This is a genomic window from Citreicoccus inhibens, from assembly GCF_019039035.1.
Lineage (GTDB): Bacteria > Myxococcota > Myxococcia > Myxococcales > Myxococcaceae > Citreicoccus > Citreicoccus inhibens.
Window position 1 is genome coordinate 400176 of sequence record NZ_JAHNZT010000003.1, and the last position, 55153, is coordinate 455328.

56 protein-coding genes (2 of these 56 only partly in view) are annotated in these 55153 nt (G+C 71.6%); 24 read left to right on the forward strand and 32 right to left on the reverse strand.

Features of this window, described 5'->3' with window-relative positions:
* A protein-coding gene (locus tag KRR26_RS06200) for a LysR family transcriptional regulator (RefSeq protein ID WP_120201759.1) crosses the window boundary here: on the reverse strand, positions 1 to 307 show its 5' end (the start). The gene continues 587 nt to the left of window position 1, outside the view; only the first 307 of its 894 coding nucleotides appear in the window; it begins with the start codon at positions 305 to 307; the stop codon falls past the left edge of the window.
* A gap of 99 nt (positions 308 to 406) precedes the next feature.
* Here KRR26_RS06200 and KRR26_RS06205 point away from each other — a divergent pair, with 99 nt between their 5' ends.
* From KRR26_RS06205 to KRR26_RS06220, 4 genes are all read left to right on the forward strand, one after another.
* Complete coding sequence (locus KRR26_RS06205) at positions 407 to 1294, forward strand: SDR family oxidoreductase (RefSeq protein ID WP_120201761.1); 888 nt, start codon at positions 407 to 409, stop codon at positions 1292 to 1294.
* A gap of 91 nt (positions 1295 to 1385) precedes the next feature.
* A complete protein-coding gene (locus KRR26_RS06210) occupies positions 1386 to 2603 on the forward strand; it encodes a polysaccharide deacetylase family protein (RefSeq protein WP_217079341.1) in 1218 nt (405 codons plus the stop codon).
* A 43-nt stretch (positions 2604 to 2646) separates the two neighbouring features.
* Positions 2647 to 3705: a strictosidine synthase family protein gene (locus KRR26_RS06215; protein ID WP_217079342.1), complete on the forward strand. Its 1059-nt coding sequence runs from the start codon at positions 2647 to 2649 to the stop codon at positions 3703 to 3705.
* The gene (locus KRR26_RS06220) at positions 3702 to 4919 is read left to right on the forward strand and encodes a glycosyltransferase family 4 protein (RefSeq protein WP_217079343.1); all 1218 of its coding nucleotides are present in this window, start codon (positions 3702 to 3704) and stop codon (positions 4917 to 4919) included. The genes KRR26_RS06215 and KRR26_RS06220 overlap by 4 nt, the downstream gene beginning before the upstream one ends.
* Here KRR26_RS06220 and KRR26_RS06225 read toward each other — a convergent pair.
* Positions 4916 to 5518 (reverse strand): nitroreductase family protein, encoded by a 603-nt coding sequence (locus KRR26_RS06225; protein WP_120201770.1) that lies wholly within the window; start codon positions 5516 to 5518, stop codon positions 4916 to 4918. The two genes, KRR26_RS06220 and KRR26_RS06225, sit on opposite strands and share 4 nt — an antisense overlap.
* 401 nt (positions 5519 to 5919) lie before the next feature.
* On the opposite strand from KRR26_RS06225, the gene KRR26_RS06230 reads away from it, so the two are divergent.
* The 7 genes from KRR26_RS06230 (at position 5920) to KRR26_RS06260 (ending at position 13948) form a co-directional block, all read left to right on the forward strand.
* Positions 5920 to 7608, forward strand: a complete 1689-nt coding sequence (locus tag KRR26_RS06230) for a chemotaxis protein CheA (RefSeq protein WP_217079344.1) — start codon at positions 5920 to 5922, stop codon at positions 7606 to 7608.
* Positions 7605 to 9428 carry a methyl-accepting chemotaxis protein gene (locus KRR26_RS06235; protein ID WP_120201774.1) on the forward strand — a complete coding sequence of 608 codons (1824 nt, stop codon included), beginning with the start codon at positions 7605 to 7607 and terminating at the stop codon, positions 9426 to 9428. The genes KRR26_RS06230 and KRR26_RS06235 overlap by 4 nt, the downstream gene beginning before the upstream one ends.
* Positions 9425 to 9985: a chemotaxis protein CheW gene (locus KRR26_RS06240; protein ID WP_120201776.1), complete on the forward strand. Its 561-nt coding sequence runs from the start codon at positions 9425 to 9427 to the stop codon at positions 9983 to 9985. The genes KRR26_RS06235 and KRR26_RS06240 overlap by 4 nt, the downstream gene beginning before the upstream one ends.
* Positions 9985 to 10914, forward strand: coding sequence for a CheR family methyltransferase (locus tag KRR26_RS06245; protein WP_120201778.1), 930 nt, complete (start codon positions 9985 to 9987; stop codon positions 10912 to 10914). The genes KRR26_RS06240 and KRR26_RS06245 overlap by 1 nt, the downstream gene beginning before the upstream one ends.
* Positions 10911 to 12128, forward strand: a complete 1218-nt coding sequence (locus tag KRR26_RS06250) for a protein-glutamate methylesterase/protein-glutamine glutaminase (RefSeq protein WP_321202741.1) — start codon at positions 10911 to 10913, stop codon at positions 12126 to 12128. The genes KRR26_RS06245 and KRR26_RS06250 overlap by 4 nt, the downstream gene beginning before the upstream one ends.
* Positions 12125 to 12571: a response regulator gene (locus KRR26_RS06255; RefSeq protein ID WP_120201780.1), complete on the forward strand. Its 447-nt coding sequence runs from the start codon at positions 12125 to 12127 to the stop codon at positions 12569 to 12571. Before KRR26_RS06250 ends, KRR26_RS06255 begins: the two co-directional genes overlap by 4 nt.
* A 93-nt stretch (positions 12572 to 12664) precedes the next feature.
* Entirely contained in the window at positions 12665 to 13948 is a 1284-nt protein-coding gene (locus tag KRR26_RS06260) for an RNA polymerase sigma factor (protein WP_217079345.1), read from the forward strand.
* 16 nt (positions 13949 to 13964) lie between these two features.
* On the opposite strand, the gene KRR26_RS06265 is transcribed toward KRR26_RS06260, so the two are convergent.
* From KRR26_RS06265 to KRR26_RS06275, 3 genes are all read right to left on the reverse strand, one after another.
* Positions 13965 to 15497 (reverse strand): hypothetical protein, encoded by a 1533-nt coding sequence (locus KRR26_RS06265; protein WP_217079346.1) that lies wholly within the window; start codon positions 15495 to 15497, stop codon positions 13965 to 13967.
* Positions 15498 to 15590: 93 nt separating this feature from the next.
* Positions 15591 to 16058, reverse strand: coding sequence for a ribonuclease HI (rnhA, locus tag KRR26_RS06270; RefSeq protein ID WP_120201786.1), 468 nt, complete (start codon positions 16056 to 16058; stop codon positions 15591 to 15593).
* A complete protein-coding gene (locus KRR26_RS06275) occupies positions 16058 to 16585 on the reverse strand; it encodes a DoxX family membrane protein (protein WP_120201788.1) in 528 nt (175 codons plus the stop codon). Before KRR26_RS06275 ends, rnhA begins: the two co-directional genes overlap by 1 nt.
* Positions 16586 to 16683: 98 nt before the next feature.
* On the opposite strand from KRR26_RS06275, the gene KRR26_RS06280 reads away from it, so the two are divergent.
* The gene (locus KRR26_RS06280) at positions 16684 to 17628 is read left to right on the forward strand and encodes a LysR family transcriptional regulator (protein WP_217079347.1); all 945 of its coding nucleotides are present in this window, start codon (positions 16684 to 16686) and stop codon (positions 17626 to 17628) included.
* Positions 17629 to 17653: 25 nt separating this feature from the next.
* Here the strand turns inward: KRR26_RS06280 and KRR26_RS06285 are convergent, their stop codons facing one another.
* The 3 genes from KRR26_RS06285 to KRR26_RS06295 form a co-directional block, all read right to left on the reverse strand.
* Positions 17654 to 18727 carry a DMT family transporter gene (locus tag KRR26_RS06285; RefSeq protein WP_328707063.1) on the reverse strand — a complete coding sequence of 358 codons (1074 nt, stop codon included), beginning with the start codon at positions 18725 to 18727 and terminating at the stop codon, positions 17654 to 17656.
* A 123-nt stretch (positions 18728 to 18850) separates the two neighbouring features.
* Positions 18851 to 19678: a LytR/AlgR family response regulator transcription factor gene (locus KRR26_RS06290; RefSeq protein WP_233576566.1), complete on the reverse strand. Its 828-nt coding sequence runs from the start codon at positions 19676 to 19678 to the stop codon at positions 18851 to 18853.
* The gene (locus KRR26_RS06295) at positions 19671 to 20825 is read right to left on the reverse strand and encodes a sensor histidine kinase (protein ID WP_217079348.1); all 1155 of its coding nucleotides are present in this window, start codon (positions 20823 to 20825) and stop codon (positions 19671 to 19673) included. The genes KRR26_RS06290 and KRR26_RS06295 overlap by 8 nt, the downstream gene beginning before the upstream one ends.
* Before the next feature lie 102 nt (positions 20826 to 20927).
* Between KRR26_RS06295 and KRR26_RS37590 the strand changes: the two genes are divergently transcribed.
* Positions 20928 to 21692, forward strand: coding sequence for a CsgG/HfaB family protein (locus KRR26_RS37590; protein WP_217079349.1), 765 nt, complete (start codon positions 20928 to 20930; stop codon positions 21690 to 21692).
* Positions 21689 to 23116, forward strand: a complete 1428-nt coding sequence (locus KRR26_RS06305; RefSeq protein WP_217079350.1) for a FlgO family outer membrane protein — start codon at positions 21689 to 21691, stop codon at positions 23114 to 23116. Before KRR26_RS37590 ends, KRR26_RS06305 begins: the two co-directional genes overlap by 4 nt.
* An 18-nt stretch (positions 23117 to 23134) precedes the next feature.
* Here the strand turns inward: KRR26_RS06305 and KRR26_RS06310 are convergent, their stop codons facing one another.
* From KRR26_RS06310 to KRR26_RS06335, 6 genes are all read right to left on the reverse strand, one after another.
* Entirely contained in the window at positions 23135 to 24028 is an 894-nt protein-coding gene (locus tag KRR26_RS06310; RefSeq protein WP_120201802.1) for a hypothetical protein, read from the reverse strand.
* Positions 24025 to 24243 (reverse strand): hypothetical protein, encoded by a 219-nt coding sequence (locus KRR26_RS06315; RefSeq protein WP_120201804.1) that lies wholly within the window; start codon positions 24241 to 24243, stop codon positions 24025 to 24027. Before KRR26_RS06315 ends, KRR26_RS06310 begins: the two co-directional genes overlap by 4 nt.
* Before the next feature lie 193 nt (positions 24244 to 24436).
* Entirely contained in the window at positions 24437 to 25465 is a 1029-nt protein-coding gene (locus tag KRR26_RS06320; protein ID WP_120201806.1) for a lipoate--protein ligase, read from the reverse strand.
* 50 nt (positions 25466 to 25515) lie between these two features.
* Positions 25516 to 25761 carry a DUF1059 domain-containing protein gene (locus tag KRR26_RS06325; RefSeq protein ID WP_217079351.1) on the reverse strand — a complete coding sequence of 82 codons (246 nt, stop codon included), beginning with the start codon at positions 25759 to 25761 and terminating at the stop codon, positions 25516 to 25518.
* Positions 25762 to 25911: 150 nt separating this feature from the next.
* Positions 25912 to 27213 (reverse strand): dicarboxylate/amino acid:cation symporter, encoded by a 1302-nt coding sequence (locus KRR26_RS06330; protein ID WP_120201811.1) that lies wholly within the window; start codon positions 27211 to 27213, stop codon positions 25912 to 25914.
* Positions 27214 to 27240: 27 nt separating this feature from the next.
* On the reverse strand, positions 27241 to 27819 hold the full coding sequence (locus KRR26_RS06335) for a DJ-1/PfpI family protein (protein ID WP_120202328.1): 579 nt from the start codon (positions 27817 to 27819) through the stop codon (positions 27241 to 27243).
* A gap of 213 nt (positions 27820 to 28032) precedes the next feature.
* Here KRR26_RS06335 and KRR26_RS06340 point away from each other — a divergent pair, with 213 nt between their 5' ends.
* Together KRR26_RS06340 and KRR26_RS06345 are read left to right on the forward strand one after the other, a co-directional pair.
* The gene (locus KRR26_RS06340; RefSeq protein ID WP_217079352.1) at positions 28033 to 29376 is read left to right on the forward strand and encodes a class I adenylate-forming enzyme family protein; all 1344 of its coding nucleotides are present in this window, start codon (positions 28033 to 28035) and stop codon (positions 29374 to 29376) included.
* On the forward strand, positions 29373 to 30869 hold the full coding sequence (locus KRR26_RS06345; RefSeq protein ID WP_120201816.1) for an HAL/PAL/TAL family ammonia-lyase: 1497 nt from the start codon (positions 29373 to 29375) through the stop codon (positions 30867 to 30869). The genes KRR26_RS06340 and KRR26_RS06345 overlap by 4 nt, the downstream gene beginning before the upstream one ends.
* 57 nt (positions 30870 to 30926) lie before the next feature.
* Here KRR26_RS06345 and KRR26_RS06350 read toward each other — a convergent pair whose 3' ends face one another.
* The gene (locus KRR26_RS06350; RefSeq protein ID WP_217079353.1) at positions 30927 to 32924 is read right to left on the reverse strand and encodes an LpxL/LpxP family acyltransferase; all 1998 of its coding nucleotides are present in this window, start codon (positions 32922 to 32924) and stop codon (positions 30927 to 30929) included.
* A 135-nt stretch (positions 32925 to 33059) separates the two neighbouring features.
* On the opposite strand from KRR26_RS06350, the gene KRR26_RS06355 reads away from it, so the two are divergent.
* Together KRR26_RS06355 and KRR26_RS06360 are read left to right on the forward strand one after the other, a co-directional pair.
* The gene (locus tag KRR26_RS06355; RefSeq protein WP_158611361.1) at positions 33060 to 34241 is read left to right on the forward strand and encodes a DUF2062 domain-containing protein; all 1182 of its coding nucleotides are present in this window, start codon (positions 33060 to 33062) and stop codon (positions 34239 to 34241) included.
* Between the two features lie 4 nt (positions 34242 to 34245).
* Positions 34246 to 35460 carry an NAD(P)/FAD-dependent oxidoreductase gene (locus tag KRR26_RS06360; protein ID WP_120201822.1) on the forward strand — a complete coding sequence of 405 codons (1215 nt, stop codon included), beginning with the start codon at positions 34246 to 34248 and terminating at the stop codon, positions 35458 to 35460.
* 36 nt (positions 35461 to 35496) lie between these two features.
* On the opposite strand, the gene KRR26_RS06365 is transcribed toward KRR26_RS06360, so the two are convergent.
* The 8 genes from KRR26_RS06365 to KRR26_RS06400 form a co-directional block, all read right to left on the reverse strand.
* On the reverse strand, positions 35497 to 36198 hold the full coding sequence (locus KRR26_RS06365; RefSeq protein WP_147422861.1) for a polysaccharide deacetylase family protein: 702 nt from the start codon (positions 36196 to 36198) through the stop codon (positions 35497 to 35499).
* 13 nt (positions 36199 to 36211) lie between these two features.
* Positions 36212 to 37198, reverse strand: coding sequence for a beta-ketoacyl synthase chain length factor (locus KRR26_RS06370; RefSeq protein WP_217079354.1), 987 nt, complete (start codon positions 37196 to 37198; stop codon positions 36212 to 36214).
* Positions 37195 to 38361, reverse strand: coding sequence for a beta-ketoacyl-[acyl-carrier-protein] synthase family protein (locus KRR26_RS06375; RefSeq protein ID WP_217079355.1), 1167 nt, complete (start codon positions 38359 to 38361; stop codon positions 37195 to 37197). Before KRR26_RS06375 ends, KRR26_RS06370 begins: the two co-directional genes overlap by 4 nt.
* Before the next feature lie 4 nt (positions 38362 to 38365).
* Positions 38366 to 38638 carry an acyl carrier protein gene (locus tag KRR26_RS06380; RefSeq protein WP_120201831.1) on the reverse strand — a complete coding sequence of 91 codons (273 nt, stop codon included), beginning with the start codon at positions 38636 to 38638 and terminating at the stop codon, positions 38366 to 38368.
* Positions 38639 to 38680: 42 nt separating this feature from the next.
* Positions 38681 to 39421 (reverse strand): 3-oxoacyl-ACP reductase FabG, encoded by a 741-nt coding sequence (gene fabG, locus KRR26_RS06385; RefSeq protein WP_120201833.1) that lies wholly within the window; start codon positions 39419 to 39421, stop codon positions 38681 to 38683.
* Positions 39422 to 39481: 60 nt separating this feature from the next.
* A complete protein-coding gene (locus KRR26_RS06390) occupies positions 39482 to 40297 on the reverse strand; it encodes a beta-ketoacyl synthase N-terminal-like domain-containing protein (protein WP_217079356.1) in 816 nt (271 codons plus the stop codon).
* Between the two features lie 211 nt (positions 40298 to 40508).
* On the reverse strand, positions 40509 to 41687 hold the full coding sequence (locus tag KRR26_RS06395; protein WP_217079357.1) for a beta-ketoacyl synthase N-terminal-like domain-containing protein: 1179 nt from the start codon (positions 41685 to 41687) through the stop codon (positions 40509 to 40511).
* 30 nt (positions 41688 to 41717) lie between these two features.
* Positions 41718 to 42542: a lysophospholipid acyltransferase family protein gene (locus KRR26_RS06400; RefSeq protein WP_217079358.1), complete on the reverse strand. Its 825-nt coding sequence runs from the start codon at positions 42540 to 42542 to the stop codon at positions 41718 to 41720.
* Between KRR26_RS06400 and KRR26_RS06405 the strand changes: the two genes are divergently transcribed.
* Positions 42541 to 43143, forward strand: coding sequence for an outer membrane lipoprotein carrier protein LolA (locus tag KRR26_RS06405; RefSeq protein WP_158611367.1), 603 nt, complete (start codon positions 42541 to 42543; stop codon positions 43141 to 43143). The genes KRR26_RS06400 and KRR26_RS06405 overlap by 2 nt on opposite strands.
* Entirely contained in the window at positions 43140 to 43856 is a 717-nt protein-coding gene (locus tag KRR26_RS06410; protein WP_217079359.1) for a DUF3261 domain-containing protein, read from the forward strand. Before KRR26_RS06405 ends, KRR26_RS06410 begins: the two co-directional genes overlap by 4 nt.
* Positions 43857 to 43889: 33 nt before the next feature.
* Here the strand turns inward: KRR26_RS06410 and KRR26_RS06415 are convergent, their stop codons facing one another.
* The 6 genes from KRR26_RS06415 to fabG (KRR26_RS06440) are packed head-to-tail and all read right to left on the reverse strand — an operon-like array spanning position 43890 to position 49839.
* Positions 43890 to 44501, reverse strand: a complete 612-nt coding sequence (locus KRR26_RS06415; RefSeq protein WP_120201843.1) for a hypothetical protein — start codon at positions 44499 to 44501, stop codon at positions 43890 to 43892.
* Positions 44502 to 44553: 52 nt separating this feature from the next.
* The gene (locus tag KRR26_RS06420) at positions 44554 to 45780 is read right to left on the reverse strand and encodes a beta-ketoacyl-[acyl-carrier-protein] synthase family protein (protein ID WP_120201846.1); all 1227 of its coding nucleotides are present in this window, start codon (positions 45778 to 45780) and stop codon (positions 44554 to 44556) included.
* Positions 45777 to 47318, reverse strand: a complete 1542-nt coding sequence (locus KRR26_RS37360) for a phytoene desaturase family protein (RefSeq protein ID WP_217079360.1) — start codon at positions 47316 to 47318, stop codon at positions 45777 to 45779. Before KRR26_RS37360 ends, KRR26_RS06420 begins: the two co-directional genes overlap by 4 nt.
* Positions 47319 to 47340: 22 nt before the next feature.
* Positions 47341 to 47802: a 3-hydroxyacyl-ACP dehydratase FabZ gene (gene fabZ / locus KRR26_RS06430; RefSeq protein ID WP_120201850.1), complete on the reverse strand. Its 462-nt coding sequence runs from the start codon at positions 47800 to 47802 to the stop codon at positions 47341 to 47343.
* A gap of 4 nt (positions 47803 to 47806) precedes the next feature.
* Positions 47807 to 49027: a beta-ketoacyl-[acyl-carrier-protein] synthase family protein gene (locus KRR26_RS06435; protein WP_217079361.1), complete on the reverse strand. Its 1221-nt coding sequence runs from the start codon at positions 49025 to 49027 to the stop codon at positions 47807 to 47809.
* Between the two features lie 35 nt (positions 49028 to 49062).
* On the reverse strand, positions 49063 to 49839 hold the full coding sequence (gene fabG / locus KRR26_RS06440) for a 3-oxoacyl-ACP reductase FabG (protein WP_328707064.1): 777 nt from the start codon (positions 49837 to 49839) through the stop codon (positions 49063 to 49065).
* 124 nt (positions 49840 to 49963) lie between these two features.
* On the opposite strand from fabG (KRR26_RS06440), the gene KRR26_RS06445 reads away from it, so the two are divergent.
* Complete coding sequence (locus KRR26_RS06445; RefSeq protein WP_120201856.1) at positions 49964 to 50230, forward strand: acyl carrier protein; 267 nt, start codon at positions 49964 to 49966, stop codon at positions 50228 to 50230.
* A gap of 9 nt (positions 50231 to 50239) precedes the next feature.
* On the opposite strand, the gene KRR26_RS06450 is transcribed toward KRR26_RS06445, so the two are convergent.
* The 3 genes from KRR26_RS06450 to KRR26_RS06460 form a co-directional block, all read right to left on the reverse strand.
* On the reverse strand, positions 50240 to 51016 hold the full coding sequence (locus KRR26_RS06450; protein WP_217079363.1) for an alpha/beta fold hydrolase: 777 nt from the start codon (positions 51014 to 51016) through the stop codon (positions 50240 to 50242).
* 8 nt (positions 51017 to 51024) lie between these two features.
* Positions 51025 to 51747 carry a YebC/PmpR family DNA-binding transcriptional regulator gene (locus KRR26_RS06455; RefSeq protein WP_120201860.1) on the reverse strand — a complete coding sequence of 241 codons (723 nt, stop codon included), beginning with the start codon at positions 51745 to 51747 and terminating at the stop codon, positions 51025 to 51027.
* A 93-nt stretch (positions 51748 to 51840) separates the two neighbouring features.
* Positions 51841 to 53370 carry a sensor histidine kinase gene (locus KRR26_RS06460; RefSeq protein WP_217079364.1) on the reverse strand — a complete coding sequence of 510 codons (1530 nt, stop codon included), beginning with the start codon at positions 53368 to 53370 and terminating at the stop codon, positions 51841 to 51843.
* A gap of 234 nt (positions 53371 to 53604) precedes the next feature.
* Here KRR26_RS06460 and KRR26_RS06465 point away from each other — a divergent pair, with 234 nt between their 5' ends.
* The 3 genes from KRR26_RS06465 to KRR26_RS06475 all read left to right on the forward strand — a co-directional run.
* Complete coding sequence (locus tag KRR26_RS06465; protein ID WP_147422863.1) at positions 53605 to 54144, forward strand: hypothetical protein; 540 nt, start codon at positions 53605 to 53607, stop codon at positions 54142 to 54144.
* 102 nt (positions 54145 to 54246) lie between these two features.
* Positions 54247 to 54918, forward strand: a complete 672-nt coding sequence (locus KRR26_RS06470) for a TIGR02265 family protein (RefSeq protein ID WP_217079365.1) — start codon at positions 54247 to 54249, stop codon at positions 54916 to 54918.
* A protein-coding gene (locus tag KRR26_RS06475; RefSeq protein WP_120201869.1) for a TIGR02265 family protein crosses the window boundary here: on the forward strand, positions 54915 to 55153 show its start. The gene runs 373 nt beyond the window's last position; only the first 239 of its 612 coding nucleotides appear in the window; its start codon is at positions 54915 to 54917; the stop codon falls past the right edge of the window. Before KRR26_RS06470 ends, KRR26_RS06475 begins: the two co-directional genes overlap by 4 nt.

Genomic DNA, 55153 nt, shown 5'->3' on the forward strand with positions numbered 1-55153 from the left:
TGCCGAAGTCCGCCGTCGCGGTGACCCGCAGCGAGCCCGAGGGCTCCGCCTCCAGCTCCGGCACGTCCGCCAGCGCGTCCTGGAGCGACTGGAGACGAGGCCCCATCCGCTCGTACAACGCTCGCCCCGCCGTGCTCAGCGCCACCGTGCGCGTCGTCCGGTGGAGCAGCCGCACGCCCAGCGTCCCCTCCAGCGCGGTGATGGCCCGGCTCACCGAGGACTTCGTCACGTCCAGCCGGCTCGCCGCCTCCGTGAAACTTCCCGTCTCCGCGACCGCCACGAAGACCGTCAGGTGGTTGAGGTCCATTGTTCCTCCAGCGCAACAGTGTAACGCGCGAGCGCGCATTGCGCCTTGGGTGCAACAACGACACATAGGCGTCGAACCTCGCAGCCTGGAGTCCCCGCCATGAGCAAGCCCCTCCTCGTCACCGGTGCCGCCGGCCACCTGGGCCGTCAGGTCCTCGAGCTGTTGCTCGCCGCCAACGTCGGCCCCGTCATCGCCACCACGCGCGACCCCGAGAAGCTCCGCGACTTCCAAGCGCGCGGCGTCACCGTGCGGGCCGCGAACTTCGATGCGCCCGAGTCCCTCCCCCGGGCGTTCGCGGGCGCCGAGCGCATGCTCCTCATCAGCACGGATGACCTCACGCACCCAGGCCGCCGCCTGGAGCAGCACCGCAACGCGGTGGCCGCCGCGGTCACCGCGGGCGTGAAGCACGTGGTGTACACGTCCTTGACCCACCCGGATGCGTCCTCACCCATCACCTTCGCGAGCGACCATCGCGGCACCGAGGAGGCGCTGGCGAACAGTCCGCTCGGCTACTCGGTGCTGCGCAACAACCTGTACGCGGACCTTCTGCTCTACTCCCTGCCGCGCGCGCTCGCCTCCGGACAACTCGTCTCCGCCGCGGGCGACGGCGGCGTGGGCTTCGTCACCCGGGAGGACTGCGCTCGCGCCGCGGCGGCCGCCCTGACCGACGGCTTCGAGGGGCGCCGCGTGCTGGATGTCACCGGCCCCGAGGTCCTCACCTACCCCCAGGTGGCCCACCTCGCCTCCGAACTCCTGGGGCGCCCCCTCACCGCGGTGTCCGTGCCCCGCGAGGCGCTGGAAGCGGGCTTGAAGCAGGCAGGGCTCGCGCCCACGTTCGCCGCCGCGCTGGCGTCCATCGACGCGGGCATCGCGCAGGGAAAGACCGCGCTCGCCACCGACGTCGTGCGCCAACTCACCGGCCAGCCCGCGCAAGACGTGCGCGGCTTCCTCACGCGCCACAAGGCCGCGCTGCTCGCCGGAGGGTGAGCCCACGAGACTTTGGCGCGCGAGGAGCCTGTCCATCGCCCACGCCCAGGCACTATCCTCCCAACCATCCTTCCGGGGGGATGTCATGCACATGCGGCGAATCATCCGGCGGTGGGCCATGCCCATCGCCGTGCTGGGCTGTTTGCTGAACACGGCGAGCGCGCTCGCGGCCACTCCGTTCAACGAGGGGATGGTCACCATCACCCTCGATGACGGCTGGGCCACCCAGTTCACGGCGGCCCGCCCCGCGCTCAACGCGCGAGGCATCCACGTCACCTATTTCCTCATCACCCACGCGCTCTCCGAGGGCTGGAACGGCTACCTCACGGTGGAGCAGGTGCGCACCCTGCAGAACGAGGGCAATGAACTGGCCAGCCACACGCTGACCCATCCGGACCTCACCACGCTCTCCCCCAGCGACCTGACCGCGGAGTTGCACGACTCGCGCCTCTGGCTCGCCAGCACGTTCGGGTTGGCCTCCGTGCCGGCCTTTGCCCCGCCCTATGGCGCCTACAACGCCAGCGTGCTCGCGGCCATCAAGCAGGAGTACGCCAGCAGCCGCACGGTGAACGGAGGCCGCAACTTCCGAGACACCGTCATCTACGAACTGCGCGGCAACGACGTGAACCGCAACGTCACGGTGGCCACGGTGCGCGGGTGGATCGACAGGGCCATCGCGGAGAAGAGCTGGCTCGTCCTCCTGTTCCATGAGTTCACCAGCGGAACCCCCACCCGCGACACGCAGTACCGCACGGCCAACTTCATCGCCATTCTCGATGACATCCGCACGCGCAACGTGCGCACCGTCACGATGACCGAGGGCGTGGCGCTCACCGAGGGCCGAACCGAGCCGCCCCCCTCGCAAGGCAGGGTCATCTACGATGACGCGCTCGGCAATGGCTTCCAGGACTGGTCCTGGGCGGAGCACAGCCTCGACGAGGCCACCACCGTGCACTCGGGCTCGGCCGCCATCCGCTTCGAGCCGGATGACTGGGCCGGCCTGTATTTCCATCACGACGGGCTGGACCTGTCCGCCTACCAGTCCATCGACCTGTGGGTGCATGGCGGGAGCACGGGCGGTCAGCAGGTCCGCCTCGCCCTGCTCGACGGCACCACCCACCTGGGAGACATCCGCCTGGACACCGCCCTGGGACACCCCATCGCCCCGGGCACCTGGGCGAAGGTCTCCATTCCCCTCAGCAGCATGGGTGTGTCATCCGGCACCCTGCGCGACCTGTACCTCCAGGACGACTCGGGGACGAACCAGGGCACGCTGTACGTGGACGACCTGGTGCTCGTGCCGCGCTGACCCGGACGCGACAGCGCGGGAGCACGCACGCTAGAAAGGCCCCATGCGGAACAAGAGGCTGCTCGGACTCGGCGCGGGGCTGCTCCTGGTGGGCGGCTTCGTGCTCAAGACGCTCGCGGACGCGGGCCAGTTCAAGCACCTGTCGCCCCACTTCGCCGGCCACTGCGTCCCCGTGGCCGGAATGCCCGGCGGCGAGGACATCACCTTTCACCCCACGACGGGCGCAGCCTATGTGTCCTCGGATGACCGGCGCGCCACGCAGGCGGGCCACCCCGTCCCCGGCGGCATCTACCGCTTCGACCCCGCGAGCTCCTCGCCGCCCACGCTGCTGACGGGCGCGTTCCTGGCGGACTTCCACCCGCATGGCCTGAGCCTCTACGTCGCGCCGGATGGCACGCAGACGGTGTTCGTCATCAACCACCCAACGGCCGGAGGCGCCCAGGTCGAGCGCTTCCAGGTCGGCGCGGACGGAATGCTCGTCCACACGCGAACGGTGCGCGATCCCGCGCTGGTGTCCCCCAACGACCTCGTCGCGGTGGACGCGGAGCGCTTCTACGTGACGAACGACCACCACTTCCCGCCCGGGACGCTCCAGGTCGTCGAGGACTACCTCCAGCTTGCGCGGGGCAACGTCGTCTACTTCGACGGGAAGGGCTTTCACGAGGCCCTCTCCGGCACGGCGTTCGCCAACGGCATCAACTGCTCCGCGGACGGGAAGACGGTGTACCTGGCCCAGTCCGTGGCCCAATCGCTGTCCGTCTACACGCGCGACGTGGACACCGGAGCGCTCCACCTGCGCCACACGCTTCCTCTGGGCACGGGCGTGGACAACATCGAGCGCGACGCGACGGGCGCGCTGTGGGTCGCGGCGCATCCCAAGCTGCTCGACTTCGCCTCATATGCCGCGGACGTGACCGAGTCGCGGCGCGCGCCCACCCAGGTGCTGCGCCTGACCCCGTCCGGCGACACGTTCCAGGTGGACGAGGTCTACCTGGATGACGGCAGTCACATCTCCGCGGCCGCGACGGCCGCCGTGTCCGGCAAACAGCTCTTGCTGGGTCCCGTCTTCGCCAAGAACCTGCTGAGCTGCGTGCTTCCATGAACGCCCCATCCCTCCCACGCCCCGCCTCCGACGCCCCGCCCATTCCGGGGGTCCGCCCCATCAAGGTGCTCCACTACCTGGAGAACATCGGCATGACCGGGGTGGAGACCTTCCTCCTCATGCTCTGCGAGTCCCAGGCGCGCTCGGGCCGCGTCGTGCCCGCCATCGCCTGCGTGATGGAGGACCGCGAGGAGTTGCAGCGCAGCGCTCGGGCACTGGACATCCGCGTCATTCCCTTGCCGTCGCCCGCGGGCAGCGGCAGCGGCTTGGGACGCAAGCTGCGCTCGGCCCGGCTGCGCGCGGAGCGCGTGAGCACCCTGTCGCGCCTGCTCAAGCGGGAGGAGATGGACGCCCTCCACGTGCACGCGGTGGGCATCGCGGGGATGGATGCGTTCGTCGCCGCCGAGCTGGCCGGCACGCCCTCCACGCTCGTCACCCACCACGCCACGCTGGAGTGGTTCCGGCAGGGCGGGCGCCCCTCGCGGATGAGCGACGCCACGTTCTGGCTGGAGAAGCAGCGGGTCAGCCGCGCGGTGATGCCCTACGCCGCGGCCGCGCGGGAGCTGGAGGCCCATGGCATGCCCGCCGCGCGCGTGTCCGTGGTGCCCTTCTGCGTGGACCTGAAGAAGTTCCCCGGCCGCCCCGAGCGCGCCGTCCTTCCGGATGCGCCCTTCCGGCTGTTGATGGCGGCGCGCCTCGTGCCGGGCAAGGGCCACGCGGAACTCTTGAGCGCGGTCGCCAGCCTCAAGGACAGACATCCCCGGCTGAAGCTTGTCATCGCGGGCTCCGGCCCCCTCTCGGATGACATCGCGGCCCAGGTCATTTCGTTGGGCCTCTCCGAGGTGGTGGAGCTCACCGGGCACCTGTCCAACGAGCGCATGCCCGCGCTGCTCGCCACCGCGGACGCCATCGTGCTGCCCAGCTACATGCCCGGCGAGACGTTCCCCATCTCGCTGCTGGAGGCCATGGCCACGGGGCTGCCCGCCATTGGCACGCGCTGGTTCGGCATCCCCGACATCATCGACGACTCGCGCACGGGCTACCTCGTCGAGCCGCGCGATGCCGCGGGGCTCGCGCGCGCCATCGACGCGCTCGTGTCGGACCCGGCCGCCGCCGCCCGCATGGGATTGGCGGGCCAGCAGCGGGCCCGCACGGAGTTCTCCTCGGACGGCGTGGCCGCGCGCTACGAGCACCTCTACCGCGCCGGCCTCTAGCCCGCGCTGGGCGGGACGTAGGCGCTCAGCCGCTCGCCGCCCAGCTCGGACGTCACCGAGCCCACGTCCACCGCCACCCGCGGGCGCAGCCTGGCGTCCGCGGGGACGTGCCCCAGCTCGACGAGCCCGAGCAGCTCCTCCCCTGACTGCATGCCCAGCACCTCGCGCAGCGGCGACTGCTCGCCCAGGGGCGTGCTCTTCCAGCCCGAGCCCAACCCCAGCGCGGTCGCGGCCAGGCACACGTTCTGCGCCGCGGCCGCCGCCGAGGCGAGCTGCTCCCAGCGCGGCGCGGGCGACGGCTCCTTGGGGCTGGCGATGACAGCCACCTGGAGCGGCGCGCGCAGGGCCTTCATCCGCTGACGCTCCAGCACCTCGGGCGGCATCCCCGGGTCCGCGGCGCGCGCCGCGGCGACCAGCGCCTCACCCAGCCGCTCGCGTCCGGCCCCCCGGACGATGACGAAGCGCCACGGGCGCTGGAGCTTGTGGTCCGGCGCGGTGACCGCCGCGCGGAGAATCTGGTCGAGCTGCTCACGCGTCGGCTCGGGGCCCGCCAGCACGGGCGCCGTCCGGCGCGTCATCAGGCATTCAAGTGCGTCCATGAAGTCCCTCTTCCGGGCGCGAAGCCGCGCCCCACGGTCTTTTTCTACACACCCTGTGGCACAGCGTCGATGCCAGCGCACGCTCCCCCCTCCGTGGGTCGGACGAAGGCCCAGCCGACGTGGCGAGTCAGACGGCGCACGGACACACGCGCCGTTCGTCCCTCCTGCGGCCAGACGTGCGTGACGCGACGCTCCCTCCTTCTCGAGCGTTCAATTGCACACATCTCGCACACGAATACCCGACGGGTCCCCAATCCCTGACACAATCACTCCACCCCTCGCTCGAGCGAGCCTTCCGGGACCTATGAGTCAGGCGCGACCCGTTTGATAACAATAACCAGCCGTGACACATCTACGTGCCGCGGCAGCCCTCCCCCCTCGCTGGCGCAGTTCAGACATACATGGAAGTCGATCGCCACCTGCTCTTGAGCATCTTCGTCGTCGAAGCGGATGAGCAATTGGGAGGCATTGAAGAGGGATTGCTGGAGCTGGAGTCCAACCCAGACTCGCCCGGCACCCTGAAACGTCTCTTCCGGCTCATCCATACGCTGAAGGGGACGGCGAACTCGCTCGGGTTCGTGCAGTTGAGCGAATTCGCCCATGTGGTGGAAAGCCTCATGGACCGGCTGCGCCAGCGCACACTGGTCATCACGCCGGACCGAGTGAGCCTGCTGCTGCGGGCGGTGGACTCCCTGCGCGCCCTGATGCCCTCGCCCACCGGGGAGTCCGGGGACGTGCCGCCCACCGTGAACGCGGTGCTGGACCTGCTGGCCACGGACATCGCCTCGGCGGCCGAGCACGCCGCACGGCCGGACGACCTCTCCGACGACGAGAACCCGACCCCGGCGGAGCCCGCGCGGGAGACGCCCCCCGGGGACCCCGCCACGCACACGCTGCGCGTGGACGTGCGCCGGTTGGATCGCCTGTTGGACCTGGCGGGCGAGCTCACCATCGCCCGCGAGCGCCTGGGGCGACTCCTGCACAAGCTGGAGGGCGCCGAGGCGGCCTCGCTGCGCGAGGCGAGCTGGGAGGTGGACCTCGTCTCGCAGGAGCTGCAGGAGCAGGTGATGCAGCTGCGGATGGTGCCGCTGGCGCCCACGCTGAGACCGTACGCGCGCACGGTGCGCGACGTGGCGGCCAGCCTGGGCAAGCGCGCGCGGCTGGATGTGCAGGCCGGCGACGTGGAGCTGGACACCCGGCTGGTGGAGCAGCTCCGCGCCCCCCTCACGCACCTCATCCGCAACGCGCTGGACCACGGCATCGAGCTGCCCGAGGAGCGGGTGGCGAGAGGCAAGGAGCCCTGTGGCCAGCTCGTGCTGCGCGCCCTCCATGACGCGGGCGCCACCGTCCTGGAGCTGTCGGACGATGGCGCCGGCCTGGACCGCGCGGCCATCGAGCAGCGCGCGCGGGAGCAGCGGTTGGCCTCAAGGCCCGAGCTACTCGACGACGCGGCGCTGTACGCGCTCATCTTCGAGCCCGGCTTCACCACCACCCAGGCCGTGACGGAGTACTCGGGCCGCGGCGTGGGCCTGGACGTGGTACGCAGGACGGTGGAGGCCCTGCGCGGCTCGGTGGCGGTGCGCTCAGCGCCCGGCGCGGGCACCACCTTCACGCTTCGCCTTCCCCTCACGCTGGCCATCATCGACGGGTTCCTCGTCCGCGCGGGCGAGGAGACCTATGTGCTGCCGCTCGACACCGTCACCGAGTGTCTGGAGTTGCCGACGGGCCAGAGCACCGGCACCGAGCGCGGCATGCTGCACCTGCGCGACCGCGCCCTGCCCTATGTGCGCGCCCGAGACTTGTTCGGCGTGAGCGCGCCCCCCGCGCCGCGCGAGAACGTGGTGGTGCTCCAGCACGCGGGCGGACAGCTCGGCCTCGCGGTGGATGCGCTGCTCGGCACGCAGCCCGTGGTGCTCAAACCCCTGGGCACCGTGTTCCAAGGGCTGCCCGGGCTCGCGGGCTCGTCCGTGCTCGGAGATGGGCGCGTGGCGCTCATCCTGGACATCCCCGGCCTGCTGCGGCTCGCCCACCAGCGCAAGTCCGTCTCCGCTCCCCTTTCGTCTGACCTCCCCCCGGTGCCCCTCACATGAGCCAACTGTCCGTTCGCGGCAAGCTCGTCCTCGCTGCCATCCTCTCCATCGCGCTCTTCGTGGGCATGTGGAGCGTGATGTACCTGATGGCCCACCTCACGCAGGAGAACCACGTCCACATCGCGGAGCAGCAGACCAAGGCCCAGCAGCTCGGAGAGCTGGGCATCCAGCTGCTGCACCTGGATACGCCGGGCAATGACGTGCTCAGCAACTGGGACGTGGTGGGCGAGCGCGCCAACTTCGAGAACGAGAAGGACGCCTTCGAGCAGAAGTCGCGTCAGGTGGAGGCCCTGCTCGCGGACGACGCGGGCGAGGCCAACACCTTCCAGAGCCTGCGCCCGGACATCCGCATGCTCGTGACCCACGCCAACCGCGTGTTCGAGGAGGCCACCCAGCGCGTCACCTTCGACAAGGAGGGCAAGGCCGCGGAGACGAACGCCGCCCAGGAGCGCGCCACCCAGAGCATGGCGATGATGGACCAGGCCTTCAGCCGCGCCAACAAGACGCTCCAGACGCTCCAGGCCACCCAGCGCGAGAAGATCACCCAGGTGATGCGCCAGACGCAGGAGATGAACAACAGCCTCGTGGGCTACGCCCTGGTGGCGCTGCTGGTGGCGGTGGCGATGACCACGCTCATTGGCGTGGCCACGGTGCGCTCCATCTCCACCCCCATCGTCCGCGCGGCGGCGGTGCTCACCGAGATCTCCCACGGCAACCTGGACCACCGCATCGAGGTGACGTCCCAGGACGAGGTGGGCGAGCTGCTGGCGGCCAGCAGCGCGATGATCGCCTACCTCCAGGAGAAGGCCACCGCCGCGTCCGCCATCGCCCGAGGCGACCTGCGCGTGGAGACGGTGCCGCGCTCGGAGCGCGACGTGCTGGGCAAGGCCTTCGCGCAGATGCGGGAGAACCTGTCGCGCATCATCGGTGAGATTCGCACCGGCGCGGACAGCCTCGCCTCCGCGGCCGAGCAGATCTCCGCCACCTCCCAGAGCCTGTCCGAGGGCACCAGCGAGCAGGCCTCGTCCGTGGAGCAGACCACGTCCAGCCTGGACGAGATGACCGCCTCCATCAGCCAGAACGCGGAGAACAGCAAGCGCGTGGAGCAGATGTCTTCCAAGGGCGCGCGCGACGCCGAGGAGAGCGGGCGCGCGGTCCATGAGACGGTCTCCGCGATGACGGCCATCGCGGAGAAGGTCTCCATCATCGAGGAGATCGCCTACCAGACGAACCTCCTGGCCCTCAACGCGGCCATCGAGGCCGCCCGCGCCCGCGAGCACGGGCGAGGCTTCGCGGTGGTGGCCACCGAGGTGCGCAAGCTGGCGGAGCGCAGCCAGAGCGCGGCCAAGGAGATTGGCGAGCGCGCCTCGACGAGCGTGAAGATCGCCGAGCGCTCGGGCGGCCTCCTGGGCGAGCTGGTGCCGTCCATCCGCAGCACCGCGAACCTGGTGCAAGAGGTCGCCGCCGCGTCCCGCGAGCAGGCCGTGGGCGTCACGCAAATCAGTCAGGCCATGGGCCGCATGGACCAGGTCACCCAGCGCAGCGCCGCGGCCGCCGAGGAGCTGTCCTCCACCGCCGAGGAGATGGCGCAGCAGGCGCAGGGCCTGTCGGAGATGGTGGCCTTCTTCCAGGTCTCGCACGACGGCCCCCTGGGGCTGCCGGCCCGCCACGCTCGCGCCGCCCCCGTCGCCCCCCGCGCCCCAGCGCCGCGGCGCGCCTCCCTCGCTCGCACCCCGCCGCCGCGCCTGGCCCCCGAGGTCAACACCGTGGTGGACGCCTCCGATGAGGGCTTCACCCCCTTCGACGGGGGCACGCGATGATGACCGCGCCCACCAGCGAGTTGGAGCAGTACCTCACGTTCCACATGGCCGGTGAGGCCTTCGCGGTGGGCATCCTGCAGGTGCGGGAGATCCTCCGCTACGAGACCGTCACCCGCGTCCCAGGCAGCCCGCGCGCGGTGCGCGGCGCCATGAACGTGCGCGGCAGCGTGGTGCCCGTGGTGGACCTGCGGATGACCTTCGAGGGACAGGAGAGCACCCTCACCCCCAAGACGTGCGTCGTCCTGGTGGAGCTGCCCCAAGCGGAGGGCACCGGGGTGATGGGCCTCTTGGCGGACACGGTGGATCAGGTCATCGACCTGCGCCCCGAGGACATCGAGCCGGTGCCCACGCTGGGCGTTCGCATGGACGCCCGCTACCTGTCGGGCCTGGGCCGGCTGAACCAGCAGTTCGTCCTCATCCTCGACATCGCGCGGACGCTGTCGCCGGAGGCGCTCGCCGCGCGCGACGAACCGCCGAGCCCCGCCGTGCCGAATGACCTCGCGCTTGCGCCGGAGCCCGCGGTCGAGCCGCACCCCGCGGAGCCCTCGGGCGCCTGATGACCACGTCCTCCCGCCCCCACGTCTTTCCCGGCGCACCCGAACCGCGCCCGCTGAACGACGAGGAGTTCCAGCGCTTCCGCGCGTGGGTGCACCAGGAGAGCGGCATCCTGCTGGCGGAGACGAAGAAGGCCTTCCTCACCGCGCGGCTCGGACACCGCATCCGCGCGCTGGGCCTGCCTTCGTTCGGCGCGTACTACCAGCGCGTGACGAGCGGCGAGGACGCGGACGAGGCGCGCCAGATGCTGGAGGCCCTCTGCATCCACGAGACCTCGTTCTTCCGCGAGCCCTCGCAGTTCACCTTCCTCCAGGACACGCTCGTGCCCGCGTGGCGCGCCGAGGCCGAGCACGGCCAGCGCACCGCGAGGCTCCGCATCTGGTCCGCCGCGTGCGCCACGGGCGAGGAGCCCTACTCCGTGGCGATGATGCTGGGCATCTGCCTTCCCGCGGAGGAGGGCTGGGCGGTGGACCTGCTGGCCACGGACCTGTCCACCTCGGCCCTGCGCCGCGCGCGAGAGGGGCTGTGGCCCATCGAGCGGGCCCGTGAGATTCCGGACGCGTACCTGCGCCGCTACATGCTGCGGGGCACGGGGAAGCAGGCGGGTTGGATGAAGCCCGGCCCGCAGCTCCGCGCCCGGGTGCAGTTTCGTCCGCTGAACCTGCACCACGTGCCGCACGACGTGAACGGCACGTTCGACCTCATCCTCTGCCGCAACGTGCTCATGTATTTCAGCCCCGCCGCGCGCCTGCGCGTGGTGGAAGGACTCACGGACCGACTTCGTCCCGGGGGCCATCTCTTCATCGGCCACGCGGAGAGCCTCCAGGGCATGAGCGCGCGGCTGCGCTGCCTCCGGCCCACCATCTACATGCGCGTGGCGGAGGCGAGCACGCCCCCGCCGCTCGCGGGCGCGAAGCGGGTGGGCACGTGAGGCCAGGGTCCTCGCCGCTCGGAGGTGGCGCCGGCCGGAGGCGCATCGAGGTCCTGGTGGTGGACGACTCGGCGGTGATGCGCGAGTTGATGACCCAGATGCTCTCGCGCGAGCCCGACCTGGGCGTCACGGTGGCGGCCGACCCGCTCATCGCGTTCGACAAGCTCCAGCGTCACCGGCCAGACGTCATCGTCCTGGACCTGGAGCTGCCGCGCATGGACGGGCTCACCTTCCTGCGGCGGCTGATGCGCGACTCGCCGCTCCCCGTGGTGGTCTGCTCGGGCACCGCGCCGCGCGGCACGTGGCGCGCGTTGCAGGCGCTCGCGCTCGGCGCGGTGGAGGTGTTGGGCAAGCCCCGCTTGGACCCCGCCACCTTTGCCACCCAGGCCGCGGGGCTGCTCGACGCCGTGCGCGCCGCCGCCCAGGCCCGGCCCCGGCCCCGCGCCCGGGAGGTGACGGCCCGCCTCCCCGCGCCTCCGCCCGTGGCGCCTCCGGCCCCCAGCGCGCCTCCCCCGCCCATCGCGACCGCGCCACCTGCGTCGACCGTGGTGGCCGCGCTCGCGCCGCCGCGCGCCTCGGAGCCTTCCTCTGCCGAGGGCGAGGTGCTCATCGCCCTGGGCGCCTCCACCGGGGGCGCCGAGGCGCTGCGCGAGGTGCTCACCGTGATGCCCGAGGACGCGCCGCCCATCGTCATCGTGCAGCACATGCCCGCGCCCTTCACGGTGGGCTTCGCGCTCGCGTTGGCGCGCTCCTGCCGCATCGAGGTGCGCGAGGCCCGCGCCGGAGACATCCCGCGCCGGGGACTGGCGCTCGTGGCACCGGGCAGCCTGCACCTGCGTGTGCGCGGCAAGGGCGGCATCTACCGCGTGGAGATTCACGACGGCCCGCCCGTCAATCGGCACCGCCCCAGCGTGGACGTGCTCTTCGGGTCCGTGGCTCGCGCCGCGGGCGCTCGGGCCGTGGGCGCCCTGCTCACCGGCATGGGCGCGGATGGCGCGGACGGCCTGCTCCAGATGCGTCAGGCCGGCGCCGTCACCGTGGCGCAGGACGAGGCCTCCTGCGTCGTCTACGGCATGCCCCGTGAAGCCGTGCTGCGCGGCGCCGCGCAGCACGTGGTGCCGCTCTCGCAGATGGGCACCACCTTGTTGAACGCCGCGCGCCGCCTCGCGCTCCAACGCCCGCTCCCCTCACCGCACACCCCCTCCTCCCCATGACCACGACCCGAAACGCCACGACGGCCGTCCTCAGCAAGCCCCCGGCGACGCGCCAGCGTGTGCTCCTGGTGGATGACAGCCGCTCCATCCGGACCCTGCTCAAGCTCTACTTGATGGAGCGCGGCTTCGAGTTCCTCGAGGCCAACTCCGCCGAGGAGGCCCTCGCGGTGGTGCGGCACGAGCCCCTGGACCTCGTCATCACCGACTTCAACATGCCCGGCGTCAACGGCGCGAGCTTCGTGCGGCTGCTGCGCCTGAGCGACAACCCGCGCGTGCGAAAGATGCCCGTGCTGATGATGACCAGCGACGAGCGCCCGCACCACGTCCAGGCCGAGGCCGTGGCCGCGGGCGTCAGCGCCTTCTTGCGCAAGCCCGCCCAGTGCGCGGAGCTGCTCGCCACCGTGGCGCGCCTGCTCCCCGCGGCGCCCGCGCGCGCGAGCTGAGGCCCCCTCCCGGAGCACGCCTCCACACACACTCCCGTTCCCGGCCCCAGGCTGGACTTGTCTTGCCCAGAGGAACTGCGTAAGGCGACGGGCGTGACGGCCACCGACACCCAGCGCGCCATCCACGCGGTCTGGCGGATTGAGTCCGCCCGCCTCATCGCCGGACTCACGCGGCTCGTGCGCGACGTAGGTCTCGCCGAGGAGTACGCCCAGGACGCGCTCGTCGCCGCGCTGGAGCGCTGGCCCTCCGCCGGCATCCCCAGCAACCCCGGCGCCTGGCTCATGGCCACGGCCAAGCACCGCGCGCTGGACTCGCTGCGCCGCGGCAAATTGCTGGAGCGCAAGCACGAGGAGCTGGGCCACGAGCTGGACTTGCGCAGCGAGCTGAACGCGCCGGACCTGGACGCCGCCATCGACGAGAACATGGGCGATGACCTGCTGCGGCTCGTCTTCATCTCCTGTCACCCGGTGCTGTCCACCGAGGCCCGCGTCGCGCTCACCCTTCGCCTGCTGGGCGGCCTGACGACCGAGGAGATTGCCCGCGCGTTCCTCGTGCCCGAGCCCACCGTCGCCCAGCGCATCGTCCGCGCCAAGCGGACCCTGGCCGACGCCCAGGTGCCGTTCGAGGTTCCGCGCGGGGCGGAGATGGCGGCGCGGCTGGCCTCCGTGCTGGAGGTCATCTACCTCATCTTCAACGAGGGCTACTCCGCGACGGCGGGCGACGACTGGATGCGGCCCGCGCTGTGCGAGGACGCCCTGCGCCTGGGGCGCATCCTCGCGGAACTCGCGCCGAAGGAGCCGGAGGTGCACGGGCTCGTCGCGCTGCTGGAGATTCAAGCCTCGCGCTCGCGCGCGCGCGTGGGCCCCTCGGGCGAGCCCATCCTGCTGTTGGACCAGAACCGGGCGAAGTGGGACCACCTGCTCATCCGCCGCGGGCTCGCCGCGCTCCAGCGCGCCGAGTCCCTGAGCCAGGTGCGCGGGCCGTACACGCTCCAGGCCTCCATCGCCGCCTGTCACGCGCGGGCGCGCACCGCCGGGGAGACGGACTGGCCGCGCATCGCGGCGCTCTACGCGGCCCTCTCCGAGCGGCTGCCCACCCCCGTGGTGGAGCTCAACCGCGCGGTCGCGCTCGCCATGGCCTTCGGGCCCGCGGTGGGGCTCGAACTGGTGGACTCGCTCCGCGGTGAGCCGACCCTCAAGAACTACCACCTGCTGCCCAGCGTGCGCGGGGACCTGCTGGTGAAGCTCGGGCGGCTGAAGGAGGCGAAGGCGGAGTTCGAACGGGCCGCCTCGCTGACCCGCAACGCCCGGGAGCAGGCGCTGCTGCTGTCGCGGGCGGCCGCGTGTGAGCAGCCGCCCGGGGCCTCCGGAACCTAGCGCGGCCCGGTCGCGCTCACTCCGCCGCTGCTTCTTCGCGCTCGCCCGTCCGGCACGTGTCACGCAGTCGCGTGGACCAGAGCTGATTGGCGAGCGAGTCATCCAGCGCGGAGAAGAAGACCCGGTCCCCGATGCGGGTGTACTCGCGCGGATAGGACGACGTGATGGGCGCGATGTCCTTGAGCAGCTTCGTCCCGGCCAGCGTGCCGTCCGTCACCCAGGGCTCGATGGAGCCGGATTGCGCGGCGAAGAAGGTGAGGTTGTCGCGCACGGTCACCACCGGGGAGCCGTACTCGTCCGACAGACTCAGCGGCCGCCGCAGCAGCCTGGTGCCAGCCGCCGTCCCATCCGTCACCCAGAGCTGCGAATCCCGAGGCGCCGGCCCCGCGCTCCCAATCCCCATGCTGAAGAAGATGCGCCCGCGCCCGACCGAGGCGGCATCCAGGTACGGGTAGGCTTCACCGAACCGGATGTACGGATTGGGCAGCGTCACGATGGGGGTCTGGGCGCCCGTCGCGATGTCCATGCGGTACACCGCGAGCAGCTGCGCGGGCACCGACGTCACCGTCAGGTAGAGCGCGCCGTTCATCACCCCGAGCAGCGAGGCCCGGCGCGCGGGGCCGAAGGTGTCCAGACGCACCGTGCCCGCGCTGGTGCCATCCGTGGCCCAGACCTCGGTGGACCCGTCCAGCCGCGACAGCGTGAAGAACCCCTCCGTGCCCACCACGAGCACGCGGCCGGGGAACACGGTGTTGGGGCTCGTCGAGAGCTGCTTCATGCGGGTGGTGGCCCCGGCCGTTCCGTTGCTCGTCCACAGCGCGAGGCCGCTCGGCGCCTGGATGAAGAAGAGCACCGACGAGGGCAGCGCGAGCTGCTCTCCCGTCGGGAAGGTGCCTGCGCCCAGGTCACGGAGCTGGACCGTCCCCGTGTCGTTCCCATTCGACGTCCAGATTTCAGCGTGCGGAAGCGTGGGGTCGGGCGGATGGGACTCGCGCAGGAACACGAGCCGGTTGCCCAGCGTCGTCAAGTGCGTCACGAATGAATGCTGAATGCCAGGGCCGAAGGTGAAGAGGCGCTTCGTGGTCACCGTCGAGCCACGGGTGACCCACAGCTCGGAACCGCGCAGGGAGTCCGTCAGCGTGAAGAAGAGCTGCTCCGTGGCGGCCGTGAGCTGCCTCACTCGCGTATCCAGTGTCACGAGGGGAAAGGACTTCACCTCGGCCGTGCCCGCCTCGGAGCCATCGCTCTTCCAGAGGGCGCGGCGACCGTCCTCGAAGTTGATGGCGAAGAAGAGCGTGCCATTGAAGTCAGTCAGGCTCTCCGGTGCCTCGGAGAGGCGCCCCGGGAAGGGCGAGGGCGGAAGAATCCGTTTCACCCGCGCCGTGTCCGCCGGGCCCGGAAGGCACCACGCATCCGCCACCCGTTCAGACGTGTCCTCCGCGGCCCGAGGCTCCGTCTGTTCATCGGGCGACACACCTGCCTCTGGCAGCGTGCCACCACAGCCCAACATCCACAGACACCCCACCACCCCAACGCCCCAAGCACGCATGCGACCTTCCCCTCCGCGACCGGCCTGCGCGAATGGGTAGGAAGCGGCGAGGGTGGAAACAACCCCCCGCGCGCGACCCCGGCTACCGCCTGCCTACCGTCCGAGCCGCGCCGCCAGCTCGAGCCGCGCCGCGACCGCCAGCGCGTCCGCGCGGTTGTTCTCCACGTCGTCGGAGTGGCCGCGCACCCAGTGCCACGACACCTCGTGCGCGCGCGTGGCTTCCAGCAGCTCGCGCCAGAGGTCCGCGTTGGACACGGGCTTCTTGTCGGACGTGCGCCATCCGTTGCGCTGCCACTTGTCCAACCACTTCGACTCGAAGGCGTTGCGCAGGTATTGCGAGTCGGTGAAGACCTGAACGCGGCACGCCATCTTCAGCGACTGGAGGGCGACGAGCGCCCCCGTCAGCTCCATCCGGTTGTTGGTGGAGTCCGGCTCCGCGCCGCTGAGTTCCTTGCGATAGCCGGCGCGCTCGGGCGCGATGAGGACCGCGCCCCATCCGCCCAACCCGGGGTTCGGAGAGCAGGCACCATCGCAGTAGATATGGACGAGGGGGGGCGACATCAGGCGCGCATGCTATGCGCTTCGCCCGGCCCGTCCACCCCTGCGTGTCCTCGACGGCTCCGCGCACGCGGGGGCCGCGACGCCAGCAGGCCATCCACCGAGCACCGTCCGAAGCGCGCCGTCCCGAGGAGCGCCGCGTACAGGGCCACGTAGAGCATCTGCACGCCCAGCGTCTCCCACTCGCTGCGCAGCGCGGTGCCGACGACGAGGGCCATCATCAGCAGTCCGCCGGCCGCGAGCGCCGGGCGCGTGCGCAGACCGAGCGTGACGAGGAGCCCCACCGCGGTCTCGGCGAACGGCAGCGCGAGCGCGAAGGGGCGCACCAGCAGTTCGGGCATGAGCGAACCGGCGAAGGCCTTCACCAGCGTGGCGGAGAAGGCCCCGGGGCCGCTCACCAGGCGCACCACGCCGTGCAGGAAGATGTTGAGGCCCAGCGTGACGCGCAGCAGGGCATGGCCCGCCTCGGCATCGGTGAGCCCGAGCCAGCGCTCGGACGACGGGGGAGATTCACTCGGGGACGTGGGCATGGGTTCCTCTGAGAAAGGGCCGGGCGCGAGGTGCCCGGCAGGCTCTCTCTTGCGCCCCACGGGCGAGATTGGGAACGTGGGCGCGAGGAATCACGCCTGTGCCCGCCCGGACAAAACCCAGCGCCCTGCTCTTCGATGAGGTCATGCCCCTGCACGCGTTCGTGCGCGCCGTGGAGGACGGCGGGTTCTCCGCCGCCGCGCGCAGGCTGGGCCTGACGCCCTCCGCGGTGAGCAAGCAGGTGGCGCACCTGGAGGCCAGGCTCGGCGCCCGGCTGCTGCGCCGCACCACGCACCACGTGAGCCTCACCGAAGCCGGGAGCCTGTTCTACCAACACTGCCGCCGCGTCCTCGCGGAGCTGGAGGACGCGGCCCTCTCCGTGTCAGCCCTGGACGAGCGCCCACGCGGACTCTTGCGCATCGCCGCGCCCGCGGTGCTCGGTGAGCTGCACATCGGAGCCGCGGCGGCGGCGTTCCAGGCGGACTTCCCGGACGTGCATGTGGACGTGGACGCGAGCGACCGGGTGGTGGACCTCGTCGAGGAGGGCTTCGACGTCGCCATCCGCATCGCGGACGACCTGAAGGACAGCACGATGGTGGTGCGTCGCCTCGCGCCCGAGCAGCGCTTGTTGTGCGCCAGCCCTGACTATCTCCGGCGCCGAGGCACCCCCAGCGACATCGACGCGCTCGTCGCGCATGACTGCCTGCTCTTCAAGCGGAGCCGGGGCCCCCTGGACTGGCAATTCCAGGAGAAGGGCGGACCCCGCGCGGTGCGCGTGACGGGCGCCTTCCAGTCCAACAACAACGTGGTCCTCCGATGCGCGGCGCTCAAGGGGCGCGGCATCGCGAACCTGCCGCGCTACCTCGTCGCGGAGGATCTGCGCGCGGGCACGCTGGTGCCCGTGCTCACCGACACGCCGATCGCGGGTCGCGCCATCTTCCTCGTCTATCCCCACCGCCGCCTCGTCCCACCCAAGGTGCGCGCCTTCACGGACTTCTGCATCCGCTACTTCCAGCGCACCCTCCCCTGGGACGAGCGGACGTAGCCACGCCCCCCACGGCGCGCTCGCCTCAGTGCTCGTGCCGATGGTGCAGGTCCGAGACGTGCGAGTGGGCATGCGCCAGCGGCTCATGCCGATGCGCGTGGCTGTGTGGCTCGGACATCGCCACGCCGGGAGCATGCGCGTGATGGTGGTGCGCATCGTGGACGTGGAGGTGCTCGTGTTCGAGCGCCTCATGGGCATGCAGGTGACTGTGGCGCTCGCGGAGCAGCAACACCACGCCCACGGCCATGAGCCCGCCCGCCAGCGCATCCGTGGGACGCAGGTGCTCGCCCAACAGCGGCACCGCGGCCAGCGCCCCGACGAATGGCGCGGTCGCGAAGTAGGCCGCCTCGCGCGCGGCCCCCAGCAAGCGCAAGGCCTGCGCGTCCAGCACGATGGACACGCCATAGCTGACGAACCCCAACAACAGCGCCGCCCCCACCAGCGGCAACGCGGGCACGCGCTGTCCGGTGAGCAGCGCGAGGACCAGGGAGCACGTCCCGGCCCCCAGCGCCTTGAGCCGCGCGATGGCCATGGGGTCCTTCAGCGACACCCGCTGGGTCAGGTTGTTGTCCACCGCCCACGAGAGACAGGCCCCCGCGAGCGCCAGCACGCCCAACACGTCGCCCTGCAGCTCGCCCTGCTGTACCCCGAGCACCGATGCCCCCAGCAAGATGGCCCCCGCGGACATCAAGCCCGCGCGCCCCAGGTGCTCACCGAAGACGAGCAGCGCCAGGACGATGGTGAAGGGCCCCTCCAGGTTCAACAAGAGCGCCCCCGCCACGCCCGACATGCGCTGGAGCCCCACCAGCATCAGGACAGGCCCCACCACGCCGCCGCACAGGATGATGGCCAGCACCAGGGGAACGTCCTGCCTGCCGAGCCGCGCCTCACGCCCCACGGCGCGCGGCGCGGAGGCCCGGGCGCGCAGCACCCAACCGAGCCCCGACAGGCCCAGCCCGCCCCCCAGGTACAGCAGGGCCGCCAGCATGAGCGGTGTGCTGCCGGGCAACAGCAGCTTCGCGACCGGCGCGCTCAACCCGAAGAGCGCCGCGGCCGAGAGCCCGAACACCGCGCCCTTCACGCCTTGGGAGTCCGACACGTCACCGCGCCTCCATCCGAGCCCGAACCTTGGGGACGGGCTCAGTCAAACGTCATGTCGGGCGCGGTGTCTCGCAAGAACGTGCAGGCCCGCCGGCAGGTGTCGCGCGCGGCCCGGTGCGCGTCAGAAGGACTGACGCAGCAGCGCCTCCACGGCCGCCTTGCGCCCCGGGCTCAGGCGCAGGCGCGTGCCGTCGCGCAGCACCACCACCCAGCCCTTGTCCACATCCGGCTCCAGCTCGCGGATGCGCTCCACGTTGACGATCGTCGAGCGGTGCACACGCACGAAGCGCCGCGGATCCAACCACGCCTCCACCTGCGCCAGCGTCTCTCGCAACATGGGGCTGCGGCCGCCAGCGTGCAGCACCACGTAATTGCCCTCCGCCTCGCACCAGTCCAGCTCGGCGACCGGCAACAGCAACACCTTGCCCCCCGTCTTCACCGCGATGCGCTCCACCAGGCCCTCGCTCGGCGCGGCCGGCAGGGGCGGCGGGCCCGGGGGAGGAAGGCGCCGCGCATCGAGCAAGGAGGACAACTGCTCCAACAGTTGACGGTCCTTGCCGCTGGCCACCTGCCGACGCACGCGCTCCAGTGACTCGTGAAAGCGGCGATCCGTGAAGGGCTTGAGGAGGTAGTCGAGCGCGCTCGCCTCGAAGGCGCGCACGGCGTACGCGTCGAACGCCGTCACGAAGACCACGGGCGGCATGCGCGCCGGCCCCACTTCGCGCAGCACGCCCAGGCCATCCAGCTCCGGCATCTGCACATCCAGGAACACCACGTCCGGGCGGGCGCTCAAGATGAGGTCCACCGCCTCGCGTCCGCCCTCGCACTCCAGGATGGACACGACATCCGGCGCGCGCGCGAGCAGGTGCTTCACGTTGTCCCGCGCGAGGGGCTCGTCATCCACCACCAACACGCGCATCCCCGGCTCACTCGACGCCTGCTCAGCCACGGCTCCGCTCCTTCCCATCCTGCGCGCGCGCGGGCGCCTCCAGATAGGGCAGCTCCAGGCGTGCTCGCACGCCCCCTTCGGCCAGGTCCTCCAATGTCAGGCCATACCCCTCGCCATACAGCTCGCGGATGCGGTCGCGCGTGTTGGCCACGCCAATGCCCGTCCCGCCCGAGCCCCCGGCCCGCAGGCCCGGTCCGTCATCACGAACCTCCAGCCGCAGCCGCTCGCCCCACCGAGAGGCTCTCACGAGAATCCGCCCTCGGGACGCGCGCCGCGACGTGCCGTGCTTCACGGCGTTCTCCACCAGCGGCTGGAGGATGAGCGAGGGCACTCGCGCCCCAAGCGTCTCGGGGTCGGGCTCCAACAGCACGTCGAGCTTCCGGCCGAAGCGCAGCTGCTCGATGCCCAGGTAGCGCCGCACCATCTCCAGCTCCTCGGCCAGGGGGACCTCGTGGTCACCCCGCCCCTCCAGGCTCGCGCGCAAGAGGTGTCCCAACTCCGCCAGGGCCTCCACCGCCTCGGGGTTGCGCTCCTGGCGCACCAGCCCCGTCACCGCGTTGAGCGTGTTGAAGAGGAAGTGCGGCTCCAACTGCGAGCGGAGCGCCTGGAGTCGCGCCTCCGCCAGCCGCGCCGCCCATCGGAGCTCCTCCACCTCCTGCTCGCGCACGCGCCGCGCCGCCGCCAGCGCGGTCCAGGCCGCCAGGAGCAACAGGTACTCGAAGAACCCCGCCGCGCCCCGCTCCAGCAGCAGGGACGTCAGCCCGTCGAGGAATGACACCCGCCGCGCCTCCCAGGACTGGAGGACCGACAGCACCGGCGCCAGCAGCAGCACATGCGCCAGCGCGAAGCCCACGCCCGCGCCCAGCAGGACCAGCCCGTGCCGCGCCCATCGAGGCCCCGCCAGCGGCAGGCTCCGGAAGAGGGCCAGGAGCCACGGGCCGAGCAAGGCCCACGCGCTGTAGGGCACCAGCTCCAGGGCCAGCTTGAAAGCGAAGTCCCGAGGCTCCCGCGCATAGGCCCCGAGCGCGTGCGGAACGGCCCCCAGCACCCCCGCCGCCATGCCCAGCGCCCAGACACGCACCGTCGGCGGCACGCGCGCCAGGAGCTCCAGCGGTGTCTCTTCCTCCCTGTCCTCCGCGTGGCTCATGGCATTCCTCGGACTGGGAGCCTACCGCGACGCACGCGACAAACATGCCCGGGGCTTGGGCTATGCTGCCGCGGCGCCGTGAAGAGGAGCCCTGGGGGCCTCGTGCCCGATTCCAGTTCCACGAGTCCGCCCCGCGTCCGCGGCGGCCCCCTCCATGCCGAGGGCGTCGCCGCCACGTCCGAGCGCGAGCCCGGGCGGGGCGTCCACGACGGCACCCTCCAGGTCGAGGCCATCGACCCCGCGAATCCTCGCCCGTCCCGAGGCTCGGGAAGCACCGCGCTGCTCGTGGCCGCGGGCCTCGCGCTCCCAAGCGTGGCCGCGTTTCTCCTGCGCCCCACTCCGCCCGAACCGGCGCCGCAGGCCAGCCCCGCGCACGCGCTTCCGCTCCCGGAGCCGGCCCCTGGCGCCCCCCGCGAGCCCGCCCCCGTCCCCACCGGCCCCGTGCGCGTCTGCGTGCTGCGCTTCCGAAGCCTGGGCGAGGACGCGAGGCTGCCGCCCTTGGAAGAGGCCCTGGCCGAGGCCGTGGTGACGGACGTGGGTCAGCAGCCCGGCCTGCGCATCATCGAGCGCGGTCAGCTCGACCTCGACCTGCGCGAGCAGGACTTCTCCAACGGGCCCCGCGTGGATCCCGAGACGCGCGCGCGACTGGGGCGCATCGCGGGCGCGGAGGTGGTGATCATCGGGAGCGTCCAGCGCTCGGGGGACGTGCTCCGGGCCGCCGCGCGCTTCGTCCATGTGGAGTCCGGCGAGGTGCTGGACTCGGTGCGCGTGGAGGCGCCAGCGCAGGCGCCCTTCGCCCTTCAAGACGTGCTCGCGGAGCGCGTGCGCACGCTGCTGCCGGCCCTCATCCCTCGGTTGCGGCCATGAAGCCTGTCGCATGCGCGCTGCTGATGCTGTCGCTCACCGTCGCCGCCGAGCCCGCGCCGCCGCCCTTGAGCCCCGTGGCGGTGATGCCGTTCCGGAACCTCAACGGCGACACGGACCTGGACTGGCTCGGCCGCGGCATGACGGAGACGCTCGTGTCCGACCTACGGGCGAGCGGGCGCGTGGACGTGGTGGAGCGCGAGCAGTTGGACCACGCGCTGACCGAGCTGGCCCTCCAGACCCGCGACGAGCCCGCGCCCTCCACCGCCGCGCGCGTGGGCAAGCTCGTGGGCGCGCGCACGGTGCTGCTCGGGAGCGTGCAGCGCGCGGGCCCCCAGGTGCGCATCAACGCGCGCTTCATCGTCGTGGAGACGGGCGAGGTCCTGGAGACGGCCAAGGTGACCGGGCCGATGGAGCGCATCTTCTCCCTCCAGGACCAGGTCGTCGCACGACTGATGGGCACCTCCGCGCCACCGCGCGGCAAGCGCCCCACCGGCCCTCGTATCGCCCGCGCCTTCGAGCGCTACGGCCGCGCGCTCGGCAGCACATCCGACGAGGAGCGGCTGCGACTGCTGCGCGAGGCCCAGAGCGAAGCCCCCGAACTGCCCTACGCCCGTGAGGAGATGGCGCGCGTGGCGGGGCGCATCGCGGAGTTCGAGCAAGGCAATCGCCCGCGCCTGCAGTTGCAGGCCGCGGAACTTCGGACCCGAGTGAGCGACACGAACCTCACGTCCCTCCAGCGCTCGGAGGCCGCGATCGACCTCATCCACTTTCAGCTGCTGCGCGGCTCCTGGCGAGCCGCCGTCCGCGACACGGAGCAGATTCGAAAGCTCGACCTGCCCTTCTTCCAAGGGAGGCTCCCCGCCGAGGAGGCCGCGTTCGCGCACGTCCTCGCGCTGTCGCATCTCACGGATCCCACCGCGGCAATGAAAGACGGCGAGGCCTTTCTCCGAGACTGGCCCGCCACGAGCCACACGCAGCTCGTCACCGCCACCCTGCGCAGCCTCGCCATCGCGCGAAATCTGCGCGAGCAGGGCATCCGCGCGACGCTCCAGCGGATGGAAGAGGCAGAGCGGTCCCACGCGGAGGCGCTCGTCCAGCTCCAGCGCCTGGGATGGTCCAACACCCTGGAGCTGCGAGGCCGGGACTATGACCGCTGCATGCTGGCGACATCCGACGGGACGTATGAGTTCGCCGTGGAGCCCTGCCGGCGCTACTACCTGACGTGGAACACCGCCCCGCACGAGGATCGGCAACTGACCCGCATCACCCGCTCCCTCGAGATCATCGCGCTCGTCGGACTCCGTCGCTTCAGCGAGGCCCGAGCGAGGATGGCGGAGTTTCGCGCCGCGGATCCCGAGGGCGCGGCGGGCAGCACGGCCGAGCAGCGACTCCTCGTCCTCCTTCCAGAGGACGAGGAGGAGTAGCCCCGCCGCGCGCTCACCTCACGGCGTGCCGGAGGACGCCTGCAGGGCTGCGTCCGCCGGGGCCTCATGCTGAGGCGCGAGCGCCGAGCGCTGGAGCCACCCGGCGAGCCCGAGCAGCGCGAGCCCGGACGTGCGCAGCGTGCGCAGCAGCTCCATGGCGTGCGTCGGCTCGCCCGGGAGGACCACGGGCAGCCACTCACGCGCGTCGTAGGCGAGCCACACCGCGCCGGAGATGCCCATGGCCCACCACACCCACGCCAGCCGTCCACCGCGCAGCATGTACGCGACACGCAGGATGGGGACGACGAGCAGGATGGTCGCCATGTCCGCCAGCGTCGACGCGATGATGATGATGGCCGAGTACGTCAGCGTGGAGGACGCGCCCAGGTGCCGCGCCTCGGTGACGAGCGGCGGGCCGCCCACCGCGAGCGCCGCCACCGCCATGAGGCCCCAGAGTAGATAGGTCCGCGCGCTCGACGGCGGCTGAAGTCCGGACTGGCGGTAGGTCATCGCCAGCAGGATGAGCGCGTAGGTGGTGGAGATGTTCGCCAGCACCACGACGACCACGCGCAGCGGCAACAGCGGCGACTCGGTGAAGGGCACGTCCGGCACCGCGTGCAGCCAGTAGCTGCGCAGCGCGGTGCTGACGAGCGACAGAAGCGCTCCCGAGGCGAACCCCGCCCAGACCTTGCGCAGATAATCGCCCCGCCCGAAGGCCAGCACCGCCGCCACGGTGCCGAACACGGCCAGGAGGCCCGCGCTCCAGCCCGCCGCGTCGTGCACGAGCAAGAGCTGCCGAGGCGAACCCAGCGTGCTCGACACGGCAATCAGGTGGCCCAACTGCAGCACCACCGCGATGCCCACCCACAAACCGATGGGCGCGCCGGACCGGCCATTCGTGGAGGCGCTCATCGCTGCTTCTCCATGGCCGCGGTGAACTCGGTGAGGATGACCTTGGTGTGCAGGGCGCCGATGAAGGTGTTGAGCATGGGCTTGAGCCCCTCGAGCAATTGCGGGAGGTCCTGGACCGCGACCTGCTCGGGGGGACGCTTGAGCGCGCGAACCGCGGCCGTGTGAATGGCCATCTTCGCGGTGAAGCCTCCGAGGAGTGGTTCGAGGTGGCGCACGAGGATGTCGTGCCAGCCAGACGGCGAGGATTGGGTGGAAGCAGTTGGGGGTGTCACGCCACCTCCGCGTAGGGGCAATGCCCAGCGTAGAGTCATTTCCGACCAAACACGAGCACCCGGCGCGCGCCATCGCGCTTCCCACCCGGGGATTCCTGGCGACCTCGGAAAGAGGCAGCAGCCGGCCGAGCGCGGACTACACCTCGACCTGATCCATCATCCACACGGCCAGCTCTTCCAGCTCACGCGCCTGTCCCGGGTGGCGCTCCCGCACCTCGTCGACGGCGGCCTTCACGCCCGAGCGACGGTAGGGCTTGCCCACCAGGGTGGCCTGGAGATCCTGGACGAGGTCCGGGAACAGCGCGTCGGAGAACACCTGCGCCCGGGTGATGTGGCCCTGCTCCGAGTCGACGTGCACCTCGAAGAAGCCCCAGGACAGGTACTCGATCATCTGGTGGTTGAAGCGCGGGGCGTTGCCGAAGCGCCAGTCCCACGAGGAGAACTGATCGAACGTGCCCTGGAGCGAGGGCTGCTGCTGGAGGAAGTCGTGGTTGAGGACCTCCGGCTTCGCGGTCGCGCCGTGCGCGTCACAGAAGGCGCCCATGACCGCGTCGCACAGCCGCTCGTGGGTGACGTCCACCTGGTGCTGATTGATGTTCATCACCCGCGCGCGCACGCTGGCCTGTCCCTTGGACTCCAGCTTCTTGGGGTGCGGGGTGAGGTAGTTGGACAGGCGCGTGAGGTCCGTGGAGATGAGGAACGTGCCGTGGTGGAAGGCCCGGTCCCGCGACTCGCGGTACGCGCTGCCGCTGATCTTCCGCGGGCCATCCGCCGTGGGAATCACCAGGTCATTGCGCCCGGAGGCCTCGGCGGACACGCCCAGCCGGCGCAGCGCGTCCAGCAGGATGGTCACGTTGGCGGACTTGTCGTAGCCCTGCTTGGGCGACAGGAACGTGAAGTTGGTGTTGCCCAGGTCATGGAACACCGCGCCGCCGCCGCTGGTGCGCCGCGCGAGGAAGATGTTGTCCTCCTCCATGCGCTTCAGGTTGCACTCGGACCAGGGGTTCTGGTTGCGCCCGATGACGACCGTCTCGGCGTTGCGCCAGAGGAACAGCGTCTGGGTGCTCGAGTCCATCTCCCGGAAGATCCAATCCTCGGTCGCGAGGTTGAACCAGGGGTTGAAGGTCTCCGACACGAGGATGCGGATGCGCGGCGGTGGGGCCATGGGCCGTTAACCTAGCGTGCTCCTGGCGCCCGCCCCAAGGCCCGCCGCGCTCAGTGCCGGCTGGGCTGCGCCGGCTCCACCGCGATGCCTCGGGCCACCACCGTCACCGCGTCGGGTGACTCGTCCTGCAGCATGCCGCGGAGCATCTCCCGCAGCTCGGGGCTCTCCGAGTGGCCATGCACGGAGATGGCGTGCGCCACCGCGGCGTCGAGCACCTCTCCCTCCTCGCCCGCGATGGTCAGCGTGCAATGCGACTCGCTCGGAGCCTCGCGGCAATCCATCACCTTGCGCGTCATGGTGTTCCTCCCTCTTCTCCTGGGAGTGGACACGCCTGGAGGTCCACGCAAGGCGCGCTCGGGCGCGCTGTCGCGGAGCGGCCCGTCGGACGGCGCGCGGCGAGGACGAGGGCACGGTCGCTCGCCCCGCCCCTGCGCGAGCACCTCCACTCAGCCGGGCCGCGCGGCCTCGAGCGCGGGCGCCTGCTCCTCGACAGGAGGCCCATGGAGGAAGGCGTCCTCCATGCGGGCGTCATCACGCAGCCCCTCCCACCTGGCCACGACGAGCGTGGCCACGCCATTGCCAATGGTGTTGGTGATGGCGCGCACCTCGGACATGAAGCGATCCACGCCGATGATGAGCGCCACGCCCTCCACCGGCACCTTGCCGTGCAGGGCGGACAGCGTGGCCGCCAGCGTGATGAAGCCCGAGCCCGTCACGCCCGCGGCCCCCTTCGATGTGAGCAAGAGCACGCCCAAGAGGGTGAGCTGCTCGCCGAGCGTCAGGGGAACATCGAGCGCCTGCGCCACGAAGAGCGCGGCCATGGTGAGGTAGATGCAGGTGCCGTCCAGGTTGAACGAGTACCCCGTGGGGAGCACGAGACCGACCACGGCCCGGTCACACCCCGCCTCCTCCAGGCGCTTCATCATCCGGGGCAGCGCGGGCTCGGACGATGACGTGGCCAGCACCAAGAGCAGCTCGCCCTGGATGAAGCGCAGGAAGCGCCACAGCGAGAAGCCGCTCAGCCGCGCGATGAGCCCCAGCACGCCCACCACGAACAGCAGGCACGTGGCGTAGACGGACACCAGCAGGAAGCCGAGCGAGCCCAGCGTGCCCAGACCGAACTTGCCCACCGTGAAGGCCATGGCGCCGAACGCACCGATGGGCGCCAGCTTCATCAGCATGGTGACGATGCCGAAGAACACCTGGGACAGCCGCTCCAGGAACTCGAGCAGCGCGTGCCCCGCGGGGCCCAGCCGGGTGAGCGCGCTGCCGAAGAGGAGCGCCACGAGGAGGACCTGGAGCAGGTCCCCCTTGGCGAAGGCGTCACCGAAGCTGGTGGGGATGATGTTGAGCACGAAGGACGTGAAGTCCTGGTGCGCGGCGGCGGTGCGGTACGCATCGATGGACTTCGCATCCAGGCGCGCCACGTCGATGTGCATGCCCGCACCGGGCTGGAGCACGTGCGCGACCACGAGCCCCAGGGCCAGCGCGCAGGTGGTGAGGACCTCGAAGTAGAGGATGGCCTTCACGCCGATGCGGCCGACGTGCTTCATGTCGCCCATCCGCGCGATGCCAATCACCACCGTCAGGAAGATGATGGGGGCGATCATCATCTTGATGAGACTGATGAACCCGTCCCCGAAGGGACGCATCTTCGCGCCCAGGTCGGGCCACAGGTAGCCGAGCAACACGCCGGCCCCGATGGCCCCCAGCACCTGGACGTAGAGGCTCTTCCAAATCGGTCTCATCAGCCCCGGAAATAGCACAGCCCCTGCTCAGGCGTGGATGCGGGTCCCCAGGACCTCCAGGAACTTCGCGAGCCAGTCTGGGTGCGCGGGCCACGCGGGCGCGGTGACGAAGGGCCCGTCCACCACCGCCTTGTCGATGGCGATGTCCGCGAACTCGGCGCCCGCGGAGCGGACCTCCGGAGCGCAGGCCGGGTAGGCCGAAATCTTCCGGCCCTTCACCACGTCCGCCGCCGTGAGCACCTGCGCGCCGTGGCACACCGCCGCGATGGGCTTCTGGGAGCCAGCGAAGTGCCGCACGAGGTCGAGCACGCGGCGGTTGAGGCGCAGGTACTCGGGCGCCCGGCCCCCGGCGATGACGAGCGCGTCGTAGCCGCTGGCCTCCACCGCGTCGAAGGCCGCGTTGAGCACGAAGTCATGCCCGCGCTTCTCGCTGTACGTCTGGTCCCCTTCGAAGTCGTGGATGGCGGTGCGAATCTTGTCGCCCGCTTTCTTGTCCGGGCAGACCGCGTGCACGGTATGGCCCACCATCTGGAGCGCTTGGAACGGGACCATGATTTCGTAGTCCTCGCCGTAGTCGCCCACCAGCATCAGGATCTTCTTGCCCATGTCGCCTCCCTCGTGCGCGCCCCAGGCGCGCTCGCGCGGTGCCGTGAGGCACCGACGTGGGCACCGAGCGTCCCCCCCGCGGGCGCGCGAGGCAAGACAGGCGCGGGAGGGCTCGGCCAGGGGAGGCAAAGCCTGACTCGCCCCCACCCGTGCACGCCTGCTCGGCCGCACATCGCGACCGGCCGGGTCCCTGCTATGGTGCCCGGCGCATTCATGACTCCAGTGGATTTGCCCCCAGCCGGCCCTCCTGCCTCGGGCGAGGCACGACCGTCCGGCGCCTCGCTCCTCGACCGCCTCCTCGCGCTGCCCACCCTCTCCCTGCTCGACGCGCAGGGCCGAGACACGGGGGACGTGCGCGAGCGCGCCGCGCGGCTCGCCCGAGCGCTCCGCGGCGCGGGAGTCCCCCCCGGTGGCCGCGTCGGCGTGGCCCTGCCCAACGGCCCTGAGTTCGTCATCGCGCTCGTGGCCTGCCTGGAGGCCCGCGCCACCTTCGTGCCGCTGAGCCTCGCCCTGTCGCCCGAGGTCCGCGACCGACGCTTGGAGCGGATCCACGCGGCCGCGCGGGTGGACGCGCACGGCGTGGTGCGCCGCGAGGCCCCGCCGCCCGAGCCCGCGGTCCCCGTGCCCGCGGTCATCCTCTTCACCAGCGGCAGCGAGGGAGATGGGCGCCCCGTGGCGCTCCCCGAGTCCGCGCTCCTGCACGTCATCGACACGCACCACCCCGCGCTCGCGTATGAGCCGGGCACGCGCGTCACGGGCTACCTCCCGTGGAGCCACGCCTTCGGGTTCACCCTCGAACTCCTGATGGGGCTGCTGCACGGCGCGCGGGTGCGCTCGGTGCCGCCGCCCTCGTTCCCCGAGGTGCTCGCCTCGGAGCCTCCGGGCTTCCTCTTCACCGTGCCTCGCATGCTGGAGCGGCTCGACGCCGCCACGCTGCGCGCGCTGCGTGGAGGAGTCGTGGGCGGCGCGCCTGTCCGCGGCGCGCTGCGCGAGCACTTGCAAGGCAGCCGGCTGCGCGTGGGCTACGGCCAGACGGAGTGCGCTCCGGGTGCCTCGCTGGGCGAGGCCGGCGAGTGGAACCACGACGACTTCCTCGGCCGCGCGCTGGGCTGTGAGTTGGAGCTCTGCCCCGCGGGCGACGGTGAACACCAAGAGCTGCGCGTGCGCGGCGCGAACCTCGGCCTCGGCTACGTGGAGGGCGCGCGCATTCAACCCTTCCCATTGGACACGGGCTGGCGCGCGACCGGAGACCTGGCGAGCGCCGTGGACGGCGGCTTCGTCTCCGAGGGTCGGCGCGATGAGCTGTTCAAGCTCGACAACGGCCGGATGGTGAACCCCGTCCCGTTGGAGCTGCCCTTCGACGGCCGCATCCTGCTCGTGGGCATGGGGCGCGACCTCATCCAGCCGCTGGCCCGGGGCGAGGTCCCCTCGGGCTTCACGCTGCCCATTCCCCACCTTCCCCCCCGGCTGATGCCCGAGTCGTTCTGGAGCGCGTGCACGACGCCCACCGGCAAGGTCTCCCGGCGGCGCGCCCAACGTCTCTTCGAGGAATCATGACTGCCCGCCCTCCCCTTCACTCGCTCACCTTCGACCGCACCCGACGGCTGACCCCGGCGGACCTCGCGGCCGCGACCGAGCCCGTTCAGCTCACCCTCTCCGAGGAGACGCGCGCGCGGGTCTCGCGCTGCGAGGGCTTCGTGCGCGAGCAGAACGCCGCGGGCACCCCCATCTACGGGATGACCACGGGCTTCGGTCCGCTCGTGGCCTTCGGCGCGGCCCCCAGTCCCGTGGAGCAGGGCTATGGCCTGCTCAACCATCTGCGCTCGGGACAAGGCGACTACCTGGCCCCGGGCGTGGCGCGCGCCATGTTGCTGGCCCGCGTGTGGTCACTGGCGCAGGGACACTCGGGCGTGAGCCTGCCGGTCATCGACGACCTGTGCGCCGCGCTCGCCACGCCCTTCGCGCCGGCGGTGCCCGAGTGGGGCTCGGTGGGCGCCAGTGGAGACCTCACGCCCCTGGCTCACGCGGCGGGCGCGCTGCGCGGCGAGGGCGAGGCCTTCTGGGGCGAGGAGCGCGTCCAGGCCGCCGTGGCGCTGGAGCGCGCGGGGCTGCGGCGGCTCGTGCTCCAGGGTCGGGACGCGCTGGGGTTGGTGAACGGCACGTCGCTGACGGCGGCCGCGGCGGGGCTCGCGGTGCACTCCGCGCGGCGGGCCGTGTCGCTCGCGCTGAACCTCACGGGCCTGTTGGCGGAGTCGCTTGGCGCGGCGGACACGTTCACCTCGCCGGAGCTGCTGGAGGCGTCGGGGCACCGCTCCGCGCATGACGTGGCGGTGCGGCTGCGCGAGCGCATGCGCGGCGCCACGGTGAAGGACGGGCGCCCGCTTCAGGAGGCGTACAGCCTGCGCTGCGTACCGCAGCTCGTGGGCGCCGTGGAGGAGTCGCTGCGCCACGTGGAGCAGGTGGTCGAGTCCGACCTCAACGGCGTGAGTGACAACCCGCTCTTCTTCCCGGAACAGGGCAAGGTCATCCACGGGGGCAACTTCTTCGGTCAACAGGTGGCGTTCGCCGCGGACGCGCTGAACCTCGCGCTCACGCAGCTGGCGAACCTGGCCGAGCGCCAGCTGGACATGCTGTTGGATCCGGGCCGCAACGGTGGCCTGCCGCTGCTCTTGTCCGCGCGACCGGGAGCGCAGTCAGGACTGGCGGGCGTCAACCTCGCGGCCACGGCGATCGTCGCGTCCATGCGCCGCTACGCCACGCCCGCGAGCATCCAGACGCTGCCCACCAATGGCCACAATCAGGACGTGGTGCCGTTCGGGACACAGGCCGCCATGGAGGCCCTTCGCCAGAGCGAGCGGCTGCGGCTCGTGCAGGCGTCGCTCGCGCTCGGGCTGCGGCAGGCGGCCTATCTCGGTGCGCGGCCGCCATCGTCCACGGCGGGCGCCGCGCTGCTCGCGCTGCTGTGCGAGACCGTCACGCCCGTGGATCCGGACCGTCCACTCTCCGAGGACGTGCGCCGCATGGCCGCGGCCCTCTCTCTCCGGGGCTGAGCGCTCAGCGATTCGAATGAGGACGTGCGCCCCGGATGAGATTCCGGGGCGTACCGCTCAGCCCTTCTGCGGGGCGCGCACGCCCTGGGTGAGCTGCTCGGGCGGCGCCGCGTCCCAGAAGTCGTAGAAGTTGAACCACTGATAGGGGTACTCGCGCGCGACGGACTCCAGCTCGCGCACGTAGTCCTCGACCCACGCGCGGAGCTGCGCGTCGCGGTCGATGCCGCGCGCGAACGCCAGCGCGCGCGGGGGCCGCGCGAAGAAGCGATACGTGGCCGGCGCCACCTGCAGCGAGAACGTGGTGATGAGCGGCGCGCCACTGACCGCCGCGAGCATGAACGGCCCCACCGGAAAGGGCGCCTCACGACCGAGGAAGGGCACGCGCACGAAGTGCCGGTCCGTGGCTCGGTCGCCCTGCACCGCCAGCAGCGTCCCCTCGCGCAAGGCGCGCACCATCTCCAACGAACCGAGGAACTCGTCCCCCACGGCGATGACGCGCGGGCCCTTGCCGTGCGCCTTCTCCAAGAATCGGGACAGGCGCTCCTGCTCGCCCCGGAACGCAACAATCGCCAGCTTGCCGCGGGTGTTCCCCTGCCCCAAGAGCCCCGCCGCAACGTCCCAATTGCCCAGGTGCGCGGTGAGCAACACGGCGCCCTTCCCGGACGTGGCGGCCGTGCGGATGTGCTCGATGCCCTCCTCTTCGTAGTGGAAGACGCCTCGGCCCCGAGTGGACAGCAGCGCGCGGTCCACCAGCGTGCGCGCGAACGAGAGGATGTGCCGATAGCCCCGCCGCCACTTCGCCCATCCGCGCGCCGGCGCCACTGCTCGGTCGAGGAACGCCGCCGAGGACTGGCGGGCCGCGCGTGAGGTCAGCAGAAAATAGAACGCCACCGGGTACAGCGCCGCGTACGCCGCGCCGATGCCGAACACGCGCGTCACCTGGAAGAAGAACCAGTGCCCCAGCACGCCGCCGCGGCTGCGCCCCGTCCACTGCCGAGGCCCTTCCACGCGCCTGCGCGCCCAGCTCTCCCAAGCGCCCCACGCCAGCGCCACGCCCGCGACGATGCCCGCCGCGCCCAGCGGGGGCAGCCCACGCCCCTGGAGCGCGGAGACCGCCGCACCCGCCGCCAGCGCCGGCACCGCGCCCAGCCCCGCGACCGCGCAGAGGAACGCCGCCAACGCCCAGCCCCAGCCACTCACCGCGCCGAGCGCCAAGGCGATGCCCACCGCCACGGACAGCGCACGCCACAGGAGCCCCTCCCCCCCGAGCCACGCCCAGCGCCTCAGCGCGAACAGCGACCGGCCAGGCCGATGCGGCAGCGGCCCCAAGCGCGGCGCCAGGGGGAATGGAAGGAAGAGGCGGATGCAGGTGAGCGTGTTGAGCAGCGAGATGCGCGCGTTGTCGACGAAGGGCCGGAAGTGGCTGATGCGGTCCTTCGGATAGATGACGCCGATGGGCACCGAGCGCAGCGGCACGCCGGCCCACGCCGCGCGCAGGAGGATCTCCACCTCGAAGTCGTAGCGCGTGTTGCGCGTGGGCAAGCGCGCACAGGCGGCGAGCGGATACGCGCGAAAGCCAGACTGGCTGTCCTCCACGCGCGCGCCGCTCTCGAACCAGACCCAGAAGTTGGAGAACTTGCGACCGAACTCGCTGGAGGCCGGGGCGCCCGCGGCGATGAGATCCCTCGCGCCGATGGTCAACGCCCCCGGCTCCGCCGTGACGGCCGCGGCCAAGGTGGGCAGGTCCGACGGCAGGTGCTGCCCGTCCGCGTCCAGGGCGATGGCGGTGCGGAAGCCCCGGCGGTGCGCCTCGTCCAGCAGGCGGCGCAGCGCCACACCCTTGCCTCGGTTCCGAGGCTGCCGGAGCACGGTGGCGCCCGCGCGCTCCGCCTCGTCCCCCGAGCCATCCGTCGAACCGTCGTCGCACACCAGCACGGTGGAGGCGTGCTCCAACGAGCCCCGCACGACCGCGCCCACCGTGCGCGCGTGGTTGTAGACGGGGATGACGACACAGGCGCCGGCCTGGTCGCAGCTGCGGGTGGGGCGGTCGGTCACACGTCGCCTCATGCCCCGCGGGCCCCGCGCCCGTCAACACTCAGGCGGACGGGCCGGGCCCCCCGGGCGGGCATGCCTCGCCCCTCGACGTGGACCTTGCCTTCCCCGCCGCCGAGCAACGACGCTGCGCCCTCCATGCAGACCCCTGGCCCCACCGACCCATCTCCGCCCCCCATCCCGGCCACTCCGGGCCTGCGCGAGCGGCTCCGGGCGGTCCCTCGGCAGTTGCTCGCGCGCGTCCACGCCCTGAAGGACGAGCACGCCAGCCCAGGGCGCCTGGGCCTCGCCGTCGCGGTGGGCGTCCTCATCGGGGCGAGTCCCTTCCTCGGGCTTCAGCTCGTGCTGGCCGTGGCCCTGGCCACCCTCTTCGGCCTCAATCGCTTCGCCGTCCTCCTGGGCTCGCAGGTGTCGGTGCCGCCGCTCACGCCGCTGGTCCTCTTCGCCAACGCGCAGGTGGGCGCCTTTCTCCTCACGGGACGCTGGCTGCCCCTCTCGCTGCAGGCGCTGCGCGACGTGCCGGCCAGACAGTTGGCCGCGGACCTGTTCGTGGACCTCCTGGTGGGCGGGCTCGTCGTGGGCGGCGCGCTCGCGCTCATCCTCGGAGGCGCGACCGCGCACTTCGTGGGGCTCGTGCGTGCGCCCGATGAGCTGGCGCCCCACCTGCCGACGCCGCGGTGGAAGGAGCTTCAGCGCCGGCTGGGCGCACTGCCCCGCGCGTGGCGCTCGTATGCGCGCTGGAAGCTGCGGCTGGATCCGGTCTACGGACTGGTACTGACCGAGCTGCCCGAAGACGTGGACCTCGTGGACCTGGGCTCCGGCATGGGCCTGCTCCCGCTGCTGCTCGCGCTGCGCTCACCGCAGGCCCGAGTGCGCGCGTTGGAGTGGGACGCGCGCAAGGCTCGCGTCGCGAGGGAGCTGCTGGCGGACCTGCCCGGCATGCACGTGGTGGAGGGCGATGCCCGCGCAGGCGCGCTGGGCCAACCGCAGGCCATCACCCTGGTGGACGTGCTGCACTACAGCCCCGTGGAGGAGCAGCGACAGTGGTTGGAGCGGTGCGCGAATGCGCTCGCGCCGGGAGGGCTGCTGCTCATCCGCGAGTTGGAGCCCGCGCGCTCGCGCAGGACGTGGGCCACCCGACTGGAGAAGCTCGCGGTGCGCTGGGGCTGGAACCAGGGCGCGACCGTCCAAGCCTGGGCGCCCTCCGAGATGGCCCATGCCTTGACAGCCTTGGGCTTCACCGCCGTAATCCATCCGGCGGGCTCGGGCGCGTTTCGCGCGAACTCCTTGGTGGTCGCACGCAAGCCCTCCGCACCCTGATTCCATGAATACAGACGTCCTGGTGATTGGCGCCGGGCCCGCGGGCAGTGTCGCGGGTTCCCTGCTGGCTCAAAAAGGGCATCGCGTGACCTGCCTGGAGGCCGGGACGTTCCCCCGCTTCCAGATTGGCGAGTCGCTGCTGCCTCGCTGCAATGACCTCCTGGAGGAAGCGGGCCTGCTGAAGGCCGTGGTGGCGCGAGGCTATCAGCCCAAGAACGCGGCCTTGTTCCTCCAGGGAGATGCCCGCGAGCGCTTCTGCTTCGCGGAGGTCTTCCCGGGCCAGCGCACGCAGACGTTCCAGGTGCCGCGCTTCGACTTCGACCAGACGCTCGCCACGGCGGCGCGAGGGTACGGCGTGGACCTGCGCTTCAATCAGCGCGTGGACGCGGTCGAGTTCCAGCCGGGCGGCGGCGCGGTCATCCGCTCCACGGACCTGGAGAGCAACGCGACCGAGCAAATCCAGGCCCGCTTCGTCATCGACTGCAGCGGCTACGGCCGCGTGCTGCCCAAGCTGTTGAATCTGGAGAAGCCGTCGTCGCTGGCGCCGCGCATCGCGCTCTTCACGTGGGTGGAGGGAGACCGCCGCCCCGAGGGCGCCGAGGAGGGCGACATCTGGGTGTGCCTGCATCCACGGGGCGCGTGGATCTGGATCATCCCGTTCTCCAACGGCCGCACCTCGGTGGGCGTGGTGATGGAGCGCGCGCTGTACGACAGCGTGTCGGGTTGTGACCGCGACCGGCTGATGAGCCTGCTGCGCGAGGACCCCAACGCGCGCGCGCGCCTGGCGAACGCGGTGCCGGTGCTGAAGACGATGAAGCTGGAGGCGTGGTCCTCGGCCGTCGAGTCGCTGCACGGCCCGGGCTGGGCGCTCACGGGCAACGCGGCGGAGTTCCTCGACCCCGTGTTCTCCTCGGGAGTCACCGTGGCGCTGGAGTCCGCCAGCCGGGCCGCGGCGCTCGTGCATCGCACGCTCCAGGGCGAGACGGTGGATTGGAACACCGAGTACGGCGCCGTCGTGGAGAAGGCCGTGGGCGTCTTCCGGGTCTTCGTGCGCACCTGGTACACCGGCGAGCTGCCGCGGGTCCTGCTGCATCCCAACAAGACGCAGGCCATCAAGCGCGCCATCACGGCCATTCTCGGCGGCTACGTGTTGGATCCGGAGAACCCCTTCGTGCGCAACCCCGAGGGCACGCTCTCCGCCCTCCTCAAGCTGTCGTAGCCAGGAACGCAGCCAGCCGGCGAGGACGCTCGGTCCTCAGCCGGCCAGCAACTCGCGCAAGGTGACCGTGCCGAGCCCGCGCGCGCGCAGCTCCGTGAGCAGCAGCGGGAGGCTCTCCACCGTCTGCTCGCGCAACGCGGAGCGCGCGTGAGGGCTCCCGTCGTGGAGCGTGAGGATGTGGCCCGCGCGTGTTCTCGCGGCGAGCGCTCGGGCTCGGCGCGCCGTGAAGGCCCACGCGCCATCCCGCGCGGCGTGCGTCCACGTCACCACCGTCAATCCGGCCTGACGCGCGGCCTGGTGCACGGCGGGGTTCCGGACGCCCACGGCGGGCCGGTAGTACCGCGGGCGCTCCCCCGTGACGCTGAAGAGAGACTCCTGACAGCGCCGCAAGTCTGCTTCCAGGCGCGAGGCGACGAAGAGGTCCGCGCCCGTCCCGTGCCGCCACGTGTGATTGGCGAGCTGATGCCCCGCCGCATGCAGCGCTCGCGCGAGCCCCGCGTGCCGCTCCACCTCGCGACCGACGCAGAAGAACGTGGCCCGCGCACCGTGCGCATGGAGGATGTCCGCGATGCGCGCCGTGTAGTGCGGATGGGGGCCGTCATCGAAGGTGAGCGCCACCACGGGGCGCGTGGTGGGGCCGCGCCAGATGCCCGGACCGAAGAGCATCACGCGCGGATGAAAAACCCCGGCCGCCATGCCGGCCAGCACCCCACCGCCCGCCACGAGCGCAGTGGCCACGCCAAGCACTGGCTCACCCAGCGACACGCCGCACCCGCATCAGCGACTGTCCGCCTCCGAGCGCGAGCCCGTGATGCACGCACTCACCCGGGGCCGCCAACCGCAGCACCGCGGCCACCAGGCGAATCAGCCCCGCCGACGGGTGGAACCCCAGATGCGGCGTGTCCACCCACCGAGACCCGACAGGCACCGCGTCACCCAGCGCCGCGTCTTCCGCGTCGCGAACCTCGCCGCTCGGGGCGGACAGCGAGACGGAGGCACCCGCGGATGCGCGCGCCACGCCCGCGCGAAGCCATGGTGCCATGACCTCGGGGCGCGCGAAGTGCAGCGGCGCGGTGGGGTGCGCGATCAGCAAACACTCCTCGATGCGCAGGGGCCCCGACTCCGCGCCCAGCAGCAGGGCGGCGGCCCCCTCACCGGGCTCCAGTCGGACTCGCGGCGACGCGCCAGGAGACTCGGCATGCACACCGAAGGCACGGTAGGCATTGTCCAGCGCGGGGATGCGCTCATCCGCGGCGACCACGAGCGCATGTCGCGCACGCTTCGTCGCGAGCAAGTCGAGCGCCACCTTCACGGCCGTCTCACCAGATACCTCTCGCGCGGACACCGTGAGGGACGGACCGCGCAGGCCCAGCGCGATGGACAACTGACCCGCGGGCGAATGGTGCACGGACTGATGAAACGCGGTGGGGCTGCCAAACTCGGCGCCGCGAGTGGCCATGCCCTCCAGGAACTCCACCGTCGCCGTCAGCCCGCCGTAGCCTGTGCCGAAGACGAGCGCGAGCGAGTCCCGGTCCACGCCTTGCGGCAGCGCCTGCCGAGCCACCGCGAGCGCCATCCGCTCCAGCCGAGGCAGCCGCCGGGTCTTCGCATCGCCGGTGTCCGGAATGGACTCCACGCGAGCGGGAGCACCAGGCGGCGACGACAGCACGCGCAAGAACGAAGCGCCGTCCGTCGCGCCTGGGGCCACGACCCCCACGCCCAGAATCGCTGCGCTCATGACTCGGACCTCGTGAGCACCAGCGCCGCGTTGTTGCCTCCGAAGCCGAACGAGTTGGAGAGCGCCACGCGCAGCGGCGCCTGGACGCCTCCGCGCGGCACGTGGCGCACGCGCAGCTCTGGATCCGGCTCCACCAGCCCCACCGACTCCGGCGCGTGCCCTGACTCCATCGCCAGCAGGCAGAACACCGCCTCGATGGCGCCAGCCGCGCCGAGCGTGTGCCCCGTGCTGCCCTTGGTCGAACTCGTCAGCGGGCCCTCGCCTGCGAACACCGCGTTGATCGCGAGCGCCTCGGCCTTGTCATTCGCGGGCGTGGCCGTCCCGTGCGCGTTGACGTAGTCCACCTGCTCCGCCGACAGGCCCGCATCCGCGAGCGCGGCCTGCATGGCGGCGATGGCTCCCCGGCCTTCGGGATGCGGCGCGGTGATGTGCCACGCATCCGCGGAACACCCCCACCCCGCCACGTAGCCCAGGATGGGCGCCCCTCGCGCCCGCGCGCGAGACTCGTGCTCCAGGAAGAGGAAGGCAGCGCCCTCGCCCAGCGAGAGCCCTTGGCGATTGCGCCCGAAGGGCCGGCAGGCGTCACTGGCCAATAGCTTGAGCGAGTGGAAGCCCGCGTACGTCAGCCGACACAGCGAGTCCACGCCCCCCACCAGCGCCCAGGGCGCGCCCTGCTCCACCCGCGCCGCGCCGTACCCCACCGCGTTCGCGCTCGAGGAGCAGGCGGTGGAGAAGGTATGCCGCTCCGCGCTCAAATCGAGCTTCGCCGCGAGCATGTCCGCCACCGTCCCCGCCGAGTGGTGCCGCAGCAGCTCGCGCTCCTCCGCGCCCTCCTGCCCACGATGCGTGAGGTAGTGGCACTCGGACTCCAGGATGCCGCCGGTGGTGGTCCCCAGGGCCATGACCCCCGAGCCCGAGAAATCGGCCCCCGCGAGCGCCTGCCGCGCGGCGAGCATCGCGAGGTCGAGGCAGCGCGGCCCTCGCTCCCGCTCCAGCGAGGCGCCCTCCACCTCACCGACTGGCAACGCCGGCAGGCCCGCGAGACTGAACAGCCCGAGGGGCCGCAGACCCGAGCGACCCGCGCGCAGCGCCTCCTGGTGGACCCGGGCTCCCGAGCCCAGCGCCGAGACGATGCCCACCCCGGTGATGGCCACCCCGCGCATGGCGTCAGCGTCTCGCGGACGCCACGAACGCGGCGAGCGTCGCGACCGACTCGAAGTGCTGCCGCGCCGAGCCGTCGTTCTCGAAGCGGACCTTGAACGTGTACTCAATGGCGGACAGCAGCTCGAGCGCGCTGAGCGAGTCGAGCCCCAACGTGCTCTCGGGCGAGAAGAGGTGCTCCTCGTCGCCGATCTGCTCGGGCTTCACGCCCTCGATGCGGAGCGTGGTGACGATGAGTTCCTTGAGCTGCTGTCGGAGTTGGGGCTGGGAGTCCTGCATCGGCTCTTTCTCTGGAAGGGGCGCGGCGACGGACGCGCGCGACTAGCTCAGTCCACCGTCGATGGAGAAGCACTGCCCGGTGATGTAGCTGGCGTCGTCCGCGCACAGCATGCGGACCATGCCCGCCACCTCCTCGGGAGTCCCCATCCGCTGCAACGGCGTGCGGCGCACCAGCTTCTCCACCTGCTCCGGGGAGAGGTGGGCCGTCATCTCGGTCTTCACGAGGCCCGGCGACACGGCATTGACGGTGATGCCCATGCGCGCCACTTCGCGCGCCAACGTCCGAGTCAGGCCCAGCACCCCGGCCTTGGCCGCGGCGTAGGCGGCCTGCCCCTCGTTGCCGAGCAGCGCGGCGGGGGACGCGAAGTTCACGATGCGCCCGAAGCGCCGCCGCGCCATGGGCTTCACGGCCTGCTGGCACATGAGGAAGGTCGACCGCAGGTTCGCGGACAGCACGGCGTCAAAGTCCGCCACGCTCAGGAACGCCAGCGGCGCGTCCCGCGACATGCCCGCCGCGTTGACCAGACAATCCGGCTCGCGCTCACCGTCCGCCAGCCGCGTGAAGAGGGCGGACACCTCGGCGGGCACGGACACATCCACCTTCTCGAACGAGACAGGCAGCGAGGCCTCGGCGAACCGCTGCGCGCACGCGTCGCGGCCCGCCTCGTCGCCTTTGTAGACACACGTGACGCGCCATCCCTCGCGCGCGAGCCGCAGCGCCACGGCGCGGCCAATCCCCTTGGTGCCACCAGTGACGAGCGCGTTACGAGAAGGGACCGGCATGAGTCTGCTGGGCGAGGCGAGGGTTGAGACGGAATCCTTACCACCCCGCTTCGAGGTTTGTCATGGCCCCCTGCTGGGCGACGGGGCGACCTGGAGTCGGGCCCAGGCACCCTCGGGGGAGGAGCCGACCACCGCCTGGGCCCCTCCCTGCTCGCGAGCCCGCGCCACGGCCCGAGCCACCTCCAACAAGGTGTCCGTCCCGGTCGACGCCGCTTCGCCAAAACCCAGGCCCCACGCCTCCACCCGAGGCCAGGGCGAACTTGCGTCCACGGCCTCCAGGAGGAACAGCGCCACCGCTTCGTGCCCCGTGCCCGGCCCGGCCCACCGCTCGCCCACGCGAGCCAGCTCGACACCACCGCACAGACACGCGCGAGCACTCCCCGAAGCAATGCGCGCGGCGGCCCGAGCCACCGCCGACAAGCCGCTCACGGCGCCCGCGGTCACGGTCGTCAGCGCACCGCGAAGTCCCAGCGCCAATGCGACCTCCGCGGGGGCCGCGGTGGGCAGGGTGTAGACGAACGTCGATGGCGAGCCAAACGCGACGCCGCGCTGACGGAGTCCCTCGACGAACTCCAGGTCCGCCGAGGCGCTCCCCGCCACAGTGCCCAGCGACAGCTCCACCTCGTCCCGGGGGATGAGCCGCAAGGCCGGAGGAGCCGCGCGCTCACGCTCGCTCAGGAGCTGATGCGCCAACCGAACGAGGGACACCGCATGGGCATGCGGACGCCGAGCACGCGGATGCACCTGCGCCAACACCGGCCCATCCGGCCACGCGGCCAGGGGCGCATCCGGCGCACCGGCCTCGGGCGTCGTGTCGATGAACACGCCCGCCGGAGTCCACACCGCGAAGGCGCTGACCGCCACGGGGACGCTCACAGCGACACCTCCGCACGGTGCTCCAGGCCCAGCCGTGCCCACGCCACGAAGCCTTCCCCCGCTCCAAGAACACTCACAGCGCCATTCCCCCAAGCCGCTCGACGCCTGCGTGCCGCCCATGCCGGGAGGCCCTCGACCCAAGCACCCGCGGCCCATTTCCCCGATGGCGTTCGCCAGCCCACGGAGCAGCCACGGCCATCCACCGCCAGACTCATGGCGCCACCGCGTCTCTGCGCAGCACCACCGCCGCGTTGATGCCTCCGAAGCCCGCGTTCGCGATGAGCGCCACCGAGCCGCCGCCCGCCCTCGCGCGGCCCTCGACCGCGGGCACGCGCGCCGCGGGGTCCACACGCGACAGATTCGCGATGGGTGGCAGCACGCCCCGCTGAAGCGTCAGCGCGCCCACCGCGACATCCAGAACGCCCGCCGCGCCAAGCGTGTGCCCGATGGAGCCCTTGATGCCGCAGACCGGCACCTCACGCCCGCCGAAGAGCACCGCGTGCGCCGCCGCCTCCATCCGATCGTTGTGCAGCGTCGCGGTGCCATGCGCGTGGTAGCGCCCCACGGACTCCACGCCCAACCCCGCCCGCGCGAGCGCACGCCGACACGCGACCACGAGCCCCGCTCCCGAAGGGTCCGGCGCTGTCTGGTCGAACCCGTCCGTGCTGCCACCAACGCCTTCGAGCACGGCGATGACCTCTCGCCCCGCCGCCCGCGCGCGCGCCACGGACTCCACCACCAGGACGCCCGCGCCCTCGCCCAGCGACAACCCCGAGCGCGCCGCATCGAACGGCGCCGCGGGACTGGCGGACAGCGCCTTCAGCGCGTGGAAGCCGCGATACACGAAGGCGTGGAGCGCCTCGGTGCCTCCCACGATGACCTCGTCACAGGTCCCCTCGTCGATGAGCGCCAGCGCTTCTCCCAGGGCCGCCGCGCTGGAGGCACACGCGGCGCTCACCGTCAGCACGGGGCCGCGCGCGCCAGTCACTCCCGCGAGCGTCCGCGCCGGCATGCCCAGAACATCCTCGGGCAACGGCGCGCCTTGCTCCCACGCCTGGGTCGCTCGCTCCAGCGCGCCCTTGGTCGTCCCCACCACCACGCCTCGCCGAGCGCTCGGCGTCAGGTCACGGTCCGCGAGCGCCTCGGCGGCGGCGGCCAGCGCGAGACGCGAGGCGCGATCCTCGGGCGCCACGGGCCCCAGGCTTCGCGCCACCGCGAGCAACTCCGCGTCGGGAGGAGCTTCGGCCGCGAGCGAGCTGCACAGCCCCTCGGCGGAGAAGCGGGTCAACGGCCGGATGGCACTGCGGCCTTCAAGCACCGCGGCCAGAAGCCGCGCGCGACCCAGGCCATGTCCAGTGACGGCGCCAATCGAGGTGATTGCAGCGGGCATGCGCGGGCGAGGTGTATCACCGCGCCGGCCTCAGATGCGCTCGTCGTTCGGCTGCAGGGCCTGGACGATGAGCGAACGCACCCGGCTCGCCACCGCCTTGGGCTCCCCCTCCACGGGGACCGGGGGAAGAATCTGCACCCGGATGTGGCCCTTGAAGCCAAAGAGGAAGCGCCCCTTCGCCACCACGCCGTCACTGCCAGCAATGGCGACGGGCAGCACCGGCACGCCCGCGCGCGCCGCCAACACGAACGGCCCCTGCCCGAAGCGCAGCACCTGGCCGTCACAGGAGCGCGTCCCCTCGGGGAAGACGAGGATGCTCACCCCGCGCCGCAGCCAGGCCTGGCACCGCGAGAGCACCCGCTCCGCGCCCCCCGCCTCGCCCCGTCCGGACGGCACGTGGCCAGCCAGGCGGAGCTGGAGCCCCACCGGAGGCAGCCAGAACACGGACGCCTTGGCGATCGTCTTCACCGGCGACACCACCGCCAGCATCAGCGGGATGTCCGCCACGGATTGATGGTTGGGGCAGATGACGAACGGGCCCGCGCCCGCCGCGCGCAGGTGCTCGAGGCCCCGCACCTCGATGCCAATGCCGGGCATGACCCACAGCACGCCCTTGCCCCAGAGCTGATTGAGCCGCTCCATCATCCGCCGCTGCGGATCCACCCACGGGTTGAAGGGCACGCTGAGCACCAGCCCCACCAGCGACAGCACCAGCCCCGAGAGCACCACCCACGACCAGAGCAGGAACGACAGCACCGCGCGCAGGAGCGGCTGCTCGGTGATGTGCGGGGCCGCGTCCGGGCCCGGGCGCGGCGGTGGGATGGAATCCTCGCGTGATATGTTGTCGGCCCTCATGCCTGTCCTCCTCCCGCTCCTCGCCGCCTGGATGCTCCAGGCTGCGCCCGCCACAGCCGCGGAGCCCGCCCCGCGCGAACTGACCGCGCTGCGTGACTCGCTGGCACGAACGCAGAAGCTCTCCGCCCGCTTCAAGCAGACACGCCACTGGGCGGCGCTGCAGGACGCGCTCGTAACCCAGGGCACCATCCAATACCAGAAGGGCGGACGGTTGGTGTGGCACACCGAGGCCCCCTCGGAGAGTGAGCTCATCCTCGAAGGCAGCACCGCCACCCTGCGCTACCCCGCCCTGGGGACCACCCAAGCCATCGACTTCTCGGCCGAGCCCGCCATGGGCCGCGTCTTCGAGAGCATCAAGGCCGTGGTGGAGGCGGACCTGGAGCGCCTGCGCCCCCTGTTCGAGCTGGCGCTCGAGCGCAAGGCCCCTCTGAGCCTCGCCCTCAAGCCGCGCGCCCCGGAGCTGGCCAGCGTCGTGGAGCGCATCCACCTGGAGTTCGACGCCGACTTCCGCCTCACCCGCGTCGTCCTCGAGGAGCCCGGCGGCGACCACACGGAGATCGCCTTCTCCGGCCACGTCATCCAACCGGTGGCCAGGCCGTGACGCTGCGACTCGCCACCTGGGCCCTCGTGCTCACCACCTGGGTCGGCTGCGCGCATCCCGCCGCCGTCGTCGTCCCCCCTCCCGAGAAGCTCCCGCCGCTCGAGTCCGTGGACGCGGCGAGCGCGGCGCTCACCGCCCTGCACGGCCATGAGCCCGCGACCTTCAAGATGGTCCATCAGGTGGTGGCGCGACACGACGGCAAGTCCTACGTGATGACGGGCTACCTGCTCGGTCGAGACGACGGCGCCTTCCGCGTGTCCGCCGCCGCGGACATGGGCCCGCGCCTCTTCGACGTGGCGTGGGTCGGCAACCAGTGGGAGGCGAAGGTGCACCTGCGCCAGCTCGCCGAGCGCCTCGACCCGCGCCACATGGGCCGGGCCGTGCAGCGCATCTACTTCACCACCGCGTCCGGTCCGCTGACGCTGGAGGACGGCCAGTGGGTGTCTCGCGCCAACCTCCAGGGCGACGATGACATCGACGCGGTGGAGGTCTCCCGCGATGGCCACACGCTGGCGCTCACCCACAAGCGCTTCTTCCTGCGCGGCGCCCCGGTGCTCGACATCGACTACACCCAGCTCGAAGCCGTGCAGGGCCACTGGCTGGCCCGACACGTGAAGCTGAAGGACCAGCGAGGCTTCGAGCTGGAGCTGAGCGTGTCCCAATACGAGCCCGGCTTCGCGGTGCCCGAGGAGCGGCTGCACGTTCAACCGTGAGCCGCTCCCACGAGTCACACCGAGCCTCGCCGCTCAGTTCTTCGCGGGCGGCGCGCACTTGCCGCAGAGCGCGTCGTTGAACTCCTTGCTGGCGAACAGCTCGGCGGCGGCCCGGTCCATCGACCAGCTGATGGTCTCCTGGTAGTTCTCCGGGCTGCCCGCGCGGCCGTAGTTGTTCGCGCTGCCGGTAATCTGGCCCGTCCAGCACGGCGCCGAGGCACCGGCCGGCACATAGGACACGTCCATCGTGGCGCGGCCCCGGTACACCGCGTTGCGGGACACCTGCTCCTCGATGTTGAACTGCGTGACGCGCAGCGCGAGGTTGCCCGAGCTGGCCGAGGACTTCGCCTGCCGCACGCGCTTGAACGCGCTCTCGAAGGCGCCGCGCACGTAGGCCGTCACGTCACCCTGGAGCTGGATGGGGTACTTCTGGTCGGGCTTCTCCTCCTGGAAGCGCTGGCCCACGGAGGACGTATCCGTGCGCGCATCCGCCACGGACACGACGAGCGACGGGGCACACTCGCGCAGGGCGGGAGGCACCTCGTCCGAGGGGCTGTAGTTGGCGGGGAAGGTGGTGGCGCCCTCGCGCGGACCCGCGCAGGCGGCAAGGGACAAGACGCTCAGGACAATCAAACGGCGGGACATCAGGACCTCCGCAGTCGAGTCAGGACGCGACCCGGAAGCGCGAGTGTCCCGTTCAGCTTGGCAGGCCGAGGAGCAACGACGTGTTCACCCCCCCGAATGCGAAGTTGTTCGAGAGCACCGTGCGCACCGGACGCGACTCCAGCTCTAGCACATGCCGCAGGCCCTGGCAGGCGGGATCCACTTCCTCCAGGTTGAGCGTGGGCGCGATGAAGCCCTCGCGCATCATCAGCACGCTGAAGATGGCCTCGATGGCGCCGCACGCCGCCAGGGTGTGCCCGGTGAAGCCCTTGGTGGACGACACGGGGATGGCCCCGCCCATCACGTCCAACGTGGCCTGCGCCTCCACCGAGTCCCCCAGCAACGTGCCCGTGGCGTGCGCGTTGACGTAGTCCACGTCGCTGGCGCGCAGCCCCGCGGACTCCAGGCACGTGGCCATGGTGCGCGCCATGCCCTCGCGCGCGGGCGCGGACATGTGCTCCGCGTCGCACAGCGTGGAGTAGCCCAGCACCTCCGCGTGGATGGTGGCGTTGCGCCGCAGCGCCGCCTCGCGCTCCTCCAGCACCAGCACCGCGCCGCCCTCACCGACGACGAGCCCGTCGCGCCGCCGCTCGAACGGCCGCGGGGTGCACGAGGGGCTTTCGTTGAACGCGCGCGAGGTGCCGCCGAGGATGTCGAAGGTGGCCGCGGTGCTCACGTGCAGCTCCTCGGCGCCGCCGCACAGCATCAGGTCCTGGTAGCCGTCGCGGATGGCCTCGAAGCCCTGGCCAATGGCCTGACTGCTGGAGGCGCACGCCGCGGACGGCGCGAACACCCGGCCCGTCACCTTGAACATGAGCGCGAGGTTGGCCGCGGCCGAGTGGCTCATGAGCTGGAGGAACGTGGTGGACTTGAGGCTGCGCACGCCCTCGCTGCGCAGCACGTTGAAGAACAGCTCGGTGGCCGCGGGGCTGCCCACGGTCTGCCCGATGGAGAGCCCCGCCCGTCCCGAGCGCAGCATCTCCCGGTCCACGCGCGCGTGCGCCAGCGCCTGCTCGGCGGCGCTCGCGGCCAGCATCGCCACGCGCCCCATGGAGCGGCGCGACTCGCGCGGGATGGCCTTCTCATCCAGTCCCTCCACGGTGGCGCCCACGCGCGTGTGCAGGTCCTTCCAATCCGCCCACGAGGGCATGGCGCGCACGCCGGACCGGCCGGCCCGCAGCGCCGCGAGCACCGCCTCCAGCCCATTGCCAATGGGGCTCAACAGGCCCATGCCGGTGATGACGACGCGGCGCCGAGTCATGCGCGAGCCACTTTCTGGAAGAGAGAGTCGAAGCCCAGCACGAACCCGCAGGTGACGAAGGCGCTGACGGTGGCTCCGACGACGCCCGGCAACAGCACGTTCTGTCCGGTGAGCAGCAGGTTGGGGATGCGCGTGCGGGCCTGGAGCGAGTACTTGCCCCACTGGTCCAACGCGTGACTGACGCCGTAGATGGAGCCGCGGGGCGCGGCCGTGTAGTCGCGGTGGGTGAGCGGCGTGGACACCTCCACGCGCTTGAGCTTCCCCGCCAGGTCCGGCAGCGCGCGCTCGACGGTGGCCTGGAGCGCCTGGCCCTGGGCGTCCTTGAACGCGGCGTACTCCTCGCCGCGCTTGCCGGTGCGGGAGTCCGCGAAGCGCTCCACTTCCTCGTACGCCAGGAGGCCCAGGGCGAGCACCACGCGCGGGCCCTTCTGCTCGGGCTCGCGGTCGCTGGGGAAGCTGACGAAGACGGCCTTCTGTCCGTCCTTCCCCTGGCCGAACACCGCGTCGCGGTAGACGGCGTCCACGTCGTCCGTGGGCATGCTGTAGATGTTGTGCAGCCGGGGCACGGAGCGGTCCTCCGTGGTGAAGAAGCCCCCGATGCACGAGATGCCCTCGCGCAGGCTCTCCACGCGGTGCACGTACGCGGGCCGCAGCACGCCCTCGGGCAACAGGCCCAGCGTCAGCTTGGGGTGCGCGTTGGAGATGAAGAAGCGGCCTCGCACGAGCTCGCCCTTCTCCAGCCGCGCCCCCGTCACCTTCGCGCCGTCCATCTCCAGCGCCTTCACGCCGGAGCGGATGCGCACCACGCCCCCGTGCGCGCGGATGGCCTCCACCAGCACCTTGGCCAGCGCGTCACCGCCGCCCCGGATGCCCGAGGCCCCCTGGAGCATGGAGTCGATGACGAGCGCGTGGACCTCCAGCGGCGTCACCTCGGGCGGCGTGCCGTACAACATGCTCTGACCGCACAGCACCGCGAGGAGCCGCCGGTTGGACGTGAGCCCGCGCAGGAACGCGCCGAGCGACACCTGGCTGTAGTCCCCCAGGTCCATCGTGGGCGCCTGGAACGAGTACGCCGGGCTGCTGCGGCAGATCTCCTGACAGACCTCGGCGTAGCGGTGGATGGCCGCGCGCTCGGACGGGAACGCGTCCACCAGCCGCTCCACCAGCCGGGGCCAGCCATTGGGAACGCGGAAGGAGTACTCGGGGAAGCGCAGCTCGTCGAAGCCGTCCGGGTCGAGCGGCTGATAGCTCATGCGCTCGTACACGCCCAGGTAGCGCAGGTAGCGCGCGAGCGTGCCATCCGGCCCCACGCCGCCCAGGTAGTGGAAGCCCGTCTCGAAGGGCACGCCCTTGCGGAAGAAGCGGTGCAGGCAGCCTCCGGGCCGGTAGTGCTGCTCCAGCACGCAGACCTTGAAGCCCTCCTTGGCCAACACCAGCGCCGAGCACAGGCCCGCCATTCCAGAGCCGACGATGACCACGTCGAAGGCGTCCGGCTCCAGGCCCCTCGCCGGAAGGAACCGCTCGGAGGAACTCACCATGTGCGGACTCCGCGCGCGCGCCTCACCGGAGCACGCCCCCAGGCTGACCCGCGTAGCCGCTCAGGCTCGCGTCCGCGATGCGCCGCGTGCCCACGCGCACCTTGCCGTGGCCCGTCAGCATGCCGAAGCGCTCCTCGCCCACCTCGACCTCGTAGGTGACCTCCTGGCCCGGCTCGACCACGGAGCGGAAGCGCGCCCGGTCAATGCCCACCAGGAACACGCGCGGCGCGGACCGCTGCGTGAGCGCGAAGTACGCCATCGTCTGCGCGAGCCCCTCCACCAGGAGGACGCCCGGCACCACGGGCTGCTCCGGGAAGTGGCCGGCGAAGTAGTGCTCTTCCGCGCGGAACAGGCGCACCGCGACGATGCGCCGCTCGGCCATCTCGATGACCCGGTCCACCAGGAGGAAGGGCTCCCGGTGGGGCAGCACGGACTGGACCGGGGGATACACCCCGGGGGAGGGAGGAGGAGCCTGCTCGGACACCGTGTCAGTCCACCGCCCGGAGGACCACCGACGCGTTGGTCCCTCCGAAGCCGAAAGAGTTCTTCAGGATGGTGCGCGGGCGCACCGCGAGCGTGGACACCGGCAGGTTCAGCACCGCCGAGGCCGCGTCCGGAGTCTCCAGGTGCGGGTTCCCCGCGATGAAGCCCTCGCGCATCATCAGCAGGCAGTACGCCACCTCGCTGGCGCCCGCCATCCAGCACTCGTGCCCGGTGAGGCCCTTGGTGGACGACACCGGCACGCGCGCCGCTCCGAAGACGCGGGCGATGGCGCCCGCCTCCACCGCGTCCCCCACGGGCGTGGACGTCGCGTGCGCGTGGATGTAGTCCACCTCGGCCGGGTGCACGTGCGCGCGCTGGAGCGCCTGCGTCATGGTCCGCGTGGCGCCCCCGCCGCTGGGGTTGGTGAGGTGCTCGCCGTCGCAACCGAACGCGTAGCTCACCACCTCGGCGTAGATGCGCGCTCCGCGCTCGCGCGCCGAGTCCAGCGACTCCACCACCAGCGCCGCGCCACCGCCCGAGGGCACCAGGCCATCGCGCTTCGAGTCGAACGGGCGTGAGGCGCGCGCGGGCTCCGAGTCATTCGCGGAGAGCGCGCCCAGCGCGTCGAACGCGGCCATGCCCTGCCAGGACGTCTCCTGCGCGCCGCCGCACAGCACCACCCGCTGCTGCTCGGTGGCGATCAGCATGGCGGCCTGTCCCAGCGCGTGCAGACCGCTGGCGCACGCGGCGGACAGCGACCAGCAGGCCCCCTGCAATCCCAGCAGCGTGGCCAGGTTCATGGTGACCGTGGAGTTCATCACCCGGATGATGTGCCCGCTGCCCAGCGCGCCGGTGCGGCCCGTGGCGGACAGCTCGGAGAACATCACCTCGGCGGCCTGGCAGGTGGAGTCGTTGCCGAAGATGGCGCCCACGTCCGGCGACGCGAGCGAGGCGCGCTCCAGGCCCGCGTCCTCGATGGCGTCCAGCGCCGCGGCGCAACCATACGCGGCGGCCTCGCCCATCGTCCGGCGCGCTTTTCGATCGAACCGGCGGGTGGGGTCGAACCCGCGCACCACGCCGGTGAGACTCGAGCGGAATCCGCGCGCCTTGCGCTCCGGGTCGATGCCAATGCCCGAGCGACCTTCCCGCAAGGACTGGGTGACCTCGGGCAGGCTCGTCCCGATGGCGGAAACAACCCCGAGTCCGGTGATGACCACACGCTTCATGAACGCAAAGCCCCCTCGCACTGCCCCGCGAGCTGCTACTCCATCCACATGCCGCCGTTGACGCTCAGCACCTGGCCCGTGACGTACGCGGCCTCGTCCGAGCACAGATAGCGCACGACGTGGGCCACCTCCGCGGGGCGCCCCACGCGGCCCACCGGGACGAGCGACAGCAGCTCCTTCACCGGCGCGCCTTCCAGCATCTCGGTGTCGATGAGGCCGGGCGACACGACGTTGACCGTGATGCCTCGGGGCGCCAGCTCCAGCGACAGCGAGCGCGCCGCCGCCACCATCGCGCCCTTGGTGGCCGCGTACGCCACCTGCCCGGGATTGCCGCGCTGGGCGGCCACCGACGACATCAGCACGATGCGACCACGACGCTGGCGCACCATGGACTTCACCACCGGCCGCGCCACCGCGAAGAACCCGCCCAGGTTGGTGCCAATGACCTCGTCCCAGCTCGCGTCATCCGTGAGGGCGAACAGGCCGTTGCGGGTGATGCCGGCGTTGAGCACCACCGCGTCCAGCGGGCCCTGCTCGTCCAGGAGCCGCCGCACGGCGTCCTGCGCCTGGGCGCGATCCGCGACATCGAAAGAGATCCGCAGCGGCTCCGGCCCACCCGCGCTCACGATGCGGCGGGCCACTTCCTGGGCGGCATCCTCGCGGCTGCGGTAGTGCAACCAGACCCGATATCCCGCGGCCCCGAGGGCCTCCGCCGTCGCGGCCCCAATGCCCCTGCTCGCTCCTGTGATGAGGGCCTGCTTCACTGGCGTGTCTCGGTCCGGGAGCGTCCACCTGTGGACGCAGTGCCCCACTTAACATACCGGCGGACCGGCACCAACGAGGGAGGCGGACGGCCGCCTGCTCCTGGGCCGGTACGACTTGCGACGTCGCCAGGATTGACCCTGCTCGCCCAAGACTGCTACCGAGGCGCTCCCCATGGCTGAACAGAACCTGGCCGAGAAGGCCATCCAGATTGTCAACCAGACCCTCGTCTCCGAGTTCGAGCTGGACCCCGCCGCCGTCGTCCCCGAGGCGCGGATGCGCGAGGACCTCCACCTCGACAGCCTGGACGCGGTGGACCTCATCGTCGCGCTGGAGAAGGCCCTCGGCGTGCAGATTCCCGAGACCGAGGCGCGCGAGATGCGCACGGTGGGCGACGTGCACCAGTACGTCCTGAAGATGGCGGCCGAGCGCGGGCAGTAGTCGCCCCGCTCACGCGCCTGTCAGCAGCTCCGCGAGCGCGCGGCCCAGTCCCTCGGGGTCCTCCTCGGAGAAGCCGTGGCCGGACTCCGCCACGGTCACCACGCGGATCCCCGCTTCCGCCACCAGGCGCGCCGTCTCGCGCGTCGCCGCGTCCGACCGGCCGCCCAGCACGTAGCCCTTGCGCGCGACCCCGAGCGCGGCGAAGCGCGGCAGCAGCCCCCGCCCCACGCGCACCAGCGAGGATGCGCTCTGGTGGAACGTCACCGGGTCGCTCTGCCGCAAGCTCGCGCGATACGCCTCGGAGGACGACCCCGAGCACCACGCCTCCCAGCCCGCGACGAAGTCCTCCCGCCGCATCGCCGCGGCCATCGCGCTGCCCGTCGCGTCCTCGGCCCGGAGGTTCGGCTCGGCCAGGAACAAGGCGTGCGGTGGATGACCGAGCGCGACCAGTTCCTCCGCGACCCGCAGGGCCAGCGTGCCGCCCATGCTGTGCCCCACCAGCGCCACGGGCAGCGGCTCGCGCACCAGCGCTCCCGCGAGCAGGCGCCCAAGCACGTCCAGGTCCGACTCGAAGTCAGGAGGCCGCGCGGTGAGGCCAAAGCCCGGCAGGTCCACCCAGAGGCTCGCGCGGCCCGCCAACGCGGGGGCCTTGGCCACGGGCGGCCAGTCCAGACTGCCGGCGCAACCCAGGCCGTGCAGGTACACCCACACCGGGCCCTGGCCCTCGCGGCGGGCCGCCTCCAGGGTGGGGCCGCGGGGCAGCTCGATGCGCTCGCGCCTGAACAAGGAAGGGCTCAGCCCAGGTTGTGGAAGACGCGCTGCACGTCGTCGTCCTGCTCCAACGCGTCCACCATCTCCAGCACTTCGTGCGCCTTGTCCTCGGGCAGCTCCACGAGGTTCATCGGCACGTACTCGGACTCTGCCGACAGGGGCGTCAGCCCGCGCGCCTCGATGGCCGCCTGGAGCTGACCGAAGTCGTTGAAGGCACCGCGGATGACGATCTGCTTCTCGCCCTTCTCGTTCACGCTCTCGCCCATCTCCTGGAGGCCGTGGTCGATGAGGTCCAGCTCCAGCGCCTCCAGGTCCAGGCCCTCCGGGGCCAGGCGGAAGACGCCCATGCGCTGGAAGAGGAAGCCCACGCTGCCCGTGGTGCCCAGGTTGCCGCCGCCGTCCTTGAAGTGCATGCGCACGTTGGCCACGGTGCGCACCACGTTGTCCGTCGCCGTCTCCACCAGCACCGCGATGCCGTGAGGGCCGTAGCCTTCGTAGAGGACGACCTCGTACGCGTGCTCGTCCTGGCCGGTGGCGCGCTTGATGGCCGCCTCCACCTTGTCCTTGGGCATGTTGCCCGCGCGCGCGTTCTGCAGCGCGCGCCGGAGCGCCGGATTGGTGTCCGGGTTGGCGCTGCCCGACTTCACCGCGATGGCGATGTCCTTGCTGATCCGGGCGAACAGCTTCGCCATCCGGTTCCAGCGGGCGAACATCGTCGTCTTCCGGGTCTCGAAGATTCTTCCCATGGCTCGGACCCCACGGCTACACCAGCCCGCCCCCTCAAGTCCACGCTCCCCCTCCGTCCCGCCCCCCTCCCAGCCGGCCCTCGGGCGGGCGCCTCACTGCGCCGGGACGGTGGCCAGCGGAGGCAGCTCCAGGGTGAACTCCGTGCCGCGGCCCTCCTCGCTCCGCACGGAGATGCGGGCCTCCAGCCGCTGCGCCGCGTTGGCCACGATGCTCAACCCCAGCCCCGTGCCCTGGACCTTGGTGGTGAACAGCGGGTCAAAGATGCGGGGGAGCACCTCGGCGGGGATGCCGGGGCCGTTGTCCACCACGCGGATGTGCCAGGGCTGAAGGCCCCCGCCCGCCGCGAGCACCGTCACGTCACCCAGCCGGTGGAGCGGGAAGGCCTCGATGGCGTTCTGCACCAGGTTGATGAGCACCTGCCGCAGATACTCCCGGTCCACCAGCGGCGCGGGCAAGGACTCCGGCACCGCGTTGTGGATGCGGATGCCCTCGCGCGGAGAGATGACGTCCAGCACCTCGTCCACCAGCAGGCGCAGCTGGCAGGGCTGGAGCTGAAGCGGTCGCTCGCGCGCGCAGTCGAGCAGCTCCGAGGTGAGCCGAGCGCAGACCGCCAGCTCCCGGTCGATGATGTCCAGGAACCGCCGCACGCGGGTGTCATCCAGGCTCCCCGGCGCCTGGGTCAGCCGTCGGGTGACGTAGGCGTGCGCGGTGCGCGCGGCGGCCAGCGGGTTGCGCAGCTCGTGGCTCACGCTGGCGGTGTGCTGCCCCAGCGTGGCCAGCTTCTCGATGCGGGCCACGCGCTCCCGCACGTGCCGCAGCTCGCCTCGGGCCTGCTCCAGCGCCACCTCGCGGGCGCGCTGCTCCTGCGCGTGGATGTGCTCCAGGTCCGCCCGGTCCACCGCCCGCTGGCGCATCTCGCGCACCATGGCGCGGCACACGCACGTGAGCCCCACCACCGTGAAGCCCACCCAGAAGCCGTGCTCGAGGACGCCGCCCTGCGCGCCTGCGGCCTGCCCTCCCCAGACCTCCAGCAGCCCCTGCTCCAACAACACCCCACTCCCCGCCCCCAGGAGGACGCCCACATCCCGGTAGAGGACCAGGAAGGCCAGCGAGCCGAAGAGGTGGAAGTGCGTCTCGATGCGCCCCCCCGTCAGGTGGATGAGCAGCGCGGACCACGACACCTGCGACAGCGCCACGACATGTCGGGTCAGCGGCGTGCCCGGCCGCACCAGCGACAGCCCCATGGGCAGCGCGCTCAACACCAGCCCCAGCGCGAGCACGACGCCCGGATGCACCGGGCGCGCCCGTCCCACCCAGGCGGGTGTCGAAAACAGCCAGGCCACGCCAATCCCAGACACCCACTGGCTCAACAGCAGCCACGCGAACACCCGGTCTGTCCTGCGCCGGACGTCCACCAGGTGCTCTGTCAGCAATTGCGCCGCGCGCGCCTCACGCCCCGCCCCGCTCCAGGGCGCGCTCCGCTCCGGCAGGGGTGTCTCGGTTGCGTCACACCCGCCAACGGGCACGGCGCTCGGGTAGCCCGCCCTCAGCGCCCCACCCACACCGAGCGCGGCCCGCGCCTCACGCGAGCCGGGCCCACCCTCCAGCACGGGCGCATCCATGTTTCTTTCTGGGCTGTCCATTGGCGTGGGCGCCTCGACGCGGGCGCACTTCCCCCGGGACGGAGCCCCTGTTGTAACGCGACAGCAATTGCGGTCAAGTCTAACTTGTCGCGGTTTGCCGCGAGTCTTCCATCCAACGACAGACACGCCCCGAGGGCTCGAATCCGGAACGGAACGCGACTGCGTAACGTCTTGCCGGGAAGGGCGTCAGCCCACGAAGAAGGAGCCAGGGGAGTGAGCGCGACAGCCGAATACAGGATGCTGGACCTGCGCGGGGGCCGCCACCTGCCTCCGCTGCGCTGGGAGAAGGACGAGGCCTTCTGCTTCACGGGCAAGGGGCTGTTCCTCAACTCCCCCATCCTCCTGGGCTTCGCCGAGCCCGCGCCGCGCGCGGCCGCGTTGCTGGACGGCTACGGGCTGCCAGAGCCAGTGGTGTCCCCGCAGGTGAAGAACGCGCTGGAGCCGCTGGAGTTGTTCGCCACGCAGTTCGTCCCGGCGGACGTGCAGGTGGCGTCCGGACTGGTGCGCTATTGGCTCCTGCATGTCTGGAATCGGTTGGAGTGGAAGAGCGCGACGTCCACGGGCCCGGACGCGCCGCCGCTGGAAAAGCGTCTGCTGTTCCGGCTGAAGGACGCCCCGTCCGTGTATCTCTTTCATGTCTCGCTGGTTGAACGGCTGACGCCCCTGCGCCTCGCGGGGCTGCTCTTCCGTCGTTGCGGGCCCACCCGACCGGACTCGGGTGGAAGGGTCGCGGACCACCAGGCCGACATGTAGGGCCGCACCGGCGCACGGAGGGGAGGCGCGCACGCCCGGGCACCCGGTGGAGCCGCGAGTGTTTGATGTCTGTCCAAACCGACTCCCCGAGAGGCGGCGAAGATGCATTTGATGATTGAGGAGATGAATCGCTGGCAGGATCAGGAGCTGCGACTGCGGCTGGATGCGGCCAAATCGGACGACACCACGCGAGGCATCTACTTCATCGGCGTTCTGGACATGGTGAAGGGGCTCGGGGGCGAAGCCGAGACCCAGTTGTGTCGTGGGGCGTGTGGGGAGCTCCGCTTCAGTCGGTTCGGGAAGTATCCCGTCACCCGCTTCCTCCAACTCACCCACTCGGCGGCGTATGTGTTGGCGCCGCCCTGTGGGGGGTATGAGGAAGCCATGCGGCGCATGGGTGCGCAGGCGGTGCTCGATTGTCTGACAGCGACGTCCGGCTTCAACTTCCTCATGGCCTACAACGTCCTGGGCGCGGCCTCGGGCAGCCCGCGGCGGCTGGTGGACGGGCTCCCCGGGGCCTACCTGCGCTCGGTGAGCTATGGCGAGCGGCACGTCCTCTGGACCACCGCGCGCAGCGCGAGGCTGTTCATGCGGCGTGACTTCATGCCGGTGCGCTACCACGAGGGCGTGCTCCAGACGGCGTTGGAGTGCGTGGGCGCCCGAGGCGTGGAGGTGCGGGGACACCGCACCAGCCTGCTGGATTGTGAATACACCTTGAGCTGGGCTCCAGGGCGAGGCGAGCGCGGCGCCAGTCCGCACCGGGGGGCCTCATGACCGCGGCGGCCAGGGTCGAGCCTTGGCAGGCGGACGAGGGAGACCTGGAGGCGCGCAAGTCCTCCTCGGGCCCGGGAGACACCGCGCGGGGCATGTTCTTCCTCGGCGTGCTGGGCGTGGTGCGCGCCCAGGCGGGCGCGGAGGCCGAGCGGCAGTGCCGACGGGTCTGCGCCGAGACGCGCTACGTGCCGTTCTTCATGTACCCCATCCGGGGGTTCCTGGAGCTGGCCTTCGT

What these genes read in the sequence shown, in the direction of transcription:
- KRR26_RS06335 (WP_120202328.1), bottom strand. Translation starts at nt 27,819, where the DNA reads ATGGGCAAGAAGATCCTGATGCTGGTGGGCGACTACGGCGAGGACTAC.
- KRR26_RS06470 (WP_217079365.1), top strand. Translation starts at nt 54,247, where the DNA reads ATGCATTTGATGATTGAGGAGATGAATCGCTGGCAGGATCAGGAGCTG.
- fabG (WP_120201833.1), bottom strand. Translation starts at nt 39,421, where the DNA reads ATGCCGGTCCCTTCTCGTAACGCGCTCGTCACTGGTGGCACCAAGGGG.
- KRR26_RS06455 (WP_120201860.1), bottom strand. Translation starts at nt 51,747, where the DNA reads ATGGGAAGAATCTTCGAGACCCGGAAGACGACGATGTTCGCCCGCTGG.
- KRR26_RS06380 (WP_120201831.1), bottom strand. Translation starts at nt 38,638, where the DNA reads ATGCAGGACTCCCAGCCCCAACTCCGACAGCAGCTCAAGGAACTCATC.
- KRR26_RS06205 (WP_120201761.1), top strand. Translation starts at nt 407, where the DNA reads ATGAGCAAGCCCCTCCTCGTCACCGGTGCCGCCGGCCACCTGGGCCGT.
- KRR26_RS06355 (WP_158611361.1), top strand. Translation starts at nt 33,060, where the DNA reads ATGCAGACCCCTGGCCCCACCGACCCATCTCCGCCCCCCATCCCGGCC.
- KRR26_RS06295 (WP_217079348.1), bottom strand. Translation starts at nt 20,825, where the DNA reads ATGAGCCACGCGGAGGACAGGGAGGAAGAGACACCGCTGGAGCTCCTG.
- KRR26_RS06230 (WP_217079344.1), top strand. Translation starts at nt 5,920, where the DNA reads ATGGAAGTCGATCGCCACCTGCTCTTGAGCATCTTCGTCGTCGAAGCG.
- KRR26_RS06445 (WP_120201856.1), top strand. Translation starts at nt 49,964, where the DNA reads ATGGCTGAACAGAACCTGGCCGAGAAGGCCATCCAGATTGTCAACCAG.
- KRR26_RS06305 (WP_217079350.1), top strand. Translation starts at nt 21,689, where the DNA reads ATGAAGCCTGTCGCATGCGCGCTGCTGATGCTGTCGCTCACCGTCGCC.
- KRR26_RS06265 (WP_217079346.1), bottom strand. Translation starts at nt 15,497, where the DNA reads ATGCGTGCTTGGGGCGTTGGGGTGGTGGGGTGTCTGTGGATGTTGGGC.
- KRR26_RS06275 (WP_120201788.1), bottom strand. Translation starts at nt 16,585, where the DNA reads ATGCCCACGTCCCCGAGTGAATCTCCCCCGTCGTCCGAGCGCTGGCTC.
- KRR26_RS06245 (WP_120201778.1), top strand. Translation starts at nt 9,985, where the DNA reads ATGACCACGTCCTCCCGCCCCCACGTCTTTCCCGGCGCACCCGAACCG.
- KRR26_RS06225 (WP_120201770.1), bottom strand. Translation starts at nt 5,518, where the DNA reads ATGGACGCACTTGAATGCCTGATGACGCGCCGGACGGCGCCCGTGCTG.
- KRR26_RS06325 (WP_217079351.1), bottom strand. Translation starts at nt 25,761, where the DNA reads ATGACGCGCAAGGTGATGGATTGCCGCGAGGCTCCGAGCGAGTCGCAT.
- KRR26_RS06400 (WP_217079358.1), bottom strand. Translation starts at nt 42,542, where the DNA reads ATGAGGGCCGACAACATATCACGCGAGGATTCCATCCCACCGCCGCGC.
- KRR26_RS06235 (WP_120201774.1), top strand. Translation starts at nt 7,605, where the DNA reads ATGAGCCAACTGTCCGTTCGCGGCAAGCTCGTCCTCGCTGCCATCCTC.
- KRR26_RS06375 (WP_217079355.1), bottom strand. Translation starts at nt 38,361, where the DNA reads ATGCGCGGGGTGGCCATCACCGGGGTGGGCATCGTCTCGGCGCTGGGC.
- KRR26_RS06220 (WP_217079343.1), top strand. Translation starts at nt 3,702, where the DNA reads ATGAACGCCCCATCCCTCCCACGCCCCGCCTCCGACGCCCCGCCCATT.
- KRR26_RS06415 (WP_120201843.1), bottom strand. Translation starts at nt 44,501, where the DNA reads ATGTCCCGCCGTTTGATTGTCCTGAGCGTCTTGTCCCTTGCCGCCTGC.
- KRR26_RS06345 (WP_120201816.1), top strand. Translation starts at nt 29,373, where the DNA reads ATGACTGCCCGCCCTCCCCTTCACTCGCTCACCTTCGACCGCACCCGA.
- KRR26_RS06330 (WP_120201811.1), bottom strand. Translation starts at nt 27,213, where the DNA reads ATGAGACCGATTTGGAAGAGCCTCTACGTCCAGGTGCTGGGGGCCATC.
- KRR26_RS06320 (WP_120201806.1), bottom strand. Translation starts at nt 25,465, where the DNA reads ATGGCCCCACCGCCGCGCATCCGCATCCTCGTGTCGGAGACCTTCAAC.
- KRR26_RS37360 (WP_217079360.1), bottom strand. Translation starts at nt 47,318, where the DNA reads ATGGTGAGTTCCTCCGAGCGGTTCCTTCCGGCGAGGGGCCTGGAGCCG.
- KRR26_RS06255 (WP_120201780.1), top strand. Translation starts at nt 12,125, where the DNA reads ATGACCACGACCCGAAACGCCACGACGGCCGTCCTCAGCAAGCCCCCG.
- KRR26_RS06240 (WP_120201776.1), top strand. Translation starts at nt 9,425, where the DNA reads ATGATGACCGCGCCCACCAGCGAGTTGGAGCAGTACCTCACGTTCCAC.
- KRR26_RS06340 (WP_217079352.1), top strand. Translation starts at nt 28,033, where the DNA reads ATGACTCCAGTGGATTTGCCCCCAGCCGGCCCTCCTGCCTCGGGCGAG.
- rnhA (WP_120201786.1), bottom strand. Translation starts at nt 16,058, where the DNA reads ATGTCGCCCCCCCTCGTCCATATCTACTGCGATGGTGCCTGCTCTCCG.
- KRR26_RS06420 (WP_120201846.1), bottom strand. Translation starts at nt 45,780, where the DNA reads ATGACTCGGCGCCGCGTCGTCATCACCGGCATGGGCCTGTTGAGCCCC.
- KRR26_RS06405 (WP_158611367.1), top strand. Translation starts at nt 42,541, where the DNA reads ATGCCTGTCCTCCTCCCGCTCCTCGCCGCCTGGATGCTCCAGGCTGCG.
- KRR26_RS06395 (WP_217079357.1), bottom strand. Translation starts at nt 41,687, where the DNA reads ATGCCCGCTGCAATCACCTCGATTGGCGCCGTCACTGGACATGGCCTG.
- KRR26_RS06360 (WP_120201822.1), top strand. Translation starts at nt 34,246, where the DNA reads ATGAATACAGACGTCCTGGTGATTGGCGCCGGGCCCGCGGGCAGTGTC.
- KRR26_RS06435 (WP_217079361.1), bottom strand. Translation starts at nt 49,027, where the DNA reads ATGAAGCGTGTGGTCATCACCGGACTCGGGGTTGTTTCCGCCATCGGG.
- KRR26_RS06310 (WP_120201802.1), bottom strand. Translation starts at nt 24,028, where the DNA reads ATGAGCGCCTCCACGAATGGCCGGTCCGGCGCGCCCATCGGTTTGTGG.
- KRR26_RS06215 (WP_217079342.1), top strand. Translation starts at nt 2,647, where the DNA reads ATGCGGAACAAGAGGCTGCTCGGACTCGGCGCGGGGCTGCTCCTGGTG.
- KRR26_RS06210 (WP_217079341.1), top strand. Translation starts at nt 1,386, where the DNA reads ATGCGGCGAATCATCCGGCGGTGGGCCATGCCCATCGCCGTGCTGGGC.
- KRR26_RS06460 (WP_217079364.1), bottom strand. Translation starts at nt 53,370, where the DNA reads ATGGATGCGCCCGTGCTGGAGGGTGGGCCCGGCTCGCGTGAGGCGCGG.
- KRR26_RS06370 (WP_217079354.1), bottom strand. Translation starts at nt 37,198, where the DNA reads ATGAGCGCAGCGATTCTGGGCGTGGGGGTCGTGGCCCCAGGCGCGACG.